Consider the following 56,283-nt stretch of genomic DNA (forward strand, 5'->3'; position numbering starts at 1 on the left):
TTGTCCGCCGTGCACGTGGTGATGACGTCGGCACCCTCCACTGCGTGCGCCGCCGAAGCTGCGATGGTGATGTCGAAGCCGAGGGGAGCCATGTTCCGGACGAACTTTTCCATCGCAGCCGGATCCGTGTCCCAGATCCTGACCGTGTTGATACCCAGGGCCGCCCGGAAGGCCAGCGCCTGAAACTCCGATTGGGTTCCGGTGCCGATCAACCCCATGATCCGGGCATCGGGGCGCGCGATTTTCTTCGCGACCATCCCGGACGTGGCGGCCGTCCGCAGCGCCGTCAGCACAGTCATCTCCGCAAGGAACGTCGGGTAGCCGTTATGGACGTCGGACAGCACACCGAAAGCTGTCACGGTCTGGAAGCCACGCGCGGGATTCGAAGGGTGTCCATTTACATACTTGAAGCCGTATGTTTCGTGGTCGCTGGTGGGCATCAGCTCGATGACGCCAAATGGCGTGTGACTTGCCACCCGCGGAGTCTTGTCAAATGATTCCCACCGCTGGAAGTCGTCCTCCAAGTACTGGATCATCTCCGAGATGATGACCTCCGGGCCCCGCCCGGCCGTCCAGCGAACCATATTGCGGACATCGACAAAGCGCGTCATGTGCGCTCCTTTCCCTCATAAGCACTGTTGCTACGAGGCTACGGAGCGGCGATATGCATCCACAATTGCCAAACTACGTACTTTTCATTGAAAATCTGTACAAAATGACGAACGTAATTGCGCTTAATGCTTAAGCGGCCTGCCGACGTCACGTGAGCGGTTATCGCAGAACTGAGCTGAGCAAAAGACTCGTCTCACTATTGACGATCCCCTCGATGCCGCGGATCCTGCCCAGCACCTGGTCAAAATCGCTGAGGCTTTCCGTGCGTAGCTCCGCCACGAGGTCCCATCCTCCGTTCGTGGTGTGCAGCGCCCAAATCTCGGGAAGTCCCCGGAGCTGGCGAATAACCTTGTCGGCAGACCTTCCCTCCACTGCAATGAGCGCAATAGCCCGAATCGCAAGTGGATCGACCTCGTCGCGCACCCTCGCGGTAAAACCAACGATGGTTCCGGAGGAGACAAGACGCTCGAGCCGGCTATTCACAGTGGCCCTGGCGACGCCCAACGTGCGCGCGAGGCTGGCCACGGACGCCCTGCCGTCCTCCCTCAGGGCAGAGAGGAGCTGGCGGTCAAGATCGGTGAGTGCTGCCATAAAGATAAACGTATCGCCCATTCCCCAAGCGGGCCTGAGTCCGTAGGGTATCGACATGAGCATCTACATCAGCCCCGACTCTGCTGCATGGTCGCTGACGGCCATGGCGACTGGTGCGTCAGCGGGATCAATCGATGATGCGAATGGCATGTCCAACTTGGTGAAGGAAATCTACGAGACAGAAGGTTTCGAAGCCCTGTCGGGTGTTGTTTTTGCCTTGGCTCATCACAACAGCCTCTCGCTGCATGCACTCGCCACGGCCACCGGGATATCCGTCCACGAGTTGCTGGAAATCCGGAAGCATCAGGGTTCCACTTTTCATCACTCCCCCACAGGGGTAGGGTCACGGCTCGACGCCCTCCCACCCCGGATCCAGGCGAGCCTGGAACCGCTGCCCGATGAAACCGAATCCTAATCCCCACTGGCTCCCAGTCTTCGCAAGCTCAGCCCGGGGCCCTCGCCAGCGTGGGCCCACCATCCACAGCCGTCCGGTTACGGAACATGACGACGGCCGGTGCTGCAGGGCGCCGTCGTGGATGTTATTTTTCTTCTTGAGTAATGAGTACCAGCGCGAAGCCCTGACTTGCTGGTCGGCAACCCTCTCTCCGGCGGGGTGCCTCAGGTGACTACTCGGCGTATCGACACTTTCGAACTGCAAGCGTGACTGAGGAGCACCAATGCCTGAACCCACCGAAGAAAAACTCTCCTACCGTCTCGTCACGGGCCCTGACACCAAGGAATTCTGCGAGCGGATTTCCACCGCCCTCGCAGAGGGATATGTGTTGCACGGCAGTCCGGCCGCGACCTTCAACGGCACCGACGTGATCGTGGCCCAGGCTGTCGTCCTGCCCGCGGCGATCGCGAGCGCGGATGCCGCAGTTGCCAATGCAGTAGACCAGCTTGATGAAGAGTTCGACGGCGAGGGCCACGCATGAGCTATGCAGGCGACCTCAGCCCGCACGACGCCTGGGCCAAGCTGGAACAAGGCGCCATCCTGGTGGACGTCCGAACGGAAGGCGAGTGGGCACACATCGGGATCCCGGACACCAAAGCCACCGAGAACGATCCCTTGTTCATCCAGTGGAACCTGGCCGGCGGGATCCCCAACTCACGCTTCATCGACGATCTGAAGCAGCAGGCTCCCGAAGCGGACGGCACCGAATTGGTCTTCCTCTGCCGCTCCGGCCAGCGTTCCATCGCCGCTGCGATCGCCGCAACGCAGGCCGGCTACACCGCCTACAACGTCCTTGAGGGCTTTGAGGGCGAACCGGACCGCTACGGCGAGCGAACCGTGAACGGCTGGAAAAACCGCGGACTTCCAACGAACCTGGGGAACATCTAAGTGACTTTCAATCCTGACGCCGCCGGCTGGAGCCCTGACACCCAGGCAGTCCGCGGCGGCCTTGACCGCACCAACTTCCAGGAAACGTCCGAGGCCGTCTTCCTGAACTCCGGCTTCGTCTACGAATCCGCCGCAGCCGCAGAGCGCGCGTTCACGGGCGAGGACGAGCGCTTCGTCTACTCCCGCTACGGCAACCCCTCCGTTGCCACCTTCCAGGAGCGCCTCCGCCTGCTCGAAGGCACCGAAGCGTGCTTCGCGACGGCGTCGGGCATGTCCGCAGTCTTCACCGCCCTCGGTGCGTTGCTGGCTGCCGGTGACCGCGTGGTTGCCGCCCGCTCGCTCTTCGGTTCCTGCTTCGTCATCCTCAACGAGATCCTGCCGCGCTGGGGTGTCGAGACCGTCTTCGTCGACGGGCCTGACCTGGACCAGTGGCGTGCTGCCCTGTCCGAGCCGACAACCGCAGTGTTCTTCGAGTCGCCGTCGAACCCCATGCAGGAAATCGTGGACATCGCCGCGGTGAGCGAGCTGGCCCACGCAGCCGGCGCTACCGTCGTCGTCGACAACGTCTTCGCCACCCCCTTGCTGCAGCGCTGCGGCGAGCTCGGCGCAGACGTGATTGTCTACTCGGGCACCAAGCACATCGACGGCCAGGGCCGGGTCCTTGGCGGAGCAATCCTGGGCACCAAGGAATTCATCGACGGTCCCGTCAAGCAGCTCATGCGGCACACCGGGCCGTCGCTTTCCGCGTTCAACGCCTGGGTCCTGACCAAGGGCCTGGAGACGATGGCGCTGCGCGTCAATCACTCCTCGGCATCTGCGTTGCGGATCGCCGAATGGCTTGAGGAACAGCCGGCCATCAGCTGGGTCAAGTACCCGCTCCTGAAGTCGCACCCGCAGTTCGAGCTCGCCGCGAAGCAAATGAAGGCCGGCGGAACCGTGCTCACCTTCGAGCTGCTCCCCTCTGCCGGGCGATCGGCGAAAGAGGCCGCCTTCGCGCTGCTGGACGGGCTCGCCGTCATCGACATCTCGAACAACCTGGGCGATTCGAAGTCCCTTATTACCCACCCCGCCACCACCACGCACCGCGCCATGGGTCCGGAAGGCCGCGCGGCCATTGGCCTGAGCGACGGCGTCGTGCGGCTTTCGGTGGGGCTGGAGGATGTGGACGACCTCATCGGGGACCTGGAGCGGGCCCTCAAGCAGGTCTAGCCGGGCGCCGGGTTAGCCCGGCGCTTCGCGCCAGTCCTGGCGCACCCAAGTGAGGACGGGTTGCGGCTTGGTGTCGCTCTCGTCCCGCTCTGAGCGCATCGTGATCTGAACAGCGTGCTCGACGACGGCGGCCAGCCCGGCGGCGTCGGGCGCGCCCCCGTTGCTCTCGCTCCAGCGCTCAGCGACACCACGCTGTTCGATGGCGCCGTTGCCACGGCCCAGGATCGCTGCCACTCCGGTTTGGACCAGGTCGAATTCACCCTGCTCGGCCAGCACAGGTTCCAGATACTCCACCAACGACCAGACGACGTCCGCGGCGGGCTCCGGGCGGAACGTTCCGAAGTCCAGCAGCTCGGTGCGCAGTCCAAAGTTGCTTGCCTGCCAGGACGCCATCCGCAAAAGCGCCGTGGGTACGGCCGCCGGCTCTATTCCAGCATGGTACTCACGGACAGAAGTCTCGACCAAGGCCCTGACGAGCACTGCGAGGAGCGCCGCATCCTCGGCCCGTAGGCAGACATCGGCCACCCGGACCTCCACTGTGGGAACGTGCCGGGAGAGCCTGGCGTCGAAGTAAACCATCCCCTCGTCGAGCAACACTCCCGTTTCGATGAGCCTCCTGACAACCCTCCGGTAAGCAGCCAAGGAACCGAAGATGGCCGACGGTCCCGACGAAGGCCAGCGGTTCCATGCCTGCGTCCGATAGCTCTCGAAACCCGTGGCCAGCCCCCGCCAGTAGGGAGAATTGGCGCTGATCGCGGTGAAGACGGCGAGCTTGTCCCGGATGCGGTCCAGGACCATCACACCTTCCTCGGGGGACTCGATCGAGGTGTGCACGTGGAATCCGCAGGTGAGCTGTTCGTGTGCGGTGATGCCGAAGCGTTCGAGCATGATGGCGTACCGGGGATCCGGAGTGGTGTGCAACGCGGCGTCCACGGGCGATGTGGCCAACGCGGCGATCCTTGCGCCGTGGCGCCGTGCGGCGTGGCTCGCGAGGCCCCGGGCCCTGCGGATCTGGTGCAAGAGCTCCGCGTAGCTGCGGCATGGCCGGGTCTGGGTTTCGATCTGCTCAAGCTTGAGCTCGTGGCTTAGGCCGGTATCGGGACCGTCGATCTCCTCAAGGGCAGGCCCGATTTCGGGGCTGTCGTTGCCGTCGAGCTCGGGGCCGTCGTGGGGTGGGTCATGGTGGCCGGAGCCATCGTGGCCTTCGGGGCCGTCCTGGGCGGGGCCCGAGAGGAGCGCGTCGGCAAGGGCGAGCGGCTCGCCGGTCACGGGATCGACGATCAGCAATTCCTCTTCCACACCAAAAGTGCGCACGGATCCATTGTGCGCCATGGCGGCCTTGCGGAGACAGATCGGGATTTTGCGGCACGCCCGAATGATTCTGCTGGAAGTCCGAATCGTGCAGAATCCGACGCGCGTCAGTCCTGGAAGTACTCGATCTTGGCACCAATAGTGTTGAGCCGCTCGGCCAGGTCCTCGTATCCGCGCTCAATCACATAGATGTTGCGCAACTCGGACGTGCCGCGGGCCGCCAGCATGGCCAACAGCAGGCAAGCTGCGGGTCGGAGTGCCGGGGGGCATCCGACTTCCGCGCCGCGCCATTTGGTCGGACCATTGACATAGATGCGGTGCGGATCGAGCAGTTGAACCTGGGCACCGAGCTTGTTGAGCTCGGTCAAGTAGATCGCACGGTTCTCGTAGACCCAGTCGTGGATCATGGTCTGTCCCTCGGCATTGCCTGCGATGACCGCGAAGAACGGCAAGTTGTCGATGTTCAGCCCTGGGAACGGCATCGGATGGATCTTGTCCTCAGGCGCACGCAAGCGTGATGGCTTGGTGGTGACATCCACCAAGCGAGTCCGTCCGTTGCGCGCAAAGTATTCGCCGGAGATGTCGAGCTGCTGGCCCATCTGCTCAAGCGTGGCAAGTTCAATCTCCATGAACTCGATGGGGACCCGGCAGATGGTGACCTCCGAGTTGGTCACGATGCCCGCGGTGATCAGGCTCATGGCTTCGATCGGGTCTTCCGAAGGGAAGTATTCAATGTCGACGTCGATCGCCGGGCGGCCCGTGATCTTCAGGGTGGTTGTCCCGATGCCGTCGATCACCACGCCGAGCCTCTGCAGGTAGAAACAGAGGTCCTGCACCATGTAATTGGGGCTGGCATTGCGGATCACCGTGGTACCGCTGCGGTGTGCGGCGGCCATGATGGCGTTCTCGGTCACGGTGTCGCCGCGCTCCGTGAGCACGAAGGTGCGGTGGTCGCCGTCGGCAGGTGGGGCCTGTACCGAATAGAAGCCGGCCTTGGCCTCCACCGAGAGCCCGAACTGCCGCAACGCCTGCATGTGCGGTTCCACGGTTCGAGTCCCGAGATCGCAACCGCCGGCGTAGGGCAGTTGATATGAGGCTGCCTCATCGAGGAGGGGGCCGAGCAGCATGATGACGCTGCGGGTGCGGCGTGCGGCCTCCACGTCCATGGAGGCGAGGTCAAGGGTCTCCGGGCGGCGGATGCGCAGATCGTTGCCGTTCAGCCAGGTGCACTCGACACCGATGGAGGTCAAGACCTCGACGATCCGGTTGACTTCTTCGATCCGGGCAAGCCGGCGCAAAGTGGTGGTGCCGCGATTGATGAGGCTCGCGCAGAGCAGGGCGACGCCGGCATTCTTGCTGCTGTTGACGTCCACCGAGCCGGAGAGCGTGCGTCCGCCCTCCACACGCAGGTGGGTCATCTGCCGTTTGCCGACCTTGACGATAGTTCGCCCGAAGATCGACTCAAGGCGCTCGATCATGCGTAGGCTGAGGTTCTGCTTGCCCTGCTCCATACGGGCAATGGCACTTTGGCTGGTACCCAGTTCCGAAGCGAGCTGGCCCTGTGTCCAGCCCTTTTCGCCACGGGCGTCGCGAAGAAGGAGACCTACATGTTCGGCAGTCGGTTGCGTCATGACTAATAAATATCACGGATGGTCTACGGACTGGAGGTTTTGTGACACAACACGCCGATTATGCTGGAGAATAGTCGTCTCGTGCGATATGCGTTGGTCCAAAGCCTGCGTGTTGCGTTTGCTCGCGGCCCGCCCGACAACACCCAAGTAACTCGCAGTAGTTGTCGTTATGAGGCCCCAAAACGACAACAAATGCGAGTCAGTTGGGCTGCTTCAGCCAGACGAAGTGCCACGTCCCTGCCCATTGGGCCGCGAGCACGGCTGCGGCCGCAATGACCAGCCCGCCAGCGAGAACCCAGACGTCCAGGCGGCTGTAGGTGGATTCGCGTGCCCAGGTCCGCCGTCCGCCGCCGAAGCCCCGCGCCTCCATGGTCACGGCCAAGCGGGACGCCCGACGGATCGCCTGGACCAACAGCCCGAAGCTTTGGCCGAGCATGGCCTTGAACCGTTGCGGCGGGCTCCCGCGCGAGCCGACACCCCGCGCGCGCCGTGCCATGCCGATGGTCTGCCATTCCTCCGCCATGAGCCCGACGAGCCGCAGCGCAGCCAAGGTGCCCAAGACAAAACGGTGCGGCAGTTTCGCCTTCTGCGCCAGGGCATCGGCAAGGTCGGTCGGATCGGTGCAGCTCATGAGGAGGATGGCTGGCAGCGCGATGGCCAGGCCACGCAGCATGAAGCCGAGTCCCAGCTGAAGTGAGCCTTCGCTGATAGACCAGATCCCGACGTCGAGCAGTATCCTTCCGCTGTCCGCCGACAGGATCGCGGTGCTCCAACCTCCGAGCGCGGCCGCGATAATCAAGGGCCAGCCGCGCTGCCAGAGCAAGCGCACGGTGAGCCCCGCGAGGGGGAACAACGCCAGTTCGCCGAGGAGCGCGGTCGAGGCTGACACCAAGTCGATGGACAACGCCAAAACCAGGGTGACCAGGAAGACCGACACGAACTTGGCCAGCGGATTCGCGCGTGTCAGGAGGGCATTGTTGCCGCGCAGGGTCAGTGCGTCCCTCATGCCGCACCCGCTTCCTGCCGGGCGCCGCCTTGGAATGCAGGCTCGAGCCGCATCTCGGCGCCGCCAAGGACGGAGCTGAATTCCTGGTCGTGGGTCACGGAAACCACGGATGTGCCGGCGTCGAGCAGTTCAGACAGGAACGACGCAAGCTCAGCCCACGTGTTGGCGTCCTGGCCAAAAGTGGGTTCGTCCAGCACCAGGACGCGGGGGTGCGCGGCGAGCACCGTGGCCACCGACAGCCGTCGCTTTTCGCCACCGGAGAGCGTGTACGGGTTGGCGTCCACGAGATGCCCCAAGCGCAGCCGCTCCAGCAACTCGTCCACGCGCTCCTCGCCATGGCCAAGATGCTTGGGGCCGAACATCAGCTCGTCGAGCACCCGGCCGGTGACGAACTGGTGCTCGGGCTCCTGGAACACGGTCCCGATGCGGGAGATCAGCTGCTGGGCCTTCCACTTCAACGGGTCAGTGCCGGCACCGTCGCTGAGCCCGACGGCGGCTGTCACCGCCCCGGACACCGGCGCCAACAGCCCCGCGAGAGTCAAAGCGAAGGTCGATTTTCCCGCGCCGTTGGGGCCAGTGATGGTCAGCGCTCGCCCGGCGAACACTTCGGCGTTGAGTCCGGCCTGCACGGGAAGGGGCGGGATGGTTTTGAACCCCCGGCGCCGTGACCGCTCGCGGGACACCGCGAGCTCCTGGGTGGCGAGCAGTAGCTCTCCCCCGCTCCTCGCCGCGGAGCTCCGCGCCCCGTTCCCCGCCCCGGAGCCGGCCGCCGTTCCGGCGCCTGTTCCCGAACGTGGCCGGGTGGCCGGCACGTACCCGGGCACCCAAACGCCCGCAGCAGTGAGCATGTCCCTTGCTTGCGCCAGAACGGTGTCCGGATCGCCGTCCAGGAGCACCGCCGGCGTCGAGACTCCCGTGGAGGAGGAACTGCCCGGCTGGAGCACCACGATCCGGTCCACAAGGTCTTTCCAGACCGAAACCCGGTGTTCCACCACCACCAAAGTGGCGCCGGTCTTGTCGAGGCAGCGGCCCACGGCATCGCGGACCTCCAACACTCCGGCGGGGTCCAGGTTGGCGGTCGGTTCGTCCAGGAGGATCAAGCCGGGCCGCATCGCGAGGATGCCGGCCAGCGCAAGGCGTTGTTTCTGCCCGCCCGAGAGGGCCGACGTCGGGTGGTCGAGCGCAAAGTTGCCGCTCGCACTGCCACCGGCACTACGCCGCAGCCCGACGTCGTCGAGCGCTTCATGGACCCGCTTCCAGATTTCTTCCCGCGGCACGCAAAGGTTTTCGGCGCCGAACGCGACGTCGTCGCCCAGCCGGGAAAGCACCACCTGGGTTTCGGGGTCCTGTTGCATGAGTCCGGCACGGCCCCGCTGGGCCTTCGGCGAAACACCATCCACGAGCAACGAACCGGTCTCGTCGGCGTCGTCGCCTTCCTCGCCCAACACGCCAGCCAGGGCATGCAGGAGGGTCGACTTGCCTGCGCCCGAGGGGCCAAGCAGCAGAACACGCTCGCCGGGACGGATGTCCAGGTCGAGGGCGTGGATGGCCTGCGTGGTGCGGCCGGCGTGCCGCCAGCCCCAGCCTTGCGCGGAAATGGCGGCGGGTCGCACCACGGCAGAGGTGCCGGAATCAGGACTGGGCATCAGGAAAAGACGGGCTCCGAAGCGGCCTTGCGGGACGCGAACGCGCTCAGCACACCGGTCTTGGCCAGGCCGCGGGTCGCGATCCAGGACAGGGCACCGGCAATGACGGCCCCGGAGACCGTGCAGAACACGATGTACGCGAGCTTGTCGACCGGTTCGTAGGCGATGTTCCAGCCCCACGGCAGGAAGGAGTCGTTCAGACCGCAGAACAGGCCCGCACCGGCACCGGCCAGCAGGGACACCGGCAGGTTGAACTTCTTGTACATGAAGGCCAGGAAGATGAGTTCCGCACCGAGGCCCTGGAGCAGGCCCGAGATCAGCACCGTGGTGCCGTACTGCGAACCCATGATGAGCTCACTCGTGGCGGCCACTGTTTCGCAGAAAATTGCCGCACCGGGCTTGCGGACGATGAGCATGCCCAAGACTGCCGGAATCATCCAGCCGCCGGCGATCAGGCCGCTCAGGGGCGGGTAGCCGGCGGACATAGGCGTGGCGACCAGAGCCATCTGGTCCCATGCCCAGAAGATCACGCCACCGGCGATCGAGATCAGTGCCGCCACGACAATGTCCACGACGCGCCAGTTGTAACCAGGCTTGGTGAGGCCCGGCCTTGCAGAAATACCAGTCATTTTGTCCTCCTGAGGAACAGGAGGGGAAAGTGTTCCCCGGTTGCCTGCGAGCGGCCTCCGCCGCGCCGGTTCCGGACACTATGAGAACTCGACTCCCTTGCGCCGGTACTAGCCGGATCAGGTTCGAGGGTCTGCGGCTGTCCGCACTCTCAGCGCCCGTCCTCCGTGCCGCATTGCTGCGAGCCCGACGGCGGCGCTCCCCTGTCGTTATCAATCCACCCTTTTGGGCGTGGTTCAGTTTACACCTTGGAGGGGTTGCGGGCGCGGCGGCAAAAAGCGTTCCGACGGATTCCCCTGGATCATTTGCCGGGCGAGCGCAGTCCGGCCCGGAATGGCGCGGGCGGCCACAGAAACTGGGAGAATGATCCAGCAGAATGTGACACAGCAAGCGGGCAAAGGAGCGGTCTTGGCAGGCATGGGCGAAGCGAACAGCACCACAGTGGCCGAACCGAGGCTCGCCGCGAGCGTGATCCTGCTCCGGGATGCCGCAGTTCCTGGGCGCTCTGGAGACGCGGCGCAGGCTTTGGAGGTGTTCGTCCAGCACCGGGTGTCCACGATGGATTTCGCTGCCGGAATGGTCGTCTTCCCGGGCGGACGAGTGGACCAGGCGGACAGCTCCGGCTGGGACTTCACGGACGACGTCGTCGAGCGCCACGCCGCCGCATGGCACCGGAGCAGCATCGCCGTCGAGCCTTCCTCCGCCCGGTTCAACGCGGGCCGGGTACTGGCGGCCGCGCAGCGTGAGGTGTTCGAAGAGGCCGGGCTGAAGCTCGACGCCGCCACCCTCCGCCCATGGGCCAACTGGGTCACTCCGCCGGACCAGCCCAAGCGCTTCGACACGTACTTCTACCTTGCTTGCCCGGTTTCCGGAGCCGAGCCAAGGCACCAGACCACGGAAGCGTCATCGTCCTTGTGGATGCCGGTCCGCGGAATCCTGGATGCCGAAGCCGCCGGAACGCTCAAGCTCATGCCACCCACGCTGGCGCTACTGGATGAGCTCCTCGCCCTCGGCACGGTGGAAGCGGTGCTGGCCGAAGACCGTGACATTGTTCCCGTGCGTCCAAAGCCGGGAGCCTTGCAGGAGTTCTTCCGGCTGAGGCGCCAAGCCCCATCCGTTGCTCCGGAACTGCCCTGAAGTGGGGTTAGGCTGGGGACGGTCCTGTTTCCACCCGCAAGGAGTCCCGGAATGAACCTCCTCATCAAACTGCTCGGCACCGGCGTGAGCATCGGCGCAGGCTTTGTCGGCACCAAGCTCGTCAACGCGCTGTGGGAAAAAACCACGGGCAACAAGCCGCCCAAGGGACACGACGACATGGAGACGAGCCTCCGCTCAGCGCTGACCTTCGCCCTGATTTCGGCAACTGTCAGTGCCGTCATCCAGGTTCTCGCCGGCCGGAGCACCCAGCGCGCCATCTCCCGCTTCTCGAAGACGCAGGACATCGTCTAGGCTGACGGCCCGCCGTTGACGCCGTTAGGACCTGCGCTCCCGCCGTTGCGGGCGTTCCCAGCGTGGGGCATTGCCGAGCCCGCTTCTTGAGCTTTCTCCGCCGCCCGTTGACCGGCAGCCCGCAGCACCACGGCCTCGAGTTCGTCTGTGCTGAGAAGCTCGGGGTGGAGGTGCTTGGTCCGGTACCCTGCCCGGCCCACCATGTGTGCGGACACGGGCACAGTCAGCAGTTGGAAAATCCAAGCGACCGCGAGGACCGGCCAAACCCACCATTCGCGCATCTGCAGCCCCATGGCCGCCAAGACAAGGAACAGCCCCAGCACTTGGGGCTTGGTAGCTGCATGCATGCGGCTCATGAGGTCCGGGAACCGCAACAGTCCAATTGCCGCGCCCAATGACATCAGGGCACCAACAATCAGCAGTACCGCGGTGACGGCATCGATGACGGCGTCCGCTCCGGTGGCGTTAGGAGTCATTGACTTGTCCCCTCCGGTCGGCCACGAAGCGGGCCACCGTCACCGATCCGATGAACCCGATCAGCGTCAGCGCGACGAGCAGCACGAGGTTGTTGAGGTGCCTGTTGACGGCCATGTCGATGGCCAGCGCGGCACCCAGTATGGCGAGCAGCACGTCTGAGGCGAGCACCCGGTCCAGCAATGAAGGCCCGACGGCGATCCTGTAGATCGCGCCTGCCGCCGCGAGGCTAAGAATCACCGCCGTGACGATCAGCACGATGTCTTTCATGAGCCGGCTCCCCTCGTTGCAGGCCAGCCTTCGGCCTGGAGTGCGTCCAATTCCGTGCGGGTACCCATGATCCGGATCAACGAGGCCTCCGTGTCCTGCACTTCCTTGCGCAGCTTGGCGGTGTCCACATCGTTGCGGACATTGAGCCCGTGGATATAGAGCGTGGACGTCGAGCGGTCCACCTCCACCACCAGGGAACCCGGAATCAGCGAAATCACGTGCCCTGTTGCGGTCACCATGAGGTCGGAGTGGCTACGCAGGGGAACCGCGACGACGGCGTTGGTTACCGAGGGGCCCCGGAAGGCCGCCAAGTACATGACCTGGAAACTCGCGGCCACCACTTTGCCAAGGAACACGACGGCGAAAGGAATGGCCCGCAGCACGTTGAATCGTCCGCTGAGCTCCACTGGAGGCAAGTAGAAGACCCTGGCTACCACCACCGCGATCAGCGCACCGAACACCAGGTTGCCGGGGCTGAAGTCCCGCCAAAGCGCACCCCAAACGACCACCAGCCAGACCAGCAGGGGCAACTCGGTGCGGAACGAAATCCGCTTGCGGCTCACTTGCCACCTCCCTGCGGTACGGCCCCGGTGGGTGCGTCACCCTGCGGTGCCGCGATTCCTGGAACTTTGGCATTCCCGCCGAGCACGGAATGGATGTACGCGGTACGGTCCAGCATCTGTTCCGCGGAGTTTCCGGCCAATTGGAACAGCGGACCGGCGAAGACTGTCAGCGCCACGCCAAAGACCACGAGCGCGGCGGTTGGCCCCACCATGGTCCGCGGAAGCAGCCCGACGGCCGCCGTGTCTTTCAGGACGGCGGCAGGGTAATCCGCATCCTCCGGTTTCCGCCAGAAGGCGCGGTTCCAGACGCGCGCAATTGCCAGCAACGTCAAGAGACTCGTGACCACGCCGCCCACCACCAAGGTAATGGCCAGTGGCGTCCCCAGGGCAATGCCTGCCTGGAGGAGTCCGAGCTTCCCCAAGAACCCGGAGAAGGGCGGGATTCCTGCGAGGTTCATGGCCGGAATGAAGAACAAGAGCGCGAGGAGCGGAGACAGCTTTGCGAGCCCACCGAGCCTGTCCACGGAGGAGCTCCCACCGCGGCGCTCAATCAAGCCAGTCACCAGGAACAAGCTCGTTTGGACCGTGATGTGGTGGGCCACGTAGAAGACGGCGGCAGCAAGCCCGGCAACGGAAGACATGGCCAGCCCAAACACCATGTAGCCGATGTGGCTGACCAGGGTGAAGGAGAGTAATCGTTTGATGTCGCTCTGGGCTATGGCACCGAGAATGCCCACCAACATGGTGAGGAGTGCAACCACCATCAACGGGGTATTCAAAGTATCGCCCGGGAAGAGGAGGGTCTCCGTCCGGACCATGGCGTAGACACCCACTTTGGTGAGCAAGCCGGCGAACACGGCTGTGACCGGTGCTGGCGCCGTCGGATACGAGTCCGGCAGCCAAAAGGACAGCGGGAACACGGCGGCTTTGATGCCGAATGCCACGAGCAGCATGACGTGAAGCAGGTTCCTGGTGCCCGGATCCAGTTCGGCCAACTTGATGGCGAGATCCGCCATGGTGATGGTCCCGGTGGCCCCGTAGATCATCGCGATGGCGATAAGGAACAACACCGAGGACACGACGGAAACCACCACGTACGTGACCCCGGCGCGGATGCGCGGACCGGTGCCGCCCAAGGTCATGAGCACGTAGCTCGCCGTCAGCAAGATCTCGAAGCCGACGTACAGGTTGAAGAGGTCACCGGTGAGGAAGGCATTGGAGACGCCGGCCACCAGGATCAGGTAGGTCGGGTGGAAGATCGAGACCGGTGCCTCGCGGTCGCCGTCGGCCATGCCTTGGCCGGTGGCATAGACGAGCACGGCGAGGCTGATGACGGAGGAGACCACCAACATGAGCGAGGAGAACTGGTCTACCACCATCACCACGCCAAACGGCGGCTGCCAGCCGCCCAGAGTGACGGACGCGGTGCCTGTAGTCCATACCGAGGCAAGGAGCCAGCATTCCAGGAGCAAGGTAAGGGACAACAAAGCGATGCTGACCGCGCGTTGGGCCAGCGGGTTCCTGTTCAGGGCGAATGTCAGTGCGGCACCGAGGATGGGAAGTACGACGGCGAGCGGCGCCAGGCTGGCGATGTTCACAGGGGGCCTCCTTCCTTGGCAGCTTCGGTGACTGCCGTGACCGGGAATTCGGATGTTTCCTCGGGAACCACCGAGTCGTCTTCGGCGTCAAAGCTGGGTGTCTTCGCGACGCGCCGGTCTTCGGCATCGTCCTGGATATCGTCCTGGCGTGCCAACGCCCAGGTCCGGTAGATGATGCCAAGCATGAATGCCGTCACCGCGAAGGAAATCACGATCGACGTCAGGATCAACGCTTGCGGCAAAGGATCGTTGTAGTCGCGCGGATCCGTCGATTTGTTGAACAGCGGGGCAAGTCCGGCATAGCCACCCGTCGCGAGGATCAAAAGGTTGGTGGCGTTGGCCAGGAGCATGAGCCCCAGGAGGACGCGGGTCAGGCTGCGTTCCAGGATCAAATAGATACCACAGGCGTAGAGCACTCCCATGACGATCAACAAGGTCAAGTTGACGCTCATGGGGTCCCTTTCCCGGGCGAGGTGGTTGCCGACGTTGCAGTGCTTGCCGCCGTCGCAGTAGCCGCACGGGCTTCCGGCCGGGCGTCCCCTGAACCCCCCGCGTCTCCGCTGGCGGTCTCTTCGAAGTGTTCGTCGATCTCGGCACCCAAGCTCCGCAGCACGTCCAGGGCAAGGCCTACGACAACGAGGTACACGCCGATGTCGAAGATCGTGGAGGTCACGAACTTGATGTCACCGAATAGCGGCAGCCAGAACTCGATGATGGCACTTTGGAACACTTGACCGCCCAGAAGCAACGGCACGAAGCCCGCCGCGGCCGCCGTCGCAAGCCCCGTTCCCAGCAGCATGCCGGCGCTGATCGGTGCGGCTTCCCGCAGCTCGAACCGTCCGCCGGCCAAGTATCGGATGGTCAGGGCGAGCCCGGCAGTGAGTCCGCCGGCGAAGCCGCCTCCCGGAAGATTGTGTCCCGCCAGCAGCAGGTACACGGAGAAAACGATCATCGAGTGGAAAATCAGCCGCGTGACCACCTCGAAGATGATGGAACGCCGTTCGGGTGCCAGGGTTCGGCCGGCCACGAGCCAGGGGTCTGTCAGGCTGCCCGCGAACTTGCGGACGAGTGCCAGCGAGGCGTCGTCGCGCGAACTGCCCCCGGCGGCGGCGCGCCTTCCCACAGTGCCCTCGGGAATCGTGGAGGCCTTGTTGAGGCGCTCCCCCCTGCTTCGGACAAAGATCAAGCTCGCGACGCCGGTAGCGGCGATTGCCAGCACCGAGATCTCACCGAACGTGTCCCACGCCCGGATGTCCACCAAAGTCACGTTGACCACATTGAGTCCCCCGCCGCCCTCGTAGGCCAGCCGGGGGAAGGAGAGCGACACAGGCTCGGCGATGCGTGCGCCCATCGCGTAGATCGCCACGAAGATCATGGTGACCGCGAACGCCACGCCGATAATGACGCGAACCACCCGGTATTTGCCGCCGGTGCGGTCCCGGAGCTCCGGAGGGAGGCTTCGCATCGCCAGCACGAAGGCCACCAGGATGATGGTCTCCACCAGCATTTGCGTCAAGGCGAGGTCCGGTGCTCCCTGCAACGCGAACATGAGCGCGATGCCGTAGCCGGTGACGGACACCATCAGCACGGCGAGGAAGCGCTTATTGGCGCGAACTGCGGCCAGCGCGCCAACAACGATTCCTGCCGCGGCGATGAGCTGAAGCGGCGAATTCGGGTCGATCAGGAAGAGACCGCCCGGGAGCGGCTTGTTGGCCACGATAAGTGCCGTGAGCGGGACGGCGAAAGCCACCGTGAGAATGACCGCCAGGTAGAAGTAGAGGGAACCGCGCTGCGTGCGCCCGGTGACCCACACGGCGACGTCGTCCAAGGCCCCGATGGTGCGCTGGTAGGCACGATCGCCATCCACCCAGTCCGGGACACGGCCCTGCGCCCGGGACACGAGGTTACGGGCGTAGAACATCACGACGCCGGCCGCGAACGTCAGGGCGGTCAGTCCCAAGGCGGGCGTCAGTCCGTGCCACAGCGCGAGGTGGCTGGCGCTGGCTGCGTTTGTTGCGGTTGCGCTTGTTCCGGCAGCGGGTTCCACAAAAAGCGCCGCATACGGCTGGATCCAACCGTCAACGGGATCCGGCCACAGACCGTACACGATGGTGAGGAAGCTCAGGATGGCCGGCGCCGCCAGGAACGATGGCTGGATGGCTTTGAACGGAGTCCGGTCCACGCCCGGTTTGGTGGCGAACGCACCCCACATGAAGCGGGCGCTGTAAGCGAACGTGAGGATGGACCCCAGCACCAAGCCGACTAGCAGGACCAGCCCCCACGGTTGCGAATCAGGGCCAGTACCGGAGTGATCAGTGCCGTAGTGGACGAACGTTTCCAACACGGATTCCTTGGCCACGAAACCCGCCAGCGGAGGTATGCCGGCCATGGACGCGGCGGCGATGCCCGCCACAATGGCGAGCGCCCGCGAGGACTTGTACACACCCGAGAGTTTGCGGATATCGCGCGTGCCGGATTGGTGGTCGATGATGCCCACTACCAGGAACAACGCGGCCTTGAAGAGTCCGTGCGCCAGCAACAGCGCGAGGCCGGCCAGTGCGGCGTCGGGCCGGCCGAGGCCCACCACCATCGTGAGGAAGCCGAGCTGACTGACGGTTCCATAGGCGAGGATGAGTTTGATGTCGGTCTGCCGGAGCGCCCGATAGCCGCCCACCAGCATCGTCGCAAGGCCGAGCCCGAGCACCAGCGGCAACCAGTAGGGGCTCTCGCTGAATCCCGGGGCCAGGCGGGCCACGATGTAGATACCGGCTTTCACCATTGCCGCTGCGTGCAGGTAGGCGCTCACCGGTGTGGGGGCCGCCATGGCGCCCGGGAGCCAGAAGTGGAACGGGACAAGCGCCGATTTGGTAATCGCGCCCACCAGGATGAGTACGACGGCGGCAGCAACAGCCCCCTGGGCCGGTCCCGTGACGAGGGTGGCCGCTTGAGTCATGATCGCCGAAATCCGGTATGTTCCGGCTGCCTGGCCCAGAATGATGAGGCCGACGAGCATGGCCAGGCCGCCAGCGGTGGTGACCATGAGGGCTTGCAAGGCCGAGCGTCGGGCGGCGAGGCGGGTGCGGGCGTAGCCGATCAGGAGGTAGGACAGGACAGTGGTGAGTTCCCAGAAGATGAACATCATCAGGAGGTCGTCCGCCGTCACCAGGCCGAACATTGCACCCGCGAAGGCAAGTAGTTGGGCTCCGAACCCGCCAAGCCCCGCATCCTTGTTCTTGAAGTACCGGGCGCAATAGACCAGGACCAACGCGCCGACACCCAGGACCAGCAAGGACATTACCCACGCCAAAACGTCCATGCGGAAGGCGAATTCAAGCTTGAGGTTGGGAATCCACGGGAGGATTTCTTCGATGAAGGCGCCGCTGGGGTCCCCGCCTTTTCCGGGATAGACCCGGTCATACTGCAGGATCAGCCAGATGAAAGCGATGGTGGGAACCGCCGCGAGGACATAGAAGGCATTCCGCTGAAGTTTCCGGAAGATCCAGGGCGCCACAGTTGCCGCTGCAAAGGTCACGGCAAGAACTGTGATCACTGGAATCTCCGCAAAGTCAGGAATGAATTGTCAAAAGTTGGAGCAGGCGGTCAAACGTTGGGTTCGGTGCAGGTAGTTTATCAACCATGAACATGGCAACTGCGCCTGAGGCCCCGCACCCGGCATCCGAGCTTGCTTCAGGGCCCGCCCTGTCGAGCAAGGGCCAGATTCTTGCCTGGGCATCCTGGGATTGGGGTTCCGCGGCCTTTAACGCCGTGATGACCACCTTTGTGTTCACCGTCTACTTGACATCCAAGGCCTTCGGCGGGGAAGACTCCGCATCGGCGGCGTTGGGTGCCGCGTTGGCGATTGCCGGCGTCGCGATTGGCCTGCTGGCACCGGTCACGGGTCAACGCTCCGACTCCGGTGGCCGCCGGAAACTGTGGCTCGGGGTCAACACCGCCCTCGTGGCCGTCCTCACAGGCTCGTGTTTCTTCGTTTTCCCCAAGCCCGAGTTCCTGCTTCTGGGCGTCTCGTTGATTGCGCTCGGCAATGTGTTTTTCGAGTTCGCCGGGGTCAATTACAACGCCATGCTGGCCCAGATCTCCACGCCCGCCAATATCGGCAAAGTGAGTGGCTTCGGCTGGGGAATGGGATACCTGGGCGGAATTGTCGCGCTGCTCGTGGTGCTGCAGCTTTTCGTCCAGCCGTCTTTTGAGTGGTTCGGAGCCTCCACCCAGGACAGCCTTAATATCAGGCTTGTGGCTGTCTTCTCCGCACTCTGGTTCTTCATCTTCGCGCTACCGGTCCTCTTCGCGGTGCCGGAACTCTCAGTAAAGAAGGCGGAATCCCGGCTCGGGTTCCTGGCCTCCTACGGTTTGCTGGTCCGCCGGATCAAGGCCATCTATCGAACCAGCCCGCACACCATCTACTTCCTGCTCGCGAGCGCCATCTTCCGCGACGGCCTGGCGGCGGTTTTCACCTTTGGCGGGGTCATTGCTGCCGGGACTTTTGGATTCGAGCTCAAGCAAGTCATCTTCTTCGCGATTTTCGGCAATGTGGTGGCAGCCGTTGGAGCCATGATCGGCGGATTCCTGGACGACAGGATCGGGCCGAAGGCCGTCATCGTCATTTCCCTCATGGGACTCCTGGTCGCCGGGACAGTGATCCTGGTGCTTGGAAACGGCGACTACGTGTTCTTCGGGTCCCATTGGGCAGGCAGCACCACTTTCTGGGTGTTCGGACTGTTCCTGTGCCTCTTTGTGGGACCGGCGCAAGCTTCCTCCCGCGCTTACCTCGCGAGGCTCGCGCCGGACGGCGAATCCGGCGAACTGTTCGGGCTCTACGCCACCACCGGCAGGGCGGTGAGCTTCCTGGCGCCGGCTCTGTTCACGCTGTGCATCACCGTGGCCACGCCCCTGGTTGCCCCGGGCGCGGCTCAACGCTGGGGGATCCTGGGCATCATGGTGGTGCTCCTGGCCGGCCTGCTGGTGATCCTGCCGGTCAAGTCACCCAACAAGACGGAAATCGCCATTGTTCCGCTGAGCTGACAGATGGGTGCCTCGATTCCACATAATCTGCCGAAAACCCTTGATCTTTGATTGTTAGTAGAGTTTACTAACTCACATGGAAGCCCTTCGAGACCGCCAGCGCACCGATCGAACAAGCGCAGCGACCCTGCCTTCCGACGGGCGCGCCCACAACCTCTCCTTGGTGCGCCAGACGCTCCACTCGGCAGGGGCGATGAGCCGCGCGGAACTCTCCCGGGCCCTGGGCCTGACCCGTGTCACAGTATCCGACCTCGTCTCGGACCTCCTGGAACGCGGCCATGTGGTGGAGCTGGGGCACTCTGATGAAGTCCGCCCCGGCAAGCCGGCCATCCTGGTGGACATCAATCGCCAAGGCCTTCAGGTGATCGGCGTGGATTTGGCCGAAAATTCCGTGCTGCGCGCCGCTGTCCTGGACCTTGACGGCAACATCCTCGAACGTGTGGAACGCTCCCTCTCCGATGAGACAGGCCTGGACGTCGTCAACCAGGTCCTCGAACTCGCTTCGGAGGCCGTCGGACGGGCCACCGCCACACTGCTGGGGATCGGCGTCGGGACCCCAGGCATCGTCAATGCGGACGGCGTGGTCACCACGGCCCCCAACTTCGGATGGAAGGACGTCCCACTGCGTGATCTCCTCCAGGAACGCACTGGCTTGCCGACCCTCGTCTCCAACGACGCCGACGCCGCAGTCCATGCGGACCACACCTTCGGCGGCGGCAGTGACGACGAAGTCCTCGTGAAAATCGGCCGCGGTGTCGGTTCAGGGCTCATAGTAGGCGGCAGGCGTGCCCGGGGCGCCCACTCCGCGGCGGGCGAAATCGGCCACGTCACGGTCGGCACCGACGGCGGGGCCATGTGCAAGTGCGGCAAAACAGGCTGCCTCGAAACCTGGATGTCCGTCCCCAGCCTCGAACGGGCCCTGGCCGAAGCAGCGGCGAGCTCCGAACCGGAGGCCGCGGCCGACGTCGTTCTCCGGGAAGCAGGCGAGCGGCTCGCCATCGCACTCGCACCCGTGGTTGGCGCCCTCGATTTGGGCGAAGTGGTCCTCAGCGGACCCCGGGAGCTTTTGGAAGGTTCCCTTCTCAACGCCGTCCAGCAGACCCTGCTTGAGCGGCTCTTGCACCAGGACCCTTCACCGGTGTCCGTCCGTCTCGCCGCAGATGCACAGGACATTGTCCTGCGCGGAGCCGCCGTGATGGTCCTCTGGAACCAGCTTGGTGTGGCTTAAGTGCCACGCCTGCGCCTCTTCCAGCCCTGACTAGCCAGCCAAGCATCCCTTCGAAGGAGCCGGACATGGACACGATTCAGTCCCCCGTTACTCAGTCCTTTGCCACCGGGCCCGCCCGCGCCCACCTCCGCCGCCTCGCGGCAGGAACCCTGATGCCCGGATTCACCGGCATCGCCGTCCCCGTCTGGATCCTTGAAGCGTACGACGCCGGGCTGGCGGCTGTGTGCCTCTATGGCACCAACGTGGCGTCCCCCGTCCAGTTGCGCGAGCTCTGCGCCGGGCTGCGGGCACATTCCCCGAACACGCTCATCGCCGTCGATGAAGAGGGCGGCGACGTCACGAGGCTGCACTACCTCACGGGATCAACGCAGCCCGGAAACGCTGTGCTCGGCCGTTTGGACGACGTCGAACTGACCGCTGCCAGCGCCAGCGCGATCGGCCACGAACTCGCGGGCCTCGGCATCAACTTGAACCTCGCCCCCGATGCAGACGTCAATTCGGCCCCGGACAATCCCGTGATCGGCGTCCGCAGCTTCGGAGCCGAACCGGATCTGGTCGCCCGGCATACCGCTGCCTGGATCCGCGGCCTCGAAGACGCCGGTGTGGCCTCCTGCGCCAAACACTTCCCGGGCCACGGCGACACCACCACGGACTCCCACCTGGCGCTCCCCCGTGTCACGGCCGACGCCGCTACGTTGGATACCCGCGAGCTGGTACCGTTCCGTGCGCTCGTCGCGGCCCGCGGAGCCACGGTCATGACCAGCCACATCCTGGTCGAAGCCCTGGACCCGGACCACCCGGCGACCTTTTCGTCGCGTATCCTTCAGGACTTGCTGCGCCGTGACATGGGATTCGACGGCGTCATCATCACGGATGCCCTGGACATGGCCGGCGCGTCCGCCGGGACCGGTGTTCCGGAAGCAGCCGTCCGGGCACTGATTGCCGGGGCGGACCTCCTGTGCCTTGGTTCGGAAACTGGACCGTCCCTCTTCGAGCAGACGATCACCGCAATCGCCGATGCCGTTGAAGAGGGGCGATTGCCCATGCAGCGCCTCGCGGACGCGGTTGCCCGAACGGCAGCACTGTCCTCGCGTTTCCCCGCTGCGGGCGCCGCGGAAATCCAGGAGGCTGCCATCAGGGGCCAGCTGGGACTTCCTGGCGAACCGCAGCTTTCCGGCGTGCTTACCAATGCGAAGGGGCTCGACGGCGAGCGCATCGCCGAGGCCTTCGAAGTGTCCGAAGCTGCCGAAAGGTGGCTCGCCCGGCAAGAACCCGTGGCGATCGTGCAGGTTGAAACGGGGTCCAATTTCGCCGTCGGCCGCGTGCCGTGGGGCCCCGCCGCCGCGACTTCGGCAGTGGTCCGCGAAGGCGAGGTGCCCGACGGCGCGCGGGTCGCCGTCGTCGGGCGCGGCCTGGATGCCGAACACCCGCTGTGGACCGTCTTTGCCCGCTTGAGGGCGGAGGGGCACGCGGTGATCGCCGTCGAGTGCGGCTGGCCGCGCGGCGGGGCGGACATCGTCACCTATGGTGCGTCGCTTACGGTGTCCCAGGCCCTGACGGCGCTGCTGAACGGCACTGTCAAAGCCTGACCTTGGCTAGCTAGCGCCCAACCCATCCACAGAAAGTTGCCATGGAAGTCATCGTCACGACCACCCCGGAATCGGCTGCTTCGGCCGCCGCCCACGCCGTCCTCTCGGGACTCCCTGCGGGCAGGGGACCAGTACTGGGACTGGCTACCGGTTCGTCTCCGCTGGGACTGTACGCGGAGCTCGCAGCTGCGGCGGCCGCGGGCCTCGTGGATTTCTCGGCCGCGAAGGGATTCGCCTTGGACGAATACGTGGGCCTTCCGGCTGGACATGTCCAGTCCTACCGCCAGGTGCTGATCCGCGAGGTCTGCGATGTCATAGGACTCCCGCTGGCGGGGCTGAACGTTCCTGACGGCACCGGCGCCACGCAGGCCGAGCTCGAGGCCGGAGCTGCGGCGTATGATGCCGCGATAGCAGCTGCTGGAGGCGTCGACGTACAGATCCTGGGCATCGGCGCCAACGGCCATGTGGGCTTCAATGAGCCCGGTTCCTCCCTGTCCTCCCGGACGCGGCTGAAGCGGTTGACGGCCCGCACGAGGCGGGACAACGCCCGGTTCTTCGACCACGACGCCGACGTCCCGACTCACTGCATCACCCAGGGATTGGGGACTGTGCTGGATGCGCGCCGGCTGGTGCTCATCGCCACTGGTGCCGCGAAGGCCGCCGCGGTCGCTGCCGCCGTCGAGGGCCCGCTGACGGCGTCGTGCCCTGGTTCGATCCTGCAATGGCATGCCGACGCTGTGGTGGTTCTGGACGAGGCAGCCGCCGCCGGATTGGCGAACCGCGAGTACTACGACGACGCCGCGCGCGGCCTGGCTTTGACCCCTTAGAAAGGCGCGGACCGCTTTGTGCGGCGGCTGCGAGTGGCGTCATTCCGCCGCCCCTTCAAGAGGGCTAGGGTGGACTTATGAACGTGGATGAGACAGAACTTCCAGGCCTCGGGGTCCGCAAGGATTTCATCACGGCCTCGGGACGCCGGATCGGTGTTGTCGAGATGCGGGAGGGTGAGACCGAGCTTTTCGTCTCCACGTGGGACGATCCCGATACCTGCCAGGCATCCATTCCATTGACCGCAGACGAAGCCGCCGCCCTGGGCAACCTCCTGGGCGGGCAGCACATCGCCATGCGTTTGGCCGAAGCCCACAAGGAAATCCCCGGCATTGTCACGCGGCAGTTCTCCATTACCGCAGACTCCCCTTTCAACAACCAGCCCATGGGCAAAGCCCAGATCCGCACCCGCAGTGGTGTCTCGATCGTGGCGATCATGCGCGAAGGCGAAGTGGTTCCCTCACCGGCTCCCGACGTCGTCCTTCACACGGGTGATCTGCTGGTGGCTGTCGGTACGCAGGAAGGTCTTGACTCTGCGGCTGCCATTCTGCGCAACGGCTGACGTTCATGGACCCCCTGGCCCTGACCCTCATTGAGCTGGGCGCAGTCGTATTCTGTCTCGGCCTCTTGGCGCGCTTGGCTGGCAGGATCGGCATGTCCCCCATTCCGCTCTATCTGGTGGGGGGACTGGCGTTCGGGGCGGGTGGACTGATCAAACTGGATGGTATGCACGAGTTCGCCCATCTTTCCGGCGAAATCGGCGTCATTCTGCTCCTGTTGATGCTCGGCTTGGAATATACGGCGGCGGAACTCGTCACCGGCCTGAGGCGCTCATGGCAAGCCGGTGTGCTGGACCTGGTGTTGAACTTCCTTCCGGGTGCGGGCATCGCCGTGTGGCTTGGCTGGGGACTTGTGGGGGCGATCGTCATGGGTGGCGTCACCTATATTTCTTCCTCCGGCATCGCCGCGAAGGTGATCACGGACCTCGGCCGTATCGGTAACCGTGAGACGCCGGTGGTGCTGGCCATTCTGGTGTTCGAAGACCTCACCATGGCCATCTATCTTCCGATCCTGACGGCGATCCTCGCTGGCGTGGGCTTCCTGGGCGGGCTCCAGACGGTGGGTATTGCGTTGGCCGTGGTCACCCTGGTGCTGGTGGTGGCCCTCAAACACGGCCACCGGGTATCCCAGGCCGTGCACAGCGAAAACTCCGAAGTCTTCCTGCTCAATCTCCTCGGAGCCGCGCTCTTGGTGGCTGGCATCGCGTCCGCCCTCCAGGTCTCCGCGGCGGTGGGGGCGTTCATGCTGGGAATTGCCATTTCGGGGGCAACTGCGCACAACGCGACGCGGATCCTTGAACCTCTGCGGGATCTCTTCGCGGCGATCTTCTTCGTGGCCTTCGGGCTCAACACCGACCCGTCCACCATTCCCCCAGTGCTGGGCTGGGCGCTGCTCCTTGCTCTCGCGACAGCCTTCACCAAGGTGCTGACCGGATTCTGGGCGGCAAAGCGGGCGGGGATCGCCGTTCCCGGCCGTTTCCGCGCGGGAGCCGCCCTGATCGCCCGCGGTGAATTCTCCATTGTCATCGCAGGCCTGGCCGTGGCGTCGGGAGTCGTACCGCGCGAGCTTGCCGCCCTCGCCACCGCGTATGTGCTGCTCATGGCCATCATCGGACCGCTCGCAGCCCGCTTCGTGGAGCCGACGGTCAGGGCCTTCCGCAAGTCCCCCCGCAAACCGAAGGCATCCGAGCCGATTGCGTCCTTCGAGGCGTGAGCTCCGTTGGGCCCGCCTCTGACGCTCGCTCACTTTTAGGGCGTTTCCCGCCGACGCTCGCTCACATGATCTGAGCGAGCGTCTCGTCTATTGCCCACATATGTGAGCGAGCGTCCTGGAAAACCCAAGCAGGCAGGGGCTAAACAGACGTCCGGTGGAAGTTCAAGTGGCTGCGGCTCGCGGTGGGGCCGCGCTGGCCTTGGTAGCGGTTGCCGTAACCGCCGGAACCATACGGATGTTCGGCGGCAGAGGATAGACGGAAGAAGCACAGTTGGCCGATCTTCATGCCAGGCCACAGCTTGATGGGCAACGTGGCAACATTGGACAGTTCCAACGTCACATGGCCCGAGAACCCGGGGTCGATGAAGCCGGCCGTAGAGTGCGTCAGCAATCCGAGGCGGCCCAGCGATGACTTTCCTTCAAGTCGTGCGGCGACGTCGTCGGGCAGGCTCACGGTCTCATACGTTGAACCGAGCACGAACTCGCCCGGGTGCAGAATGAAGGGCTCGTCGCCCTCGACCTCAACCAGGCGGGTCAGCTCAGGCTGCTCCTCGGAGGGGTCGATGTGCGCGTATTTGTGGTTGTCGAACAGCCGGAAGAAACGGTCAATCCTCACATCCACCGAAGACGGCTGAACCATCGCGGGGTCGTAGGGCTCCAGGACGATACGTCGGGAGTCGATTTCGGCACGTATGTCGCGGTCAGAGATCAGCACAGGATCAAAAGTACCGTATATGCGCCCCATACCCCGTGGTGCCGGAGTGGCGCATGGGACTATAGTGCACCACATAGACTGCCGTTACCGCTGTTGTGTATGGGAACGGTGGCACAATGCGAATCTGGGGAAACATTGAGACGAATTGCGGTGCCCGTTGCCGTACTGGCGGCCTGCCTTCTGACGGTAATGGCCCCTGCCTCCGGTCCGCTAACCGTCCCGGCTCTGCTCTCCGGAGCGGGCGCGCCTTCCACCTCAAGCACCACCGCAGGTACTGAAAGCACGACGACGGCGTCCGCACCGCCGTCGGGATCCGGCCTTCCGCAGGCCGCACCTGCGCCGGGGTCACCACCGGCCACCGCGCCCACCACCGCAGCCCGGGCCGCGGCGGCCCCCGTTGCAGCTGTCCCCGAGGGCGCGGGCACCGGGTCAACCGTCCAAGCGGCGAGCTCGCCCGCGCAGGCAAGCCCCGCCGTCGAGCCCGGCAACGGATCGTCGCCCCGGGCGGTGGACGGACCGCCCCCGGTGCCCTCTATCCCGCCGGCATCCGGCCCGGACCCGCTCCCCGGCACAGGAGATGTCCCGCAGGCGGATCCGGCTCCGGACCAGTCGAAGTCCTCCCCCGCAGCTGTCCCGCTGGTTTCACCGCATGCATTGGTCAACGACGACAATTCCGCCCAGGTGTTGGCCGTGTTCAACGCCATCAATGCCTACAGGACTTCGCTTGGCTTGAATCCGGTGAAGTACAACCCCACGGTGTCCACGCTTTCGCAGGACTGGTCCAACAACATCGCCAGCCGCCAGGTGATCGAACACCGCCCTAACTTCTGGACCGATCCCAGGGCACTGAACCCCAACAACGGCGCGGGCGAGATCATCGCGGTCCGCTGGGATCGGAATGCCGCCCAGCTTGTCGAATGGTGGAAAAGCTCACCCGCCCACGATGCGCTGCTGCGTGATCCCCGTTTCAACGTGATTGGCGTCGGAATCACCTTCACGGACGGCAACTACCAGACCACCCCCAATAGCTACACGATGTGGGGCGTGGTCAATCTCTTTGGCTATACGACGCTCCCCGCCGGCACCGTCAACAGCCCTGGCGCAGGCACAGCCCCGCCCCAGCTTCCGCCCCCGAGCGTCTGCGACCCTATCGCGAAGCACCAACCGCCCACGCTGGACCTCAGTGCGGCAGCCATCCGCAGCGCCGGTGACCTCGTCGCCGTCGACCCCTCCGGCAACCTGAGGGACTACCCGGCCCTCGGCAACGGTACGTTCGGTGCGGCCCGGACGGTCGGGTCCGGTTTCACCGGGGCGAAGGAAGTCATGACCACGGATTGGGACCGTGACGGCGTGATCGACGTCCTCGTCCAAATGATGGACGGCAGGCTCCTGCTCTACCCCGGCCTAGTGGGCGGGGGATTCAAGGCGCCGGTGACGTTGGGTGGATCGGGCTGGCAATCTCTGACGATGGCCGTGGGCACCTGGTGCGGGAACAACAGGCTCCCGCAGATCCTCGCCACCGATTCCACCGGCGCGCTCTACCTGTACCGGAACCTGGGGCTCACCGCCCTGGTCGGACGGACACAAGTGGGCTCGGGCGTCAGCGCAATCCGCCTGAGCATGGTGGACTACGACGCCGACGGCTTCCAGGACCTGCTGGCGGTGGAATCAAACGGGAACCTGCGCCTCTACCGCGGTTCGGGGCTCACCACGCCAAAGTCGGAAGCACGGCTGGTGGTGGGCACCGGATGGACGGACTACTCCGGATTGCGCTCACTCAAGGGTGTCACGGGCCTCAACTCCACTGGAGTCGCGGGCCTGCTGGGCAACGGAACGATCGAGTATTGGGACCTGACTGGCGGACGCCTCACGACGCCGAGCACCCCGCTAAGCGGTTTGGGCGGACTCAAGCTGGCGCAGTAGCGCTCATGCCTCGGAGGTCTGCTCCTCGATGACCGACTTGAGCTGCTCCAGCTGGACCACTTCACCTTCCATGGTCTTTTGGATCATGCTGTTCATGAGTTTCTGCAAGCCCTTGGGATGGTACTCGAGGGCGAACCGCAGACGGGTATTGGGACCCTCGGTGCTGAGGTAATAGCCGCCGGTGGGCCGCGCAGGACCGGCGACGACGGCGAAACGCACTTCAGCGCCTGGCCTGGCTTCAGTGATTTGGAAGTCAGCCGCGATCGGCCGTCCGCCCGGCCCTGCCAAAGTCTGCTGGTAGACAGCGCCTTTTTCGCCAGCGTGTCCGGAACGGAGGGAAATGCTGCGGATTCCGCTGCGCCACAGGGGATTGTTCAGTCCGTCCACCAGGAATTGGTAAACGGTCATGGCGTCGCGACCAATGAGTACTTCATGCTCTGCAAATGCCACGGAATCCTCTTTCGGCGTATGGCTCTTGGACATAGCCGGGTTCCCCATGACACAGCAGCTAACTGCTACAGAATAGTCAGGCGCGGCGCGGCACGACACACCCACGTCGAGCCTTAACCGAATCTTTACGAGCTCGGGAGGGAAATTGATGAGACCGTGATACCGGTGAGTCTGTGTCTGGAACACCGCGCCATCTGCGCTAAGCTGGGATCTGCTCCGGCTGATGTGCGGAGCAATGCGGGCGTAGCTCAATGGTAGAGCGCTAGCTTCCCAAGCTCGATACGCGGGTTCGATTCCCGTCGCCCGCTCCATTTTCTCGCCAATGGCCCACTTTTCCCGTGAACGGCCAGCCGCCCGGATACAAGGCGCCCCACCCCCTGGGTGTATCGTCAGGAGCTAGGAGCCATTTCGGCTCTGCTCTAGGGAGCGATCATGGCTGACAAATCACCTCGCCAAGCTGCATCGAAAAAATCCGGCAAATCCATCAAAGAAAAGCGCGCGGATAAGAGGGCCTCAGAGTCCTCCGCAACCACGGTGGCCAAGCCGGCAACCGGCAATAAAAAGTGAGCGGCCATATAGGCGCCATGACCCTCGGCATCCTGTCGACATCGCGGAAGCCGGACGAGCGCCGGCTGCCCGTCCATCCCCTGCACCTGGAGCGCATTGCTCTGGAACTCCGGCAACACATCCGGCTGGAGCGCGGCTACGGAGAGCGCTTCGGCTTTTCGGACAGCCAACTTGAGCCGCTGGTCGGTGGCATGGCACGCCGTGAAGAACTGATCTCGAATTCGGATGTCATCCTTCTGCCCAAACCGCAGCCGGAAGACCTGGCCGACCTCCGCGACGGGCAGGTTCTCTGGGGTTGGCCGCACTGCGTCCAGGACAGGGCCATCACCCAACTCGCCATCGACAAGAAGCTGACCCTGATCGCCTTCGAGGCGATGAACCACTGGGCCAGCGACGGCGGCTTCGGGCTTCACGTTTTCCATAAGAACAACGAACTTGCGGGCTACTGCTCCGTCATCCACGCCCTTGCCCTGACGGGCTCGACGGGTGACTACGGGAGGCGGCTGAGCGCCGTCGTGATTGGTTTCGGAGCCACAGCGCGTGGTGCGGTCACCGCGCTGAACGCCCACGGCATCCACGACGTCCAGGTGCTGACCAACCGAGGCGTTGCGGCGGTGGGTTCCCCCATCCACTCGGTGCGCATAGTGCAGTTCGACCACGACCAGAACGCCCCTTTCCTGAGCGAAGTCATCACCGATCGCGGCCGCCTGCCATTGGCGCCGTTCCTTGCCGCGAGCGATATCGTGGTCAACTGCACGCTGCAGGACCCGAACTCGCCGCTGACGTACCTGCGGACCGAGGACCTGGACGCGTTCCAGCCGGGCAGCTTGATTGTTGACGTCTCCTGCGACGAAGGCATGGGCTTCAGTTGGGCGCGGACCACGACGTTCGCCGAGCCCATGTTCACGGTGGGCGAGCACATCAACTACTACGCCGTGGACCACAGCCCGTCCTACCTGTGGAATTCGTCCAGCTGGGAGATCAGCGAAGCGCTCCTGCCGTTCCTCGAGACTGTCATTTCTGGCCCCGAGGCCTGGGACGCCAGCGAAACGATCTCGCGAGCCATCGAGATCCGGGACGGCATCATCCGCAACCCGGACGTGCTCCAGTTCCAAGGCCGCTCAGCGGACTATCCGCACCTTGCGGCGTAGTCGCCTCGTAGCCTAAAAATGCGGCTGAGCCGGGCGCCTTGTGGGTGCCCGGCTCAGCCGCGTTTGGGCGATAATCCGCTACGCCGACTGCGGGACGATCCGCACCATCCGGCGTCGGTCCCGGACGTTCACTTTGAGCCGCAATTCAGACTTCCGGGCGAGCACGACGGCGACTGTCGCCGCTGCGAGCGCCGGCACCCCGCCCGACACCAAGAGCGCTGCGTGCGGGTTCAGGTGCTCGGCAAGCCAGCCGATCATGGGTCCACCGATGGCTTGGCCGCCGATGAGCACCATGATGTAGAGGCTCATGACGCGGCCGCGGATGCTCATGTTGGCACTGACCTGGACTAGTTGGTTTGCGGCGGTCAGGAACATGAGGCACCAGAATCCGGAGAGGACCATGGCAGCGGAGAGCCACACCATGGATGGCGCCAACGCGGCCAGGCACAGCATCAAGCCGTACATCCCGGCGCACAGCACCACCGAGCGCAGGCGCAATTGGCGGCGGCGGGCCGAAGTGATTGCTCCAGCAAGCGCTCCAAGGGCAACCATGGCGTTGAGCAAGCCGTAGCCGCCGGCACCGGCATGGTAGATATGGTCCGCGAAGGCGGCGAGGAGCACAGGCAGGCTCATCGCGAAGACCGCTATGAAACCGGCCATGAGCCACGGCCAGTAAATGGTGGGCTTGCTGAGGGCGTAACGCAGTCCCTCCGCAAGCATTCCCTTGCGTTTTGGCACAGGCGTGCTGACATAAAGTTCATTCTTGCGCAGCATCAAGAGCATGGTGACAGTGGAGCAGCAGGCCACCGCGTTCGCCGCGAAGGCCCAGCCCGCTCCGACCGCGGTGAGCAGCACGCCGGCCAGGGCGGGGCCAATCAGGCCGCCCAGCTGGAACGTGGTGGAGTTGACGCTGATGGCGTTGCGCAGGTATTTCGGTCCCACGAGTTCGTTGACGAAGACCTGCCGGGCGGGCTGGTCCAAGACGGTCACGAGGCCTAGGACAAACGCGATCACGTAAACGTGCCACACCTCGATGTGCTGGCTCAGCGCCAAGACGGCAAGGATGGCCGCCAGGGAGGCCGCGACGCTCTGGCACAGGATGAGGATGCGTCGCTTGGGGAAGCGGTCCGCCATCATGCCACCCCAGGGGCCCAGGAACAGCGACGGCGTGAACTGCAATGCCACGGTTATTCCGACGGCGGTGACGGAGCCGGAGAGCTGGAGTACCAACCAGTCCTGGGCAATCCTCTGCATCCAGAGTGCGATGACGGCCACGAAGTGGCCCATGGCGAAAATCCGGAAGTTGGGTACTTTGAGGGAAATGAAGGTGTGCCGCCAGGGCAGCCGTTCGCTGACGACGGCGATTGGCTGGGTGACCGTGTCAGGGTCGGCAGCGTGCGGAATTCGGCTGCTTGCGGCGAGGGAATCGATGGCGGGTTGGCTGACGTTTGCCGCTGAGGGCGGTGGGGGTGCCAAAAGTAGTCCTTGGATAGGCGTTTCGCTGGGATGCCTTTAACGCTAGGGTTGGCCGCGGTGATTATGGAAGTGAATTGGCTGTATAACTAGCATTGCGAAGTGCAATACACCGACGCGAGCGGCGGTGAACGTAGCTATTCAAGGAGTCCCGTGTTCGAACCCGTGCAGCTGCGGTCCTTCCTGGCCGTGGCCGAGACTTTGAGTTTCACGAAGGCGGCCGAGCGCCTCGGCCTGGCCCAGCCCACGGTCAGCCAACACGTAAGAAAGCTGGAGATGGCGGCCAAACGGGCGCTCGTAGCCCGCGACACCCGGGATGTCCGGCTCACGGACAATGGCGACGCCATGGCAGGCTTTGCCCGCAACATCCTCTCCGCCCACGATTCCGCCGCCAGGTACTTTTCCGGCTCCGCGATGCGCGGCCGCTTGCGATTCGGAACCGCCGACGATCTCGCCATTACGGGCTTGCCTAGGATCCTGCGCGAGTTCCGGCAGCTGTACCCCCAGATCAACCTTGAACTCACCGTCAGCCAGAGCGACCAACTCTACAAACGCGTCAACGCGGGCCAGTTGGATCTCGTCTTCGTGAAGTGGGTGGGCGAGGCGAAGGACGGCACTGTTGTCCGGCATGACAAGTTTGCGTGGGTGGGCGTCGAGCAGACGGTGCTGGACCCTGCCAGCCCTGTGCCGCTGATCTGCTATCCGGCCCCGAGCGTCAGCCGGAAACTGGCCATCGACGCTTTGGAGGCCATGGGCCGGACCTGGCGGGTCACCTGCTCTACCAAGCAGATCGCCGGCGTCTTGGCAGCGGTGCGGGCAGGCATCGGCGTCGCCGTGATGCCGTCATCACTGGTTCCCGAGGACCTCACGGTGATCACCAAACGCTTCGACCTCCCGCCCGTGGGCGACGTCGACTTCACCTTGATCCGCAACCCGTTGGCGAACGCCGAGGTAGTGGACGCACTGACGCAGGCAATCATCGGCAGAACACTCAATAAGCAGGCGTAGCTAGCGCCTGCGCGGCCAGGAGGACGGTCCGGACGATCGCCTCGCGGCGGCGCTCCGCCCTGCTTGACCCCTTGCTGCCGGCCATGAGGCCATCCAGCTCAGGCAGTACGGGCCAGGCGTCACACAGCGCGATGATGGTGAGCATCAAATCGGCCGCGTCTTCCCTGGACGTCCCCGGCATGGCTCGGATAACGCTGTCAACCTTGTTGCTGCAATTCGCGGCCCTATCCGGGCGGTTCACCACGTATTCGCCCCGCTCCAGACCTTCCCAAAACAGCAGCCTCGGAAGGGTGGCGTCCTGGTGGTGATGGTCGAACAGGCGTCCGGCGTAGTCGGCCAAAGCTTCGGGACCAGCGCCCTCGATGCGCACTTCGTCCACCACCTTGCTGAGCTGGGACGCGATCACGGCGTCGAAAAGAAGGTCCTTCTTGCCGAAGTACTGATAGATCCGCTCCTTGTTGACTCCGGCCGCGGCGGCGATGCGGTCCACCCTGGCCCCGGCGAGTCCGAATTGGCAAAACTCGGCAGTCGCCGCCTCAAGGAGGAGTCGCTTGGTCCGCTCGGTATCCCATGCCATTTCCTGATCTTAACAGATTCCAACCAAGTAGTTGCAGTTTTTGTCAACCCGGTCTAGTCTGAACTCACGCAGAAAGCAACCAATTAGTTGGAGAATGTCATGAGCACCCGAATCCCCCTTGCCGCACCTGCGGACAACGCCGCGGTTGCGCCGGTTTCCGTGCCTTCCGCGCACTCTGTGCACGCCCCCTCCCTGCACGTACCCTCTGTACACATCCGTGCAGTGATCACGTGGCTGGCCATCTTCCCCCTCGTGGCAATCGGCATGACGATCCTCGCCCCACTCACGGAGTCATGGCACCCCGCACTGCGCGCCCTCGTCCTGACTCTCGTAGTGGTTCCTACTGCCGTCTACCTGGTTGTCCCCAAACTGCTCGCTGGCTACGGCTCCTTGAAGAGGCGGCAGGCAGGGAAGGCCAGCGCCAAGGCGTAGCCTGTGTCATGCATCACCCGGCGATCGAGCGGCCACGCGCTAAACTTGTCACGTTATGAACCGCACAATGTTTAAGTCCAAGATCCACCGCGCCACGGTGACCCATGCCGATCTGCACTATGTAGGTTCAGTGACGGTCGACCTGGATCTGCTGGATGCCGCGGATATTCTCCCCGGCGAGCTCGTCTCCATCGTTGACGTGACTAATGGCGCACGCCTTGAGACTTACACCATTGCCGGCGAGCGAGGCTCCGGAGTCATTGGCATCAACGGTGCCGCAGCGCACCTCGTGCACGTGGGCGACGTCGTCATCCTCATCACCTATGCGGAGATGACCACCGAAGAGGCCAAGGCCTACCAGCCCAAGGTTGTCCATGTGGACAGGGCCAACAAGATCGTCCAGCTCGGCAGCGATCCCGCCGAAGGCATCACTCCGGGCATCATGCGCCCGCCGCACGCCCTCAACAACGCCCAGCTGAACTAGACTCCCCGTCCTTCCCGGCACCCCTTCTTCGCGGTCCACATGGCGGAACATGCCGCCGTCGAGCCTTACAGCCGAATAAAGCTGATTTAGGCTGGGACTGTGAACCCACGCCGCCCCGCGCCCGTCCCCCTCCGGAGGCCGTAGTGCTGGGCGTCCTTTCCGGGTTCTTCGTGGTGTGGGCCATCATTCTGGTGGGCATGTTCGTCGGCAAGCGCGGGATCCTGGGGGACAACGCCCGTTCGGTCCTGAGCGGCCTGACCTTCTTCGTCGCAAGCCCGGCGCTCCTCTTTGAAACCCTTGGCAAGGCCCATCTTCGCGACATCTTTGCCGCTCCGCTCCTGGTCACGGCGGTGGGCGCCGTCGCCACGGGCAGCTTGTTCTTCATCATCGTGAAGTTCTGGCTCAAACGTTCCCTGCCCGAATCGCTCATGTCCTCCATGAGCGCTTCCCTGGCCAACTCCGCGAACCTCGGCATCCCTATCGCGGTGTTCGTCCTGGGCGATGCAAGCTATGTGGCACCGCTGCTGATCTTCCAGCTCGCGTTCTTCACGCCCATGTACCTGATGGCGCTCGATGCCAGCACCAGCGCCCACCGCACCACTCCCCTGCGGTTCCTCCTGATGATCGTGCGGAACCCGATGATCGTGGGGTCGGCCCTCGGTTTGGTGGTGGCTGGAACGGGCTGGCAAGTGCCTTCGCTCATCATGGATCCGATCCATTTGATCGGCGGAGCCGCCATTCCCGCAATGCTCATGGCGTTCGGGATGAGCCTGAACGGCTCCAGGCCCCTGCAAAAGGACACAGGCCGCAGGACGGACGCGCTCCTGGCCAGTGGCTTCAAGCTCTTTGTCCACCCCACGATGGCGTACCTGTTCGCCCGCTTCGCGCTGGGCCTGGAAGCGCATGCCTTGTTCGCCGTGGTGGTCACGGCGGCCCTGCCCACTGCGCAGAACGTATTCGTGGCCGCGAGCCGCTACAACACGGGAATCACCGTGGCCAAGGATACGGTCCTGATCACCACGGTGGTGGCCGTCCCGGCAATGATCGCAGTGGCCCTGCTGCTCACCTAGATAATTCCTACTCTTCGTCCACCGAGTCCAGGTAGCTGTCCAGGAGCTGCGCGCAGCGAATGAAGCCCAAATGCGAATACGCCTGCGGGTGGTTTCCCAAGTGGGTCTCCGTGCCGGGGTCGAATTCCTCCGGAAGCAGTCCGGTCGGACCGAAGAGCGCCACGAGCTGGTTGAACAACTCCAGCGCGTCGTCCAGCCGGCCCACGGCCAGATACGCCTCAATCAGCCACGTGGTGCAGATGTGGAACCCGCCCTCCAAACCCGGCAAGCCGTCGTCGTACCTGTACCGGAACACCGTGGGACCCACCCGAAGTTCCCGCTCGACGGCGGTGACGGTGTCCAGGAAGCGCTGGTCGCGGACATCCAGCAGGCCCGAGAGCCCGATGTGCAACACAGCCGCGTCCAAGTCCGGGCTGTCGTAGGCCACGGTGTAGGAGCTCGCGGAATCATCCCAGCCCTCGCGGAGTACTTCCGCGCGGATGGTGTTGGCCGTTTCCTCCCACTCGGCCCCGATGGGGCGCCGGAACCGGAACGCCGTGTGCATCGCCCGGTCCAGCGTCACCCAGCACATCACCTTGGTATAGATGTGGTGCCGAGGCGCGCGCCGGGCTTCCCAGATGCCATGGTCGGGTTCGTGCCAGCGGGCCAGTACGGCCGAGGCCATCTGCTCCATGAGTTTCCAGTGCTCGTCCGGCAAGGTGCCGCGGCGCTTACTGAGGGTCTGGATGAGTTCGGCGATCGGCCCGAAGACGTCCAGCTGCACCTGGTGGTCGGCGGCGTTCCCGATCCGCACGGGCCGCGAGCCGGCGTAGCCGGGCAGGCTCTCGATAATGGCCTCCGTGGACAACGGGGAGCCGGTCACCGAGTACAGGGGGTGCAGCCATTCCGGACCGGGCGCGTTCTCGAGGATGCGGCCCAGCCAACGCAGGAACCCGTCTGCCTCTTCGGTGGAACCCAGATCCACGAGCGCGTTGACCGTCATGGAACCGTCGCGGAGCCAGCAATAGCGGTAGTCCCAATTGCGGGTGCCGCCGATCCCTTCCGGCAGCGACGTGGTTGGCGCCGCGAGGACTGCCCCGGTCGGCTCGTGCACCAGCGCTTTCAGGACCAGTGCCGAGCGCCGCACCAACGACGGTTTCATGTCGGGCAGTTCCAGCCCACGGACCCACTGCCGGGATTGGTGCGCGACGGCGGCCCGCCGGGCGAGCTCTCCGGTGGGGTCCGGCGTCGTCGGCTCAGTGTCACCGCACCTCAGGTTCATGACGACAGGACCGTACGCGAGGCTGACTTCCGCGGTGGCGGTGCCGTGTTTGCCGTCGCTTGTGACGGTGAAGGACACTCCGGGAGCGAAGAGAATGATGGGATCCGAGGTGCCCACGACGTGCAGCTCTTCGCCCCGGATTTCCATGTTGAACGGGGCGTTGGCGTAGTCCGGCCGCGGTGCGAAAACAATCCGTGCGCTGCCGGTTCCGGACAGGACACGGACCAGGCTGGTGATGCCGTCCGGTGCGGGCTCAAGGTAGTCAGTGACTGTGACGTCGGCCCAGCGCGTCTCCACGATCATGGTGTTGTCCACATAGCGCTGGCCCAGCACCTTCGACGTCTTGACCGGTTCCACGCTGAAATGGCCGGCGGGGTCTCCACCAAGGATGTGGGCAAACAACGAGCCTGAATCCGGGAGGGGATGGCTCATCCAGCAGATCTTGGCTTCCGGGGTGAGCAGCGCCGTCGAGGTCCCGTTGCCGATCATCGAATGCCGTTCCAGCCCCACCGCGTCCTCGCCGAACAGCCACGCACGGCGCAGTTCGAACAAAATGGCGAGCACTTTGGCGAAGGATTCCGGATCCGGCAAGCGGTAGCGCGCCTTGGTTTCTCCATCTCCAACGTGCAAGCCAAGATCCGGGCCCCGCAAGGTGGCGATCGCGAGCTCATCGCTCTCCGCGTCGCCGGCAAACAGGGCCGCGCTGGCCCCCAACTGTGTACGCAGATGCTCCAGCGCGGCGTCTTTGGAGGGCTCCACTATGGACAGGTCCAGCACGGATCCGTCCACAATGAAAAACAAGCCCAATTCACGGGCGATCTGATGCGCCTCTCGAGTCACCCGGGCAACGACGGCAGGCGTGGCCGGCCTCGTATGAATGGCTACGGCCACGGGCTTACGCTCGATGCTTACGCCCTTTTCGAAACCGATGGATTCGTTGAGGGCTGTGGCCGCCTGCTGAAGGACGGCCTCTGTAGCCATCGAGATGCTGTACGCGTAGGTCATGTCGAACTCAGCGCCGTGCGAACCGACCAGGTGGACTTCCGCAGGAAGCCGTGACACCGCGGCAAGGTCCCGCAACGACCTGCCGGAGATGACGGCCGTGTGCGTGTTCGGCAGGGCTGCCAGTGCCCGGAGCGCGACGGCGGCACTCCCCAAAGGAAGCGTCTCAGTGGATACCCCTTCCGCGGCGCAGAGGGTTCCACCGTAGTTGCAGGCCACCAGGAGACCCGGAGTCCGGGCCAGCATCCTCAGTTCCGCGAGCAGCTCCGGAGTGATTCCGTCGTGGGCGGCCTCGGACTGGACTGCCGTCCGCAGGAGGCCCAACGGAAGCGATTTTGTCAGCAGCGCCGAATCGGCCACGGACAAATTGAGCGGAGTAGCCATGGGGACGATCCTTCCGGGGTGGATTCGTCCAGTTTCCGCCCGAGTAGTTTCGCCTCCATGACCCGCGTATTGCCGGGGTGTAACGAGTTTGATCGGCACAACAGCCATCCTCCGCGTGCTCGCTCGTTCCTCGCTTAGACGCACGCTTCCGGATAACTGCCGCGCCGATCCCTCAGTCCTTACACCCGGACCAGCCCCACGGCTTCCGCCACCAGCTCCACGGAACGCAGTCGCTGCTCCGTGCCCGTGCTTTGGTGGGCGACGATCAGTTCGTCGGCGTCGGCGTGGCGGGCAAACTCGTCAAGGTAATCGCGGACTACTTCCGGCGTACCCACTGCCGAGTACTTCACCATCTGCGCGATGTGCTGGCCCTGCGGCGAATCGAGGATGAGGTCCGCTTCGGCGTCGGTGAATTCGCGTCCGCCGCCCAGGAAACGGGAGACGCGGTCCCGCTTGACCTCAAGGAAAAGCCGCTGGGCCTCGGCCGCCGAATCCGCGGCCACGACGTTGACGCCCGCGATCACGTACGGTTCCTGCAGCTGCTCGGACGGCTTGAATTCGCGGCGGTAGACGGCGACGGCGTCCTGCAGCGCATTGGGTGCGAAGTGCGAGGCGAAGGCGTAGGGCAGGCCGAGCTGCGCCGCCAAATGCGCCCCGAAAAGGGAGGACCCGAGGATGTATAGCGGCACGTTGGTGCCCTTGCCTGGCGTCGCTTCGACCCCTTGGATCCGCGTGGGTCCCGTGAGGTAGCCCTGTAGTTCAAGCACGTCCTGGGGGAAGGTGTCCGCGGCCATGGGATCCCGGCGGAGGGCACGCATCGTGTTCTGGTCGCTGCCCGGCGCCCGTCCGAGGCCGAGGTCGATGCGGCCCGGGTGCAGCGTCTCGAGGGTGCCGAACTGCTCCGCGATGGTGAGCGGCGAGTGGTTGGGCAGCATGACACCGCCGGCACCGAGCCGGATGGTGCTCGTGTTGGCCGCGATGTGGGCAATCAGCACGCTCGTGGCCGAGGAAGCGATCGAGCCCATGTTGTGGTGCTCGGCGTACCAAATCCGGCGGTAGCCGAGCCGTTCGGCCAGTTGCGCCATGGCGACGCTCCCGGCGAAACTCTCCGCCGCCGTCTGGCCTTTGCCAATGATTGCCAGGTCGAGGATGGAGAGGGGAACAGTCACGTGATGCCGGCCTTTCGAAGGTGGATTCGCTCAAAGGGCCGGTTTCCCGGCCACTCTTGCGACAACGACGGCGGCGCCCGGGTTATTTCTCTCGCTTGCGTGGGTTCCGTCTCAGCTCGTGAAGATGCCTTTGCCTGTCTCCAGGTCGATGGGTAGGGACGAGTGTTCGTGGGCGATCTTCCAGGCGTCGCCCTTCTTCTCAAGGCAAATGGTGAAGCGGTTGGTCATCGCCCGGAGCCGTTCGCCTGCCGCCGAGATTCCGGTGAAGGTCACGGCCGCATGCCCGAACGCTACCTCCTCCCCTGCGACGGACCGCACATCGTTGAATTCGACCTGCACGCGCTGGTCGCCGAGCGAAGAAAACCATTCACCAGCCGTTGACCGCCAAGCCTCGTTTCCTGTGTATTGCCATTGTCCCCAGGAATCGTAGATGTGGACGTTGTCGTCGTAGAGCGCCGCGAAAGCATCCACGTCTTTCGCATGGACAGCAGCCGCGTAGGAATCCAGCGCCTGTGTAACCGGGGTTTGCTCGTTGCTCACGAAAAATCTCCTCACGTGTCGGCGGTTGTGTGTGGGAAGCCTACACCGTGGCTGTTATGTGACCCTTCGGGACCTCGAATGAAGCCCGGTTAACCCCTGTATCCCAGCGTTTCAGAGCGCTTTGACCGGTTCCGGACGCTGCCGGATAGTTGCAGCAACGCACACCATCCATCACTTTCGAAGGGGATTCCATGGCCATTTCACGCCTCAAAACAGGTACCGCGCTGGCACTCGCCGTAACCACGACTCTCGGCCTCGCCGCGTGCTCGGACCCGGGCGCCTCAGCGGCCGGACCGTCGTCGTCCGCTCCCACCGCCAGCTTGGCCGGCAAAACCTTCAACCTCAGCCCCGAGCAGAACCGCCTCCCTGTCACCAAGGACGACGCCGCGGCGGCGCTCGTCCCGGAGGCCGTCAAGGCCGACGGCAAACTCACCGTGGTGACTACGGGCGGTACCGCTCCGCTGAGCTTCTTCGCGACGGACAACAAGACCCTCATCGGCAACGAAGTCGATATCGCCTACGCAGTCGGAGAAACGCTGGGCCTGAAGGTTGAAGTCCTTCCCGTGGCTTGGGCCGATTGGCCCTTGGGTGTTGAATCGGGCAAGTACGAGGCCGTCCTCTCCAACGTCACGGTCACGGAGGCGCGTAAGGAGAAGTTCGACTTCGCGACCTATCGCACGGACCTCCTGGGCTACTACGCCAAGAGCGACTCCACGATCGGTGAGATCAAGGAAGCCAAGGACGTGGCGGGCAAGCGCATCATCGTGGGCTCGGGCACCAACCAAGAGGCGATCCTGTTGCGCTGGGACGCCGAGAACAAGAAGAACGGGCTGAAGCCGGTTGAGTTCCAGTACTACGACGACGACTCCGCTTCCTCGCTCGCCGTGCAATCCGGCCGCGCGGACCTGACGTTCGGCCCGAACGCTGGAGCGGCGTACAAGGCCGCAAAGGACGGCAAGACCAAGCAGGTGGGAACAGTCAACGGCGGCTGGCCCCTTAAGGCGGACATTGCCTTCACGACGAAGAAGGGCAACGGGTTGGCCGTTGCGGCACAGGCAGCCCTTAACAAACTGATCCAGAACGGCACGTACGGGAAGATCCTGGACCGCTGGGGCCTCTCCTCCGAGGCGATCGCCAAGTCGGAACTGAACCCGCCGGGCTTGCCGAAGAGCTAGCGCCGGCTCCCGGGTGTAACTTTCCACGTATCCGGAACCGCGATCCGGACAAGCGAAAGGGAATTCCATGGGCCAGCGCCTTGCCATCCTCGACGACTACCAAGCGGTCGCCTACGACTACGCGCCGTGGGCCGAGCTCGCCGACGACGGCGTCGATGTCACCGTCTTCACGGAGCCATCGGCTGACGCGGTGGACGCCCTCCGCGATTTCGACATCATCATGGCCATGCGGGAACGGACCGCTTTCGACGCCGGGTTCCTCCGGCAACTGCCGAAGCTGAAGCTCTTGGTCACCACCGGGATGGCCAACGCAGCCATCGACTTGCGCGCTGCCGAGGAGCAGGGCATCACTGTCTGTGGGACGGGCGGCTCACCCGCCGGGGCGCCCGAGCTGACGTGGGCCCTGCTTCTGGCTTTCGCACGAAAGGTGCCGTTCGAGGACCATCGGCTGCGTGGCGGCCACTGGCAATCCACCGTTGGTTTCGAACTGTCAGGAAAGACGCTTGGTGTGCTCGGACTGGGAAGGATCGGGAGCAAGATCGCCGGCTACGCCAAGGCCTTCGGCATGGAGGTGATTGCCTGGAGTCCGAACCTCACGGAAGAGACCGCCGCCGCGGCCGGTGCCCGGAAAGTAAACAAGGAAGCACTCTTCCGGGAAGCCGACGTCGTTTCCGTGCACGTGCGGTTATCGGAACGGTCCCGGGGGCTCGTCGGGGAGGACGAACTGCGGCTCCTCGGCCCGGAAGGCGTCCTGGTCAACACTTCGCGTGGACCGATTGTGGACGAGTCCGCCCTCCTCCGCGGCCTCAACGAAGGGTGGCTCGGCGGAGCGGCCCTGGACGTGTACGACGTCGAGCCCTTGCCGGCTGGCCACCCCCTGCTCACGGCCCCGCGAACCGTGCTTACTCCGCACTTGGGTTATGTCACCTCGCAAAGCTACGCCCATTTCTATGGCGGGGCCTTCGAGGATGTCCGCGCGTGGGTGCGGGGCAATCCGGTGCGGGTGCTCACTGTTTAGGGCATCGATTGGGGTTGAATGGTCGGGTGCCTGCAAAATTCTCGCTGCGTCCCGCCCTGCCTTCTGACGCCGGTTGGATCGCGGAACTGCGCGCCGTCGTCATGCGTCCTGATTTGGAGCGGCTTGGGCGTTGGGACCCGGTCCGGGTTCGGGAGCGTTTCTTGAATGCGTTCCAGTCGGAACACACCTTCGTCGTTGCCGTCGAAGGGCAAGCTGCCGGTGTCATCGCCGTCCGCCCGGAGCCCGATGCGCTGTGGATCGAACACTTCTACATCGCCCCTGGATTCCAGGGGCAAGGGCTTGGGGCCAGCGTGCTTCGGCGTGTCATGGGCGAGTCCAAGGACCACCGGCCGTTCCGGCTCAACGTGCTCCAAGGCAGCCCGGCCCGACGCCTCTACGAACGCCACGGCTTTGTCCTGGAGACCGAGGATCCGGTGGACGTGTTCATGGTCGCAGGCTGACCTTCAGTCGTGAAGGACCACTTGGTAGAGGTTGTGGTCTTGCCATTTTCCGGCGATCTGCAGGTATCGCGGTGCCATACCAATCTTCTGGAATCCGGCCTTTAGCAGCACCCGCTGCGAGGCAGAGTTGTGGAGAAGAGTGCTCGCCTCGATGCGGTGCAGTCCGAGTTCGTCGCGCGCCATTTCGACTACCGCCTGGACCGTAGCGGACGCCAGCCCGCGGCCTGCGTACTCGCTGTCCACCCAGTAACCGAGCCCCGCGCTCTGGAAGGGCCCACGGACGATTCCTGCCACGTTGAATCGACCGATGAGTCGATCGCCGTCGAACAGGCCGAGCGGATGCGCTTCCCCGGCTTCATGCGCGACGAGGCGGTTCGCAATGTCGGCGGACTGCCAGGTCTCGGTGTAGTACTCCTCGGGCCGTAGCGGCTCCCACGGTGAAAGGTAGGCACGGTTGCGCACATATGCGGCCGCAAGCGCCGCCGCATCACTGACGCGCAGTACACGCATGCTGACGCTCTCACTGAGTTGGCGCGGTTCAATCATCGGTCAACATTAGACCAGCAGTAGCCGAAACATCACGAATGGCCGCCTCAACACCGAGCTTGTCGTGCACTGCTAACGGATCCGTGTCCCACTCAGTGACATCGCAGTTCGCCGAGCGCGTTCCAAGCGCGCGCAGAAGTCTGCCGGCACTTGAACTGGTAATTCATTGATCGGGAACCAGCGGACGTCATCGCTTTCTTCACTCACGGCGATTTCCACATCCGGGTTTGCTGTCGCGGCGAACCCCACATCCCAATGGGCGGTACATGAGAATCCCCCATGCAGATCGTGTCGGTCAAGATCCACGATTGCTGGAGAAAGCAGGACCAGGTCATCAATTCCGGACTCCTCGCGGGCCTCCCTCTGGGCAGCTTCCGCCACCGACGCGTCCTCCGACTCGACGTGGCCGCCGAACTGCACCCAGAACCGCCCCTTGCGATGGAAACACAGCAGGACACGATCGAATTCAGGCGAAAACACGAAGCAGGACCCGGTGACATGCTCCGGCCCACCATTTCGACGAAACGCGGCGTCCCCCGCCACATCCAGGAACTGCAGATAAGCGTCTCGCGATCCCGATTCAGGAAGTGCCCTGAGGCTGGTGAGCAGATTGGCAAGAGGCATCCTGCCATCTTGCCGCACGGGGCAACGAACAACTAAATGCCACGACGAGCGGTGTGATTCCTCGGATACATGTCACCCTTGGTGCCCGTTAGCCGATCCTTTACCGGACAGAATCGCTGATGCAGGCAGGTTCCGTCCCATGCACCCCCAGGTCTCGGCAACGGTTCGCTTCATTGATAGAGCGATCTGCTGATATGTGCGAGGTAGATTTGCTTGAGGTCGGGCCTCCAAATGAGTGCTTGCCATTTGCCATTCGCGATCAGCGTCAATGTGACCTTGTCGCCTTTCCGTACAGAGCCAATCGGGCTGATGAATTTATAGAAAACATTGAAGGGACACAGGTTTCCTGAGACATCCTCTGCCTCCAATCTGACCGTGATGCCGCTGCGGCTGCCCGTTTTCCGCGTGACGGTCGCCTCGAACTGCCGCCATTGGGCCCCGGACGCGAGTAGCTTCCGGATCCCGCCGTAGTCGGTGAGCTCGGTCCAGTGCGCGAAGGCAACCGCGGCCGGAACGAACAGGAAAAAGAGACCAAAGAGCAGGGGATTCGGATGGTTCGCATCGCTGGCCCCATCTATCCAGATGTCGTGCGGATCGGTTGTGTCGACGTTGAGCGCGGCGCGGGAGCCGGGCCCGGGCAGCGTGTTGCAGACGGCGTTGACTCTCGTAACACCCTGCAGCTGCTGCCCGCCGACGGTGTAGTCGAGATCCAGCTGGCATCCGTCAGAGTGACGACCTGTTTCGGTTTGGGCAGTGACGATTCCATCGGTCCTTGTGTAGCTGGCGAATGCGTGTTTAATCCCAGCGATGACAGCCCATCCGAGCAATGCCGAGATCGCTGCAATGACCACGACCACAGCCGCGCGTCTCAGCCACAGCCTCCTGCGAAGCCAGCTGCCTTCCCAAACCGGGGACCCGAGGTCCGGCGGTATGGATGCCCGAATGCGGGCCTCCTCGGTGATCTGGACCCAGGAGCTCCCGTTGTCGTCCCCCATACCACCCGGGGACGGGACATCCGTCGCATATTCATGAGCCATGCTGCTATCTTGCCCCACCCGGTAACGAACAACTCATTGCTCCAGCAGCGGCGCGGTCAACCGCCGATCCGCGCCCGCAAGCCGATCTCCCAGCGTGCGATTGTCGCGGTAGCGGCGGACTTGTCTCTGCTCGTCCGCCTTTCGCACCGTTGGCAGCATTAAGCCTATTGGAGTGGTCCCAGGTGTAGGAGGCTATGGCGCCTCTGGGGGTGGGTTGTGTTGGAATGGGTCGGAACCAATAACAACGGCGGCTCTTACTCCTTCGATATGGGATGAGGCTTCATGGAATCTGTTCAGGTCTACACCAAGGCCATCCTGAAATCGTGGGTGGATGTTCCGATCCTTCGGACCTATTTTGAATCTGACCTTCCCGAAGCCGAAGCAGTAACACTTCTCGAACGGGTTCTTGCCAAAATGGACTTGCCCGCCGCCGGGGCCGGCCGCGGCGGAGTCGCACCATACCCCTTGGGCCCCATCGTTGCCATCCACCGTGCGGACTCGAAGGCAAGAGCACGGTCCCTTTTGGAAGCTTTGGCCGCCGGCATCGAGGCCGAGGGTGCAACCGGAGCCCTCCGGGCTCTTCCGCGGGAGCACCGGATCGTTGGACACCCCGACTTGGATATGGCTGGGTACATGGCCGGGGTGCGTTTGATCGGGGAGGCAGACCCCAAGGCCTTCAACCAACTGATTGTGCCCGTCGAGCTGATGGACGCTCTGATTGACGTGGCCCTTGAATGGTGCCAGCTACCATCCGGCACCCATTACGTGACCACGGCCTGGTCCCACGTGAAATGCACAGCCAGCCAGCGCAAAGCCGTACTCAAAACCGGGTGGGACCCCTACACAACGAGTTCCCTTGCCTGCGTCAACGGGCCGGAGGAAATCAGGAATGTTGAATTCGGTGAATGGGGGACTGTTCAGTTTGGCCGGAAAGATCCGGACCGGCGCTGGGAGCCCGCCGTGGCTGACTTGGCCGAACTGCTGGGGTCCCTGGCCGATCAGATCGAGTACGGGTGCGTTAAACGGGCCAGACTCGTAGGTCCATCATGGCATGTATTCCAGGACTATGACTGGCCTGCGCGGCCACACCTCAGCGATTCTCAATTCGCAACCTTCTTTTTGCACCAGCAGGTACCGGATGCTTACGGCATCCAGGTCCTCGGCCCGGGGCACCAATTGCCGGATCCCCTCCCACCCATATGGACAGCGCAACAAGTAGGGGCGGCATCGACGCTCCTGCAGCACCGGAATCTTCCATCCTGGTTTGAGGGACCTCTTCCCGACCCTGACACCCTCAAGGAGGCCCGCAGATCCCTGGGCCCTCTCCTGATAACCACCGAACAGGTCTACATCGCCCGGGGCATAGGGTAGGGCTCGCGACGACCTTGTCACATCTGGTAGCTCGTTCGCAGACCCCAATGCTCTGGCTAGCGCGGCGAGGGCAGCTCAGCCGCCGAAGTGCCGGGTTCAGCGTAGGTCACCGGATTTCAGAAGCCAATGGTCCCGTCGTCGCCGTAGCGGAACTGCCTGCCCTGGACCGGGGCGGAAACACAGCAAGCTTTCGCAAGAACGTCACCAGATCACCTAATGCCGGGATCGAATGGTCCCCTCGAATCTTGGTGTAGTGCCGCCCGTAAGCCGGTCCCCCACCGGCCAGCTCGACACCTTCATGCCTTCCCTTCAGGAAAGCCTTAATGTGGGTACTCTCTGATTCCCGTATGACCCGCCCGCAAAAGTGCCCGGTGAAGGCGCCCTAAACGCTACACTTCAGGGCGCCCGGCAGCCCTGAAAATTCGAGGACGCACTGATATGTAGCTACGGCTGTCAAGAGTGCATGGATGAGCGGCCCCTGGGGTTTTGTTCCGGGGGCCGCTCATCGTGTACCGGCCGGTTGTGGTGTGGTGCGGGCGAGTCGTTTCTTCCGACTGCAGTGTCAGGCTGACATTCGCGGGTTGGTTACCGCATGACGATTGTTCGGCTGGAGCTTTATCGGTGTCTAAGATCGAGCGTCGACGGCTTGGACCGTCTGCTCATAGTGCGTTCCCGAGTTAGCTCCGGGTGCTGGCCATCGCACTTCGGTCACGTCCCGGCCGGCCGTTCATGTCAGGCTGCGTTCATGCGTTCTCCCTGCTGGAGCGGTGCGGCCAGTGACCAGCACCAGCCGGCGAGTTCACGGGCGATCGCGGCATTGGCCTTGACGGGCATCTTGTGGCGTTCATCGAAGTGTTCCCACTTGCGGTGCAGCCGGTGGTTCCCTTCGAGGGCGCGGATGCGGGTTGCCGGGGCAACGAGGTCAAGCTGGCGCAGCAGCCGTTCCCCGGGCCGGGCGTAGGGACGCCGGTGCTGCCAGGCCGCTTCGATGAGGAGCTTGCGGGCGTAGGTGTTCCCGGCCTTGGTGATCGGGCCCTGGTGCCGTGACGGACCGGAGGAGTTCTCGCTCGGGACCAGCCCGAGATAGGAACCGATCGTGGAGCCGGTGAAGCGCGTCCAGTCCCCGATTTCGACGGCCAGCCCGAACGCAGTCGTGAGCTGGATGCCGCGCAGGCACATCAGCGCGTCAATCACCGGGGCGTAGCGGCACGCTGCCACCGTCGCGGCCACCTGTTTGTCGATCCGCGCCAGCTTGGCGGAAAGCAGCTCGGCCTGCTCGACATCTGCCTCGTAGGTGAACTGCAGCGCGGGTTCGCTGAAGCGCTGGCCGATAAGCCACTGACGGTGTTCCTGCGTCCACCTGGTGTCCTTCGGGTAACGGATCCCGTGTCGGAGCAGGACCGCGTTCACCTGCTGGCGGGCATGGGCAAGGTCCTTCGCCGCGCCGGAGCGCAGCCGGGACAGATCCCGCAGCGCTTCCTCGTCAGGGTCCGGGATGTGCACCTCGGTGACCGAACCGACAGCGAGCATTTCGGCCAAAACCCGGGCGTCCCGCCGATCGGTTTTCACCAGGTCCCCGCGGGCCCGCAGCAGCTTCGAAGACGCCGCCACCACACAGTTAATCCCGGCGGCACGGAGGTGCCGGGCGAGGACAAACCCTGTCGGGCCCGATTCGTAAACGACCTTGACGGGCGGCTCAAACCGCCGGACCCACCCCAGCACCACGGCCGGGTCAGCAGCCATCGTGTGCTGGGTGATTTCGCCGGTGGCCGGGTTCAGCGCATGACCGACCACGTTGACCGCGTGAACATCCAGACCAATGAAAGTATGCTCAAACATAGCCGGGACCTCCCAAACCTCACATGTGGCACTACCATTGCACCCCCAAGGACCCTCGCAGGCCACACGGGCCGCTAATGGCAACCCACGGACCCTGTGAAACAGAAGGCCCCGGCCCCCACCCTCATGCCGCCAGGACCTGCCCGTCCGGGATAAGGGACATCACCGCCGGGAACAGGTCCGGCAGCGCCCCAGTCCCCGCGTCGCGGCAGCCGAATCACCTCAAACCCGGCCGCTCCCGGACCGCCCGGCGATAATGGACCGCCCCGGACGGCCAGGCAACCCGTCCCACTTCATATCGTCTAAGGCTTCTCGGCCCCAAAGGTGTCCCGATGACCACCGCCCGCGGTCTTCACCGTTTAGGGCCTCCATGGGAACCACCGTGATGAATGCCGACACTCATCCCCAATTGGCCGCTCAAGAAAATTGTGGATATGGTTTTGGCTATGGAGATTGAGGTCGACAGAGCCTAGCCACCTGACGTTCGGTGGCCGCCCGGTTGTTTGCGCTCGTGCGCACCCGGTGAGAATTCTCGCTTTCAGTTGTCCGCAGGCGCTATTCCCTGCGTCCGAGCTGAAAGATTCCGTACGTCAGGTCCAGTGCCTTCCGAAGTAGCGCGCGATTTCGCGCCCCGGAGTGAGCACGTCGACCCATGACTGCGCCCTTGATGGGCAAGAACCAAAGGACTGTGTCTCATGTCAGCACAATCAGCCATCACCTTGCACGACCTGTCATTCGAGTGGCCGGACGGCACCCCCGCTCTTCACCGGCTCAATGGCACCATGACCACCGGGAGGACCGGACTAGTCGGCCGCAATGGTGCAGGAAAATCGACCCTGCTCCGTTTAATCGCCGGCACACTGACGCCGACCCTGGGCCGGGTCGAAACCGTCGGTGACGTGGGCTATCTTCCTCAGACCCTCACCCTCGGGCACCAAACGACGGTCGCCGGCCTCCTCGGCATCGACGGCATCCTCACAGCGCTCCACGCAATTGAGGGTGGCGACGTTGATGAGCGCCATTTCGACACCGTCGGCGACGACTGGGACATTGAGTCCCGGGCAGACGAAGCGCTGCACGAAATCGGCTTCTCCGCGGGTGACCTCAAGCGACAGGTCGGGGAGCTCTCTGGCGGCGAAGCGATGCTCATCGCCCTGACCGGGCTGCGCATCCGCCGCACCCCGGTCACGCTTCTCGACGAGCCCACCAACAACCTTGATCGGCGCACCCGGGCCAAACTTGCCGACTTCGCCGACAGTTGGCCGGGCACGCTCGTGGTGGTCAGCCACGACCTCGAGCTGCTTGAGCACATGGACGCCACGGCTGAACTTCATGCCGGCAAGCTTGACGTATTTGGCGGCCCCTACAGTCTTTTCACGGATCATCGCGAGCAGGAACAAGCCTCTGCCGTCCAGGCAGCCCGCAGCGCCCAGCAAGCGCTGAAGGTCGAGAAGAAGCAGCGCGTCGAAGCCGAAACCAAGCTTGCCCGCCGCGAACGCACAGCGAAGAAGACCCAAGCCAGCGGCGGCATCCCGAAGATCCTGGCCGGCAACCGTGCGAGCACGGCGCAGGCATCCGCCGGCTCCCTGCGCTCGAACCTCGACGACAAGGTGCTGTCAGCCCAAGCCGCCGTCGACGCCGCCGACGCGAGGGTCAGGGAGGTTGAGCACATCCACCTCACTCTTCCCGATCCCGATGTGCCGCGTAGCCGCCGGATCGCCGAGCTGAGCGACGGTTCCCGCACGATTGTCATCCAAGGTCCCGAGCGTGTTGCCGTCGTGGGGCCCAACGGCTCCGGCAAGTCGACACTCCTCAAGCACCTCGTCGAGGGACGCCCCGCAGAATCCTCAGGCCGGATCACGGGAAGGCTGCTGACCGACCGGGTGGGATACCTCCCGCAACGGCTCGACGGCCTGGATGATTCCCGTTCGGCGCTGGAAAACGTTCGGGAGGCGGCGCCGGCGTCGGCGCCCGGGGACATCCGCAATCAACTCGCACGTCTCCTCCTCCGGGGATCGACCGTTGATCGACCGGTCTCCAGCTTGTCGGGGGGAGAACGGTTCCGGGTCAGTCTCGCGAAGCTGCTTCTGGCCGAGCCGCCCGCCCAGCTGCTGATCCTCGACGAACCGACAAACAACCTCGACATTGCCAGCGTCGAGCAACTCGCCGAAGCCCTGGACGCCTACCGTGGCGCACTGCTCATCGTGAGCCACGACCTCGGGTTTCTCCGGCGCCTCAACATCGACACAGTAGCCGAGCTCGACGGCGAAGGGGGCCTGCGCGAGCGCACGGAGCAACTCACCTAGGGCCCGCAGCAAATCAGAGCGGTTGTTCCCACACGGTCAGTTGGAGCCGCACCAGCTCCGCGTCCGGGTCGCGCGAACCGCCGTCGTCGGTTTGCAAGCCGACGACAGCGGCCGCGACTCGCGCACGGAAGCTCACCGCACGCCCCCGGCGGGCACCGGCTCCAACGCCTCCGAGCGGACTGGCGTCGCCAGGCCCAGGTTCTCGCGGAGGGTCGAGCCGGCGTACTCGGTCGGGTACACGCCGCGTTCCTGCAGCTCGGGCACGAGATGGTTCACGATGTCATCCAGGCCCGTGGGGATGAGCCATGGCGAGATATTGAAGCCGTCCACGGCACCAACGCGGGCGTATTCGGCCAAGGTGTCGGCCACGGCTGTGTAGGATCCCGTGAACGTCGCGTCCACCCTGGAAGTCCTGGAGCTCACGAACTGCCGGATGGACAGTCCCTTCTCCTTGGCCTCCGCGCGCCACTGCTCGGCGAGTTGCCGGGCCTTGGCGCCGTGGAAACCACTGCCACGCGTCTCGGACGTCTCCTCAACCACCGGATCGATCTCCGGAAGCGGACCATCGGGATCGTAGGCAGACAACTCCCGCCCCCAGAACTGTTCGAGATACGCGACCGCCTGCTGGGGCCCGATCTGCAGGCTGCGGACCCACTCCTTCTTCTCGCGTGCTTCCTCGTCGCTTCCCGCGAGGATGAACTCGCTCGCCGGCATGATCTGGACATCGTTGGCGCCCCGTCCGGCTGCCAGGGAACGGGAGATGATATCGGCGCGGAACTCCACCGCGTCGTCGAACTTCGGGTGCGCGGAGAAGATGACGTCAGCCTGGCGGGCGGCGAAGTCGCGGCCTTCCGGGGAATCACCGGCTTGGAACAGCACTGGCCGGTACTGTGCGCTGCGCGGCAACCGGGGCGTGACGTCCACCGAATAGCGCTGCCCGGAGTGATGCACACTCCGCGCATGCGACGGAGCCGCCCACGCATCCGCGGAGACGGACGAGGAAACCGCTCCGTCCTCCCACGAATCCCAAATCCTCTTGGCCGTCTCGACGAAGGCCTCGGCGTGGACGTAACGATCGGCGTGGTCCAGGTAGCCGCCCCGCCGAAAGTTGGCCCCGGTCCACGCGTTGTCCGTGGTCACGACGTTCCAGGCCGCACGCCCGCCGGAGAGCAAGTCCAGCGAGGCGAGCCGGTGCGCGAGGTCGGCGGGGTCGTTGTACGTCGTGTTCTGCGTGGCAACGAGCCCGATATTGGACGTCACCGACGCAAGCGCCGCCAGCATGGTCTGCGCGTCCGGCCTGCCTGCGACATCGAGGGCGTGCGGGCGTCCAAGGTGCTCCCGCAAGCGCAGGCCCTCGCCCAAGAAGAAGGCCGCGAACAGCCCGCGCTCGGCGGTCTGTGCGATCCTCCGGAACGACTCAAAGTCGGTCTGCGAACCCGATTCGGGCGCTTTCCAGATGGTCCCGGAGTTTACGCCCTGAAAGAAGATTCCGAACTGGATCTTCCCGCTCGGCTGGAATTTAGCACGGTCGTGCTGTGTCATGTTCTCTCCTCAGTTTTCCGTGCCAACGACGGCGGCGCGCGCCTCCGAGCCGAGGCTCGCGTAGCGGCTCACAGGACGCTCCAAGCCCAGCAATTCCCGGAACGTGCCGCCCTGCGCAACAGGCTTCAGCACCCCGCGGCGACGAAGCTCGGGCAGGACCAATTGCGCCAGTTCCTCGAGTTCCACGTCCAGCACAGCCGGATGCAGCCTTACGCCGTCGGCCACCGCAAGCAACTTGGCAAGGAAGTCCGCCAATTCCGCGGCCGTGCCGACGAAACGCGCCCGGGAACTCGACCACGGAGTAAACGCGTCCAGTTCGGCGAGCCGCGCGGAGGCGCTTTGACCGCGCGAGTCAAGGACGACGTCGAGCTCTGCTACTACTACCGCGGCGCCGGCGCCATCAGCAGTGAGACGGGCACGCACCTCCGCAACCTCTGCGGCGAGAAGTGAAGGCGTCGGAGCGGACACCAGCACCACGTCGACGTCCGAAGGAAGCAAGTCGGCCTGCGCAACTACGGGCAATTGCCCCTGCAGCGGGCGCGGAATGATGGAGGGCCCTTTCACGGAATACCCGGCCCCTGCGAAATCCGCCGGCGTCTCGAAGTCGACGTAGTGCAGTTTGTCGACGTCGAGGTACCGACCGGTGGGGACGTCGCGGATCACGGCGTCGTCCTCCCAGGAATCCCAAAGCCGCCGGCTCACTTCCACCGACGCCGCGGCCTCCTGCGCCAAGGCGGCACCTTCAACAAATGAACGCCCGACGGCGGCAGCCTCCTCCGCGGAGCCGCTCGCCGCGACGAGCCAACCCGCCCGTCCGCCCGAGACATAGTCCAAGCTCGCCAGCTGAGTGGAGATGTGGAACGGCTCGGTGTAGACCGTGTCCACTTCCGGTACCAGCACGATGGAACTCGTGACGGGACCCGCGAACGCGGCGCGCTGAAGGGCGTTCAGGCGGCCTGCAACATCTCGCCCGCCAGCGCCGGAGCCGTCAGTCCCAGACCCGTCAGCGAACGTCGCCACATGAAACCCTGCCGACTCCGCCGCCAGCACCGTGTTCCGGATCCGCGAACCGTTCAGCAACTCATCCGGGGCATGCCGGGCTTTGCGCCAGGCCGCGGGGTGGGCGCCGTCGCCGTCGAGCTCCAAGGCCAAGAATCCGGGCTGGCCCGGACGGGAGATGCCGCTCATTGCTGCTCCTGCCTTTCGCAAGGGATCTGTTCGCCGGCTTCGATGGCCACGCTCAGCCGGTTTTCCGAGGGTGGGAGCGGGCACGTGGCAAGGTCCGTGTAGGCGCACGGCAAGTTGACGGCACGGTTGAAGTCGAGCACCACGGAGCCGTCCGATTCCGGGGTCACCGTGAGCGAGCGATTGGCCGCGTAGGTGGTCTTGCCCGACGTCGCATCCGTGAACAGCACCGAGAGTGTGCCCGGCGCATGTCCGTTGAAGGCCGTGAGCACCAAGTCCTGGCCCGCGAGCGTGAAATGGAGCTCGCCCGGTGCTTCATAGACGTGCTGGATGCCCTCGACGGCGGCACCAACCGTCGTGGGACGAGGGGATTCGAACGGCACGAACGTACCGTTCACCGCGAACGATGCATCCGGTGCGTATGCGGGCGTTCCGCGGTATTCGTTGAGCAGCGGATTCCCTGGGTGCCGCGGCCGGACGATGTACTCGCCGCCGCGCTTGGCGAGTTCGACGACCGTGTCCCCCGCGTTGAGGTTGATGCCGTCGCGTTCGGCGATCGGGCCGAAAGCGACGGTGGCCCCGACGGCGTCGGTGTTGAGTTCCCGGCCGTCCCGAAGCAGGCTTTCGCCTGGTCCCAAAACCACAGTGACGACGTCGTTCTCCACACTCCAGGTGCCGGGCACCCCGTCGAGCGGAGCAGCTTCGGAACCAAGCCAGTGCAGATGGGGGACAGCGACGAATCCGTGCGGATCGGCCCGGTGACGCTCGTGCTCGGCGTGCCATTCCTGCCACGCGGCGGTGAAGGCCGCAGTGGTGGACGTAGCCGTTTCAGTGGGCGTGGGCAAGATTCCTCCTGTGGTTTGCGTGGTCTGTGGTGACGGTTCCGGCTGCGTCGAGTGACGTTGCTCCGGCGAATTCCGGACGACCACCGTAGGGATCCGCTGGCTCCCACAGGGTGGTGGGCGCGGCGGCGCGGACGGTCGGGATGACCTCGAGCGCGAACCGCTCCAGGATCTCCAGCTGCTGCTCGAAAGGCAGCGTGGTGGGCAAGGAAATGGATTGGAGATCGTGGCCGTAGAGCGAGTGGTAGCTCAGGATTTTGTCGATGACCTGTTCCGGACTGCCCACCAGTGCCGGTCCTTCAGCCACGGCATGGTCGATGTCCCGGAACGGCGAATTGTTGCCCGGGACGTTGCGTCCAGCGGTCAGTGCCTCGTAAACCGGTCCGAACTGGCGTTTTGCTTCCTGCGTGGTGTCGGCAATGAACACTCCGTCGGCGCCGGAACCCGAACCGAGGTACTGGTGGCGCGGATCGTGACCGTGGCGTTCGTATTCCTCGCGGTAGTGCTCGATCAGGATCTTGTAGTTCCCGCGAGGCTGGATCGCGTTGGCGGTGAACAGCGGATCGCCCCACTGGGCGGCGAGCGCGGCCGAGGTTAGGGTTGTAGCCGAGCCGTGCCAAATCCGCGGCGAACCCGCAAACGGTCGCGGCGTCGTCGTCGTTGCTTCGGTCAACGCAGGCCGGAAACGGCCGGTCCAGGTGACGTTCTCCTCACGCCATAGCCGCCGCAACAGGCCATACTTCTCGGCGAGCAGCTCCCATTGATCATCGAGGGAGAGCCCGAACAAGGGGTACTGCAACACTTCGTTGCCCTTGCCGATCACGAGTTCCAGGCGGCCCCGGCTCAGCTGATCGATCGTGGCGTAGTCTTCGGCCACCCGCACGGGGTCGAGCACCGACAAGACGGTGACGCCGGTCTGCAGTCGAACGCGGTCGGTGACGGCCGCGATCGCGGCGAGGACCGTCGTCGGGGACGAAGAGATGAACTCGCCGGCATGCCGCTCCCCCACCGCGAAACTGTCAAAACCCAGTTCCTCGGCGCGGCGCGCAGTCTGCACCACTTGGTTGAGCCGTTCCGCTGTCGAGACGATTTCCCCCGTCACCGGGTTCTTCAGGTGCGGAATGATATCGAGTACCTGGAACTTCACTGTGTTTTCCCTGCCGGGGCGACCCCGAAGTTTGCCGCTGTCACGGTCTTGGATTCCGACAGGGCTTCCTCGCTCAGGCCCCAGCGCTCCAGGACCTTGCCGTAGGAGCCGTCCTTGATGGCTGAGTTCAGGGCATCCGTAATGGCCGGGGCGAGGCCGTTGCCTTTGAGGGTGGTAGCCGCAACGAGGGTTTCGGAGGGCCAGCCGGCGTTGACTTTGCCCACCACTTTGAGGTCGTCCCGCGTGTTCTCCCGGTAGGAAACGGACGGGTAGGGCGCGATGTTCAAGTCCGTCCGGCCGGAGGAGAGCGCCAGGATGGTATCGGCGTCCGAAGAGTAGTACTGCAGGGTTGCCGGAGCCTTGCCGCGGGACTCAAGATCCTTGTTCCAGGCCAGGAGGATCTTCTCTTGGTTGGTGCCCGAGCCCACCGAGACCTTCAACCCGGAGATATCGTCGGCGCCCTTGATGTTGTACGTCGACGACTTCTTGGCTTCGAAGCCCATGTATGCGGCGCGGTATGTGGAGAAGTCGAACAGTTTCACCCGGTCCTTGTTGATGCCCACGTTCGAGAACACGGCTTCGAAGTCCCCGGACTGCGTCTTGAGCGGCCAGTTCTCCCACGAGGTGACTTGCACGTCCAGTGCGAGGCCCAGCTTGTCGGCCACGAGCTGTGCGATGTCGACTTCGACTCCGATGGGCGTCTTGTTGTCCGTCGCGTAGAACGACAGCGGGATGGACCCGGCGGTGGTGGCAACCGTCAGTTTGCCGTCCTTGCCGATCGCAGCGGGAACCGCGGCCGCCGCGGTGGCGTCCTTCTGTGCCCGGATGCGGTTCTGCTCGGGCGAGGTGTTGTAGACGACGCCGTTGCGGGCAGCACTCGCGGACGGACTGGCCCCAGCAGCGGACGCGCCGGGGTCGGAGCACCCGGCGAGCGCCGGGAGTACGACGGCGGGCAGCACCGCGAGCGCCAGAAGCCTGGTTTTGATGCTTGGCATTTAGGGATTCCTCAGATGTTGAAAGCTGGTTCGATGACTTTGGAGAAGAAGCTCCGCGTCCGGGGTTCACGGGGATTCGCGAAGATCTCCTGGGGACTGCCTTGCTCCACGATCTGGCCTTCGTCCATGAAGACCACGGTGTCTGCGACGTCGCGGGCGAAGCCCATTTCGTGCGTGACGATGATCAACGTGGTGCCCGACGTGGCGAGTTCGCGAATGACGTCGAGGACTTCGTTGACGAGTTCCGGGTCCAGCGCCGAGGTGGGTTCGTCGAAGAGCAGGATCTTGGGGTCAAGGGCCAGCGCCCGGGCGATGGCAACGCGCTGTTGCTGGCCGCCGGACAACTGCCGTGGATAGGCATCGGCCCGGTCTTTGAGGCCGACGCGGTCCAGGAGTTCCAGCGCACGCTTGCGCGCTTCGGCTTTGTTCCGGTGGAGCGCGACGACGGGTGCTTCGGTCACGTTTTCCAGCGCGGTCAGGTGCGGGAACAGGTTGAAGTTCTGGAACACCATGCCGATGTCCGTGCGTTGCTTGAGGATGTCCTTTTCGCGCAGTTCGTGCAGCTTGTTCCCGCGGACCTGGTACCCCACCAACTGGCCGTCGATGGTGATGTACCCGCCGTCCACCTTTTCCAAGTGGTTAATGGTCCGCAGAAGCGTGGACTTCCCCGAGCCGGAGGGTCCCACGATCACTGCGACGCCGCCTGGCGGCACCGTCAGGGACACACCCTTGAGGACTTCCGTTCCTCCAAAGATCTTGCGGACGTTAGTGATTTCCACGTGGCCGCGGGTTGCAGCGGTACTCATCGGGCGTCCTTCGCTCGGTCAAGGTTCGCTCGGTCAAAATTCACGGGTGCGTGGGTGGCAAAGAACTTCCTTGCCTTCTGCAGTGGAGTGAGCGGCAGGTTGCGGACGGCGCCCTTCGAGTAATGCCGCTCGATGTAGTACTGGAACACGCTCAGGACCGAGGTAATAGCCACGTACCAGAGCGTCGCTACGAGGAGCAGCGGAAGGACCTGTTGGGTGCGGTTGTAGATGACCTGCACGGTGTAGAACAGCTCGGAATAAGCCAGGACGTAGACAATCGAGGTGCCCTTGACCAGGCCGATGATCTCGTTGAAAGCGGTAGGCAGAATGGCCCGCATGGCCTGTGGCAACACGATCCTGGTGGAGCGTCGCCATGCCGGAATGCCCAGGGCAGCGGCT

General features: G+C 64.3%; 56 protein-coding genes, 1 tRNA gene and 2 riboswitches (2 of these 59 only partly in view). Of the genes, 25 read left to right on the plus strand and 32 right to left on the minus strand.

Going from position 1 to position 56,283, the window contains the following annotated elements; genetic code table 11:
* Together AC1DJW_RS10270 and AC1DJW_RS10275 are read right to left on the minus strand one after the other, a co-directional pair.
* A protein-coding gene (locus AC1DJW_RS10270) for an ornithine cyclodeaminase (protein WP_476901351.1) crosses the window boundary here: on the minus strand, positions 1–611 show its 5' portion. It extends 421 nt beyond the left edge of the window; the window shows 611 of its 1,032 coding nt (coding positions 1–611); the start codon lies at positions 609–611; its stop codon lies beyond the left edge, outside the window.
* A gap of 160 nt (positions 612–771) precedes the next feature.
* Entirely contained in the window at positions 772–1,203 is a 432-nt protein-coding gene (locus AC1DJW_RS10275) for an Lrp/AsnC family transcriptional regulator (RefSeq protein ID WP_284752826.1), read from the minus strand.
* Between the two features lie 55 nt (positions 1,204–1,258).
* On the opposite strand from AC1DJW_RS10275, the gene AC1DJW_RS10280 reads away from it, so the two are divergent.
* The 4 genes from AC1DJW_RS10280 (at position 1,259) to AC1DJW_RS10295 (ending at position 3,754) form a co-directional block, all read left to right on the plus strand.
* Entirely contained in the window at positions 1,259–1,618 is a 360-nt protein-coding gene (locus AC1DJW_RS10280) for a hypothetical protein (protein ID WP_284752825.1), read from the plus strand.
* Positions 1,619–1,757: 139 nt separating this feature from the next.
* Positions 1,758–1,870, plus strand: a riboswitch (SAM riboswitch).
* 10 nt (positions 1,871–1,880) lie between these two features.
* Positions 1,881–2,138 (plus strand): DUF1737 domain-containing protein, encoded by a 258-nt coding sequence (locus AC1DJW_RS10285; protein WP_269995262.1) that lies wholly within the window; start codon positions 1,881–1,883, stop codon positions 2,136–2,138.
* Entirely contained in the window at positions 2,135–2,545 is a 411-nt protein-coding gene (locus AC1DJW_RS10290; protein ID WP_284752824.1) for a rhodanese-like domain-containing protein, read from the plus strand. Before AC1DJW_RS10285 ends, AC1DJW_RS10290 begins: the two co-directional genes overlap by 4 nt.
* Complete coding sequence (locus AC1DJW_RS10295; protein WP_459342025.1) at positions 2,546–3,754, plus strand: O-succinylhomoserine sulfhydrylase; 1,209 nt, start codon at positions 2,546–2,548, stop codon at positions 3,752–3,754.
* A 12-nt stretch (positions 3,755–3,766) separates the two neighbouring features.
* Here AC1DJW_RS10295 and AC1DJW_RS10300 read toward each other — a convergent pair whose 3' ends face one another.
* From AC1DJW_RS10300 to AC1DJW_RS10320, 5 genes are all read right to left on the minus strand, one after another.
* A complete protein-coding gene (locus AC1DJW_RS10300) occupies positions 3,767–5,068 on the minus strand; it encodes a glutamate--cysteine ligase 2 (protein ID WP_476901352.1) in 1,302 nt (433 codons plus the stop codon).
* A 104-nt stretch (positions 5,069–5,172) separates the two neighbouring features.
* The gene (locus AC1DJW_RS10305) at positions 5,173–6,696 is read right to left on the minus strand and encodes a UDP-N-acetylglucosamine 1-carboxyvinyltransferase (RefSeq protein ID WP_284755216.1); all 1,524 of its coding nucleotides are present in this window, start codon (positions 6,694–6,696) and stop codon (positions 5,173–5,175) included.
* A 199-nt stretch (positions 6,697–6,895) separates the two neighbouring features.
* Positions 6,896–7,702: an energy-coupling factor transporter transmembrane component T family protein gene (locus AC1DJW_RS10310; RefSeq protein WP_476901353.1), complete on the minus strand. Its 807-nt coding sequence runs from the start codon at positions 7,700–7,702 to the stop codon at positions 6,896–6,898.
* Positions 7,699–9,348 (minus strand): ABC transporter ATP-binding protein, encoded by a 1,650-nt coding sequence (locus tag AC1DJW_RS10315; protein WP_476901354.1) that lies wholly within the window; start codon positions 9,346–9,348, stop codon positions 7,699–7,701. The genes AC1DJW_RS10310 and AC1DJW_RS10315 overlap by 4 nt, the downstream gene beginning before the upstream one ends.
* The gene (locus AC1DJW_RS10320; RefSeq protein WP_476901355.1) at positions 9,348–9,977 is read right to left on the minus strand and encodes an ECF transporter S component; all 630 of its coding nucleotides are present in this window, start codon (positions 9,975–9,977) and stop codon (positions 9,348–9,350) included. The genes AC1DJW_RS10315 and AC1DJW_RS10320 overlap by 1 nt, the downstream gene beginning before the upstream one ends.
* 76 nt (positions 9,978–10,053) lie before the next feature.
* A riboswitch (TPP riboswitch) is annotated at positions 10,054–10,190 on the minus strand.
* 148 nt (positions 10,191–10,338) lie between these two features.
* Here AC1DJW_RS10320 and AC1DJW_RS10325 point away from each other — a divergent pair.
* Positions 10,339–11,112, plus strand: a complete 774-nt coding sequence (locus AC1DJW_RS10325) for an NUDIX hydrolase (RefSeq protein WP_284755223.1) — start codon at positions 10,339–10,341, stop codon at positions 11,110–11,112.
* A gap of 51 nt (positions 11,113–11,163) precedes the next feature.
* Positions 11,164–11,424 (plus strand): DUF4235 domain-containing protein, encoded by a 261-nt coding sequence (locus tag AC1DJW_RS10330; RefSeq protein WP_284755224.1) that lies wholly within the window; start codon positions 11,164–11,166, stop codon positions 11,422–11,424.
* On the opposite strand, the gene mnhG is transcribed toward AC1DJW_RS10330, so the two are convergent.
* From mnhG to AC1DJW_RS10360, 6 genes are read right to left on the minus strand one after another with little or no spacing between them, the layout of a single operon-like run.
* Entirely contained in the window at positions 11,421–11,900 is a 480-nt protein-coding gene (gene mnhG / locus AC1DJW_RS10335; RefSeq protein ID WP_390279951.1) for a monovalent cation/H(+) antiporter subunit G, read from the minus strand. The genes AC1DJW_RS10330 and mnhG overlap by 4 nt on opposite strands.
* A complete protein-coding gene (locus AC1DJW_RS10340) occupies positions 11,890–12,168 on the minus strand; it encodes an MrpF/PhaF family protein (protein ID WP_059389843.1) in 279 nt (92 codons plus the stop codon). Before AC1DJW_RS10340 ends, mnhG begins: the two co-directional genes overlap by 11 nt.
* On the minus strand, positions 12,165–12,731 hold the full coding sequence (locus AC1DJW_RS10345; protein ID WP_390279948.1) for a Na+/H+ antiporter subunit E: 567 nt from the start codon (positions 12,729–12,731) through the stop codon (positions 12,165–12,167). Before AC1DJW_RS10345 ends, AC1DJW_RS10340 begins: the two co-directional genes overlap by 4 nt.
* A complete protein-coding gene (locus tag AC1DJW_RS10350) occupies positions 12,728–14,329 on the minus strand; it encodes a Na+/H+ antiporter subunit D (protein ID WP_284755228.1) in 1,602 nt (533 codons plus the stop codon). The genes AC1DJW_RS10345 and AC1DJW_RS10350 overlap by 4 nt, the downstream gene beginning before the upstream one ends.
* The gene (locus tag AC1DJW_RS10355; RefSeq protein WP_059389840.1) at positions 14,326–14,781 is read right to left on the minus strand and encodes a Na(+)/H(+) antiporter subunit C; all 456 of its coding nucleotides are present in this window, start codon (positions 14,779–14,781) and stop codon (positions 14,326–14,328) included. The genes AC1DJW_RS10350 and AC1DJW_RS10355 overlap by 4 nt, the downstream gene beginning before the upstream one ends.
* Positions 14,778–17,879, minus strand: coding sequence for a Na+/H+ antiporter subunit A (locus AC1DJW_RS10360; protein WP_476901356.1), 3,102 nt, complete (start codon positions 17,877–17,879; stop codon positions 14,778–14,780). Before AC1DJW_RS10360 ends, AC1DJW_RS10355 begins: the two co-directional genes overlap by 4 nt.
* Before the next feature lie 86 nt (positions 17,880–17,965).
* On the opposite strand from AC1DJW_RS10360, the gene AC1DJW_RS10365 reads away from it, so the two are divergent.
* The 6 genes from AC1DJW_RS10365 to AC1DJW_RS10390 all read left to right on the plus strand — a co-directional run bounded on the left by AC1DJW_RS10365 (position 17,966) and on the right by AC1DJW_RS10390 (position 24,784).
* Positions 17,966–19,369: an MFS transporter gene (locus tag AC1DJW_RS10365; RefSeq protein ID WP_476901357.1), complete on the plus strand. Its 1,404-nt coding sequence runs from the start codon at positions 17,966–17,968 to the stop codon at positions 19,367–19,369.
* Positions 19,370–19,445: 76 nt separating this feature from the next.
* Positions 19,446–20,597: an ROK family transcriptional regulator gene (locus AC1DJW_RS10370; RefSeq protein WP_476901358.1), complete on the plus strand. Its 1,152-nt coding sequence runs from the start codon at positions 19,446–19,448 to the stop codon at positions 20,595–20,597.
* A gap of 65 nt (positions 20,598–20,662) precedes the next feature.
* Positions 20,663–22,186: a glycoside hydrolase family 3 protein gene (locus tag AC1DJW_RS10375; protein WP_476901359.1), complete on the plus strand. Its 1,524-nt coding sequence runs from the start codon at positions 20,663–20,665 to the stop codon at positions 22,184–22,186.
* A 41-nt stretch (positions 22,187–22,227) separates the two neighbouring features.
* On the plus strand, positions 22,228–23,013 hold the full coding sequence (locus tag AC1DJW_RS10380) for a glucosamine-6-phosphate deaminase (protein ID WP_476901360.1): 786 nt from the start codon (positions 22,228–22,230) through the stop codon (positions 23,011–23,013).
* A gap of 77 nt (positions 23,014–23,090) precedes the next feature.
* Entirely contained in the window at positions 23,091–23,573 is a 483-nt protein-coding gene (locus AC1DJW_RS10385) for a cation:proton antiporter regulatory subunit (protein ID WP_059389838.1), read from the plus strand.
* A 5-nt stretch (positions 23,574–23,578) separates the two neighbouring features.
* Positions 23,579–24,784 (plus strand): cation:proton antiporter, encoded by a 1,206-nt coding sequence (locus AC1DJW_RS10390; protein ID WP_476901361.1) that lies wholly within the window; start codon positions 23,579–23,581, stop codon positions 24,782–24,784.
* 139 nt (positions 24,785–24,923) lie between these two features.
* Here AC1DJW_RS10390 and dcd read toward each other — a convergent pair whose 3' ends face one another.
* Entirely contained in the window at positions 24,924–25,499 is a 576-nt protein-coding gene (gene dcd, locus AC1DJW_RS10395; protein WP_078107361.1) for a dCTP deaminase, read from the minus strand.
* A gap of 150 nt (positions 25,500–25,649) precedes the next feature.
* On the opposite strand from dcd, the gene AC1DJW_RS10400 reads away from it, so the two are divergent.
* Entirely contained in the window at positions 25,650–27,422 is a 1,773-nt protein-coding gene (locus AC1DJW_RS10400) for a CAP domain-containing protein (RefSeq protein WP_476901362.1), read from the plus strand.
* Between the two features lie 3 nt (positions 27,423–27,425).
* Here the strand turns inward: AC1DJW_RS10400 and AC1DJW_RS10405 are convergent, their stop codons facing one another.
* Complete coding sequence (locus tag AC1DJW_RS10405; protein WP_390279936.1) at positions 27,426–27,872, minus strand: SRPBCC family protein; 447 nt, start codon at positions 27,870–27,872, stop codon at positions 27,426–27,428.
* 237 nt (positions 27,873–28,109) lie between these two features.
* Here AC1DJW_RS10405 and AC1DJW_RS10410 point away from each other — a divergent pair.
* From AC1DJW_RS10410 to AC1DJW_RS10420, 3 genes are all read left to right on the plus strand, one after another.
* Positions 28,110–28,183, plus strand: a tRNA-Gly gene (locus tag AC1DJW_RS10410).
* Positions 28,184–28,304: 121 nt separating this feature from the next.
* Positions 28,305–28,439, plus strand: coding sequence for a hypothetical protein (locus tag AC1DJW_RS10415; protein WP_264637052.1), 135 nt, complete (start codon positions 28,305–28,307; stop codon positions 28,437–28,439).
* Positions 28,440–28,456: 17 nt separating this feature from the next.
* Positions 28,457–29,590: a N(5)-(carboxyethyl)ornithine synthase gene (locus AC1DJW_RS10420; protein WP_476901363.1), complete on the plus strand. Its 1,134-nt coding sequence runs from the start codon at positions 28,457–28,459 to the stop codon at positions 29,588–29,590.
* A gap of 78 nt (positions 29,591–29,668) precedes the next feature.
* Here the strand turns inward: AC1DJW_RS10420 and AC1DJW_RS10425 are convergent, their stop codons facing one another.
* A complete protein-coding gene (locus AC1DJW_RS10425) occupies positions 29,669–31,066 on the minus strand; it encodes an MFS transporter (protein WP_284755243.1) in 1,398 nt (465 codons plus the stop codon).
* Between the two features lie 150 nt (positions 31,067–31,216).
* Between AC1DJW_RS10425 and AC1DJW_RS10430 the strand changes: the two genes are divergently transcribed.
* A complete protein-coding gene (locus AC1DJW_RS10430; protein WP_059389831.1) occupies positions 31,217–32,071 on the plus strand; it encodes a LysR substrate-binding domain-containing protein in 855 nt (284 codons plus the stop codon).
* Here AC1DJW_RS10430 and AC1DJW_RS10435 read toward each other — a convergent pair.
* Positions 32,055–32,648: a TetR/AcrR family transcriptional regulator gene (locus AC1DJW_RS10435; RefSeq protein WP_284755245.1), complete on the minus strand. Its 594-nt coding sequence runs from the start codon at positions 32,646–32,648 to the stop codon at positions 32,055–32,057. The genes AC1DJW_RS10430 and AC1DJW_RS10435 overlap by 17 nt on opposite strands.
* Before the next feature lie 99 nt (positions 32,649–32,747).
* Between AC1DJW_RS10435 and AC1DJW_RS10440 the strand changes: the two genes are divergently transcribed.
* The 3 genes from AC1DJW_RS10440 (at position 32,748) to AC1DJW_RS10450 (ending at position 34,634) form a co-directional block, all read left to right on the plus strand.
* Entirely contained in the window at positions 32,748–33,080 is a 333-nt protein-coding gene (locus AC1DJW_RS10440; protein ID WP_284755246.1) for a putative antibiotic biosynthesis monooxygenase, read from the plus strand.
* Between the two features lie 55 nt (positions 33,081–33,135).
* The gene (gene panD, locus AC1DJW_RS10445) at positions 33,136–33,564 is read left to right on the plus strand and encodes an aspartate 1-decarboxylase (RefSeq protein ID WP_172465683.1); all 429 of its coding nucleotides are present in this window, start codon (positions 33,136–33,138) and stop codon (positions 33,562–33,564) included.
* A gap of 143 nt (positions 33,565–33,707) precedes the next feature.
* Positions 33,708–34,634: an AEC family transporter gene (locus tag AC1DJW_RS10450; protein ID WP_284755248.1), complete on the plus strand. Its 927-nt coding sequence runs from the start codon at positions 33,708–33,710 to the stop codon at positions 34,632–34,634.
* 7 nt (positions 34,635–34,641) lie between these two features.
* Here AC1DJW_RS10450 and AC1DJW_RS10455 read toward each other — a convergent pair whose 3' ends face one another.
* The 3 genes from AC1DJW_RS10455 to AC1DJW_RS10465 all read right to left on the minus strand — a co-directional run bounded on the left by AC1DJW_RS10455 (position 34,642) and on the right by AC1DJW_RS10465 (position 38,990).
* On the minus strand, positions 34,642–37,281 hold the full coding sequence (locus tag AC1DJW_RS10455) for a trehalase-like domain-containing protein (protein ID WP_284755250.1): 2,640 nt from the start codon (positions 37,279–37,281) through the stop codon (positions 34,642–34,644).
* A gap of 179 nt (positions 37,282–37,460) precedes the next feature.
* Positions 37,461–38,450 (minus strand): LLM class flavin-dependent oxidoreductase, encoded by a 990-nt coding sequence (locus AC1DJW_RS10460; RefSeq protein WP_459342040.1) that lies wholly within the window; start codon positions 38,448–38,450, stop codon positions 37,461–37,463.
* Positions 38,451–38,561: 111 nt separating this feature from the next.
* On the minus strand, positions 38,562–38,990 hold the full coding sequence (locus tag AC1DJW_RS10465; protein WP_284755254.1) for a YybH family protein: 429 nt from the start codon (positions 38,988–38,990) through the stop codon (positions 38,562–38,564).
* A gap of 191 nt (positions 38,991–39,181) precedes the next feature.
* Here AC1DJW_RS10465 and AC1DJW_RS10470 point away from each other — a divergent pair, with 191 nt between their 5' ends.
* From AC1DJW_RS10470 to AC1DJW_RS10480, 3 genes are all read left to right on the plus strand, one after another.
* Positions 39,182–40,165, plus strand: coding sequence for an ABC transporter substrate-binding protein (locus AC1DJW_RS10470; protein WP_284755255.1), 984 nt, complete (start codon positions 39,182–39,184; stop codon positions 40,163–40,165).
* Positions 40,166–40,232: 67 nt separating this feature from the next.
* Positions 40,233–41,183, plus strand: coding sequence for a D-2-hydroxyacid dehydrogenase family protein (locus AC1DJW_RS10475; RefSeq protein ID WP_476901364.1), 951 nt, complete (start codon positions 40,233–40,235; stop codon positions 41,181–41,183).
* Positions 41,184–41,209: 26 nt separating this feature from the next.
* On the plus strand, positions 41,210–41,644 hold the full coding sequence (locus AC1DJW_RS10480) for a GNAT family N-acetyltransferase (RefSeq protein WP_284755257.1): 435 nt from the start codon (positions 41,210–41,212) through the stop codon (positions 41,642–41,644).
* 3 nt (positions 41,645–41,647) lie between these two features.
* Here the strand turns inward: AC1DJW_RS10480 and AC1DJW_RS10485 are convergent, their stop codons facing one another.
* The 3 genes from AC1DJW_RS10485 to AC1DJW_RS10495 form a co-directional block, all read right to left on the minus strand.
* A complete protein-coding gene (locus AC1DJW_RS10485) occupies positions 41,648–42,190 on the minus strand; it encodes a GNAT family N-acetyltransferase (protein ID WP_284755258.1) in 543 nt (180 codons plus the stop codon).
* Between the two features lie 72 nt (positions 42,191–42,262).
* A complete protein-coding gene (locus AC1DJW_RS10490; protein ID WP_284755260.1) occupies positions 42,263–42,832 on the minus strand; it encodes an NUDIX hydrolase in 570 nt (189 codons plus the stop codon).
* A 152-nt stretch (positions 42,833–42,984) separates the two neighbouring features.
* Positions 42,985–43,665, minus strand: a complete 681-nt coding sequence (locus AC1DJW_RS10495) for a hypothetical protein (RefSeq protein WP_476901365.1) — start codon at positions 43,663–43,665, stop codon at positions 42,985–42,987.
* 468 nt (positions 43,666–44,133) lie between these two features.
* On the opposite strand from AC1DJW_RS10495, the gene AC1DJW_RS10500 reads away from it, so the two are divergent.
* Entirely contained in the window at positions 44,134–45,222 is a 1,089-nt protein-coding gene (locus AC1DJW_RS10500; protein ID WP_476901366.1) for a hypothetical protein, read from the plus strand.
* Between the two features lie 732 nt (positions 45,223–45,954).
* Here the strand turns inward: AC1DJW_RS10500 and AC1DJW_RS10505 are convergent.
* On the minus strand, positions 45,955–47,061 hold the full coding sequence (locus AC1DJW_RS10505) for an IS110 family RNA-guided transposase (RefSeq protein WP_476901367.1): 1,107 nt from the start codon (positions 47,059–47,061) through the stop codon (positions 45,955–45,957).
* A 695-nt stretch (positions 47,062–47,756) separates the two neighbouring features.
* Here AC1DJW_RS10505 and AC1DJW_RS10510 point away from each other — a divergent pair.
* Positions 47,757–49,367 (plus strand): ABC-F family ATP-binding cassette domain-containing protein, encoded by a 1,611-nt coding sequence (locus tag AC1DJW_RS10510; protein ID WP_476901368.1) that lies wholly within the window; start codon positions 47,757–47,759, stop codon positions 49,365–49,367.
* A 13-nt stretch (positions 49,368–49,380) separates the two neighbouring features.
* Here AC1DJW_RS10510 and AC1DJW_RS10515 read toward each other — a convergent pair whose 3' ends face one another.
* The 8 genes in view from AC1DJW_RS10515 to AC1DJW_RS10550 are tightly spaced (at most 11 nt apart) and all read right to left on the minus strand, a layout consistent with a single transcriptional unit that may run on beyond the window.
* Complete coding sequence (locus tag AC1DJW_RS10515; protein ID WP_284755271.1) at positions 49,381–49,503, minus strand: hypothetical protein; 123 nt, start codon at positions 49,501–49,503, stop codon at positions 49,381–49,383.
* Positions 49,500–50,909: an NtaA/DmoA family FMN-dependent monooxygenase gene (locus AC1DJW_RS10520; RefSeq protein WP_476901369.1), complete on the minus strand. Its 1,410-nt coding sequence runs from the start codon at positions 50,907–50,909 to the stop codon at positions 49,500–49,502. The genes AC1DJW_RS10515 and AC1DJW_RS10520 overlap by 4 nt, the downstream gene beginning before the upstream one ends.
* 9 nt (positions 50,910–50,918) lie before the next feature.
* A complete protein-coding gene (locus tag AC1DJW_RS10525; RefSeq protein ID WP_390279768.1) occupies positions 50,919–52,097 on the minus strand; it encodes an LLM class flavin-dependent oxidoreductase in 1,179 nt (392 codons plus the stop codon).
* The gene (locus tag AC1DJW_RS10530) at positions 52,094–52,939 is read right to left on the minus strand and encodes a DUF1684 domain-containing protein (RefSeq protein ID WP_476901370.1); all 846 of its coding nucleotides are present in this window, start codon (positions 52,937–52,939) and stop codon (positions 52,094–52,096) included. The genes AC1DJW_RS10525 and AC1DJW_RS10530 overlap by 4 nt, the downstream gene beginning before the upstream one ends.
* Positions 52,923–54,083 carry an LLM class flavin-dependent oxidoreductase gene (locus AC1DJW_RS10535; RefSeq protein WP_476901371.1) on the minus strand — a complete coding sequence of 387 codons (1,161 nt, stop codon included), beginning with the start codon at positions 54,081–54,083 and terminating at the stop codon, positions 52,923–52,925. The genes AC1DJW_RS10530 and AC1DJW_RS10535 overlap by 17 nt, the downstream gene beginning before the upstream one ends.
* On the minus strand, positions 54,080–55,078 hold the full coding sequence (locus AC1DJW_RS10540) for an ABC transporter substrate-binding protein (RefSeq protein ID WP_476901372.1): 999 nt from the start codon (positions 55,076–55,078) through the stop codon (positions 54,080–54,082). The genes AC1DJW_RS10535 and AC1DJW_RS10540 overlap by 4 nt, the downstream gene beginning before the upstream one ends.
* 11 nt (positions 55,079–55,089) lie before the next feature.
* Positions 55,090–55,884 carry an amino acid ABC transporter ATP-binding protein gene (locus AC1DJW_RS10545; RefSeq protein ID WP_476901373.1) on the minus strand — a complete coding sequence of 265 codons (795 nt, stop codon included), beginning with the start codon at positions 55,882–55,884 and terminating at the stop codon, positions 55,090–55,092.
* Positions 55,881–56,283 carry the end of an amino acid ABC transporter permease gene (locus AC1DJW_RS10550; RefSeq protein WP_476901374.1) on the minus strand. Its footprint extends 677 nt past the window's final position, so the window shows 403 of its 1,080 coding nt (coding positions 678–1,080); its start codon lies off the right edge, out of view; it ends in the stop codon at positions 55,881–55,883. Before AC1DJW_RS10550 ends, AC1DJW_RS10545 begins: the two co-directional genes overlap by 4 nt.

This window comes from Arthrobacter sp. 05L417 (assembly GCF_056397865.1).

Coding starts and splice junctions, on each gene's coding strand:
- AC1DJW_RS10505 (WP_476901367.1), bottom strand. CDS start 47,061: ATGTTTGAGCATACTTTCATTGGTCTGGATGTTCACGCGGTCAACGTG.
- AC1DJW_RS10325 (WP_284755223.1), top strand. CDS start 10,339: ATGATCCAGCAGAATGTGACACAGCAAGCGGGCAAAGGAGCGGTCTTG.
- AC1DJW_RS10290 (WP_284752824.1), top strand. CDS start 2,135: ATGAGCTATGCAGGCGACCTCAGCCCGCACGACGCCTGGGCCAAGCTG.
- AC1DJW_RS10385 (WP_059389838.1), top strand. CDS start 23,091: ATGAACGTGGATGAGACAGAACTTCCAGGCCTCGGGGTCCGCAAGGAT.
- AC1DJW_RS10455 (WP_284755250.1), bottom strand. CDS start 37,281: ATGGCTACTCCGCTCAATTTGTCCGTGGCCGATTCGGCGCTGCTGACA.
- AC1DJW_RS10315 (WP_476901354.1), bottom strand. CDS start 9,348: ATGCCCAGTCCTGATTCCGGCACCTCTGCCGTGGTGCGACCCGCCGCC.
- AC1DJW_RS10340 (WP_059389843.1), bottom strand. CDS start 12,168: ATGAAAGACATCGTGCTGATCGTCACGGCGGTGATTCTTAGCCTCGCG.
- AC1DJW_RS10545 (WP_476901373.1), bottom strand. CDS start 55,884: ATGAGTACCGCTGCAACCCGCGGCCACGTGGAAATCACTAACGTCCGC.
- AC1DJW_RS10285 (WP_269995262.1), top strand. CDS start 1,881: ATGCCTGAACCCACCGAAGAAAAACTCTCCTACCGTCTCGTCACGGGC.
- AC1DJW_RS10280 (WP_284752825.1), top strand. CDS start 1,259: ATGAGCATCTACATCAGCCCCGACTCTGCTGCATGGTCGCTGACGGCC.
- AC1DJW_RS10420 (WP_476901363.1), top strand. CDS start 28,457: ATGACCCTCGGCATCCTGTCGACATCGCGGAAGCCGGACGAGCGCCGG.
- AC1DJW_RS10475 (WP_476901364.1), top strand. CDS start 40,233: ATGGGCCAGCGCCTTGCCATCCTCGACGACTACCAAGCGGTCGCCTAC.
- AC1DJW_RS10435 (WP_284755245.1), bottom strand. CDS start 32,648: ATGGCATGGGATACCGAGCGGACCAAGCGACTCCTCCTTGAGGCGGCG.
- AC1DJW_RS10320 (WP_476901355.1), bottom strand. CDS start 9,977: ATGACTGGTATTTCTGCAAGGCCGGGCCTCACCAAGCCTGGTTACAAC.
- AC1DJW_RS10500 (WP_476901366.1), top strand. CDS start 44,134: ATGGAATCTGTTCAGGTCTACACCAAGGCCATCCTGAAATCGTGGGTG.
- AC1DJW_RS10525 (WP_390279768.1), bottom strand. CDS start 52,097: ATGAGCGGCATCTCCCGTCCGGGCCAGCCCGGATTCTTGGCCTTGGAG.
- AC1DJW_RS10520 (WP_476901369.1), bottom strand. CDS start 50,909: ATGACACAGCACGACCGTGCTAAATTCCAGCCGAGCGGGAAGATCCAG.
- AC1DJW_RS10330 (WP_284755224.1), top strand. CDS start 11,164: ATGAACCTCCTCATCAAACTGCTCGGCACCGGCGTGAGCATCGGCGCA.
- AC1DJW_RS10380 (WP_476901360.1), top strand. CDS start 22,228: ATGGAAGTCATCGTCACGACCACCCCGGAATCGGCTGCTTCGGCCGCC.
- AC1DJW_RS10370 (WP_476901358.1), top strand. CDS start 19,446: ATGGAAGCCCTTCGAGACCGCCAGCGCACCGATCGAACAAGCGCAGCG.
- AC1DJW_RS10470 (WP_284755255.1), top strand. CDS start 39,182: ATGGCCATTTCACGCCTCAAAACAGGTACCGCGCTGGCACTCGCCGTA.
- AC1DJW_RS10365 (WP_476901357.1), top strand. CDS start 17,966: ATGAACATGGCAACTGCGCCTGAGGCCCCGCACCCGGCATCCGAGCTT.
- AC1DJW_RS10440 (WP_284755246.1), top strand. CDS start 32,748: ATGAGCACCCGAATCCCCCTTGCCGCACCTGCGGACAACGCCGCGGTT.
- AC1DJW_RS10540 (WP_476901372.1), bottom strand. CDS start 55,078: ATGCCAAGCATCAAAACCAGGCTTCTGGCGCTCGCGGTGCTGCCCGCC.
- AC1DJW_RS10275 (WP_284752826.1), bottom strand. CDS start 1,203: ATGGCAGCACTCACCGATCTTGACCGCCAGCTCCTCTCTGCCCTGAGG.
- AC1DJW_RS10485 (WP_284755258.1), bottom strand. CDS start 42,190: ATGATTGAACCGCGCCAACTCAGTGAGAGCGTCAGCATGCGTGTACTG.
- AC1DJW_RS10355 (WP_059389840.1), bottom strand. CDS start 14,781: ATGAGCGTCAACTTGACCTTGTTGATCGTCATGGGAGTGCTCTACGCC.
- AC1DJW_RS10310 (WP_476901353.1), bottom strand. CDS start 7,702: ATGAGGGACGCACTGACCCTGCGCGGCAACAATGCCCTCCTGACACGC.
- AC1DJW_RS10415 (WP_264637052.1), top strand. CDS start 28,305: ATGGCTGACAAATCACCTCGCCAAGCTGCATCGAAAAAATCCGGCAAA.
- AC1DJW_RS10510 (WP_476901368.1), top strand. CDS start 47,757: ATGTCAGCACAATCAGCCATCACCTTGCACGACCTGTCATTCGAGTGG.
- AC1DJW_RS10305 (WP_284755216.1), bottom strand. CDS start 6,696: ATGACGCAACCGACTGCCGAACATGTAGGTCTCCTTCTTCGCGACGCC.
- AC1DJW_RS10375 (WP_476901359.1), top strand. CDS start 20,663: ATGGACACGATTCAGTCCCCCGTTACTCAGTCCTTTGCCACCGGGCCC.
- panD (WP_172465683.1), top strand. CDS start 33,136: ATGAACCGCACAATGTTTAAGTCCAAGATCCACCGCGCCACGGTGACC.
- AC1DJW_RS10390 (WP_476901361.1), top strand. CDS start 23,579: ATGGACCCCCTGGCCCTGACCCTCATTGAGCTGGGCGCAGTCGTATTC.
- mnhG (WP_390279951.1), bottom strand. CDS start 11,900: ATGACTCCTAACGCCACCGGAGCGGACGCCGTCATCGATGCCGTCACC.